Consider the following 52,615-nt stretch of genomic DNA (forward strand, 5'->3'; position numbering starts at 1 on the left):
TGACCATGCAGCCGATGTTGCCGTCCATGGTGACGTAGTTGATGTCCAGCTCCGAAGCGGTCACTTCGGTTTCGTCTTCCTGGGTCTTGTCGCGCATCGCAACCAGCGCCTTCTGACGGAACGCGGCGTTGTCATCGCTGTCGAACTTGCCGTCCAGCGCGTACAGGTTGCCATCGTCCAGGATCGCCAGCGGGTTGATTTCAACCAGCGCCAGGTCCTTTTCGTTGAACAGCTTGTACAGGTTGACCATGATGCTGGCGAACTGGCCGGCCTGCTTGGCGGTCAGGCCGAGCTTGAAGCCGAAATCACGGCCGTGGTAACCCTGCACGCCTTCAACGAAGTCGACGTTGAGCGAATGGATCAGCTCCGGGGTTTCAGCAGCGACCTGCTCGATTTCCACGCCGCCTTCCGAAGAAGCGATGTAGGTGATGGTCTTGGTGCCGCGGTCGACGAGGACCGACAGGTACAGTTCCTTGACGATCTCACCGGCGGTGGTCACCAGCACCAGGTTGACCGGCAGCTCGACGCCAGCGGTCTGGTAGGTAGCCATCTTGGTGCCGAGCATCTTGGCCGCAGCGGCCTTCACATCGTCGGTGGTCTTGCAGAACTTGACGCCGCCTGCCTTGCCGCGACCGCCAGCATGGATCTGCGCCTTGACCATCCAGGGGCCCTGGCCCAGCGAGGTCGCTGCTGCGACTGCTTCGTCCGGGGTAGCCGCGACCTTGCCGGCCGGGACGGGAATGCCGTACTCGGCAAGCAGTTGTTTTGACTGGTATTCGTGGAAATTCATGCGTCACCGTGGGAATAGGAACGACCGCACGCATCTCCTCCAAGGCTCCCTCACGGGCACCGGCACGGACCGCGGCGGGCCCGCTATTGTGGCTGACCCCGGCGCGTGGCGCAAAGACAGCGGGATGACGCGCCGCATGGCGCCGGATTTTTCTGGTTTTTCAGTTATTTGTGACACCCCCCCGGGATTGCCCGGCCACCGCCCACGGCACGTGCGGGCGTTCGTTGCGCAGTGATCGGCCGGCCAGGCGCCCATCCATGCCTATACTGCACGCAAGCCAGAAGGGGAGTTTTGGCGTGGCACCGACCACATCCTTGATCGACCGCATCGAGTCCATTCCTCGACGCGAACTGTATTTCTTTGCCCTGTACCGGCTGCTGATCGCCACCGCGATCGCCGGGCTGATGTTCAGCCCGATGGCCGACCTGCTGGGGCAGGCCGACCACCCCGAACTGGCTGCTTACGTGTCCGGTGGCTACTGGCTGTTCTCGGTGCTGATGCTGCTGCTGGGGCGCAGCGAGCGCTGGCTGCGGCAGTTCGTGCTGGTCGGCGTCAGCCTGGACATCGTCGCCGCTTCGCTGCTGGCCCATGCCCTGCCCGGGGCCAGTGCCGGCATCTCGATGTCGCTGCTGTTCAACATCGCCGCCGCCGCGACCATGCTGCCGTTTCCGATGGCGCTGGGGCTGGCGGTGGGGGCCAGCGTCGCCACCGTCGCCGAGTACCTGTGGAAGCTGCTGGAAGGCGGCGCCCCCACCCGTACGCTGGCCGAACTGGCCATGTTCACCACCAGCTACCTGGCGCTGGCGTTCATCAGCTCGCAGGTCGCCAACCGCGCCCGCCACAGCCAGCAGCTGGCCAACCAGCGCGGCGACGAAGTAGCCAACCTCTACCAGATCAATGAGCTGATCATCCGCCGCATGCGCACCGGGGTGATGGTGGTGGACGGCCAGAACCGCATCACCCTGGTCAACGAAGCCGCATCGGCGCTGCTCGGTGACCACGAAGGCGCCAGCGCCGGTGAGCGGCCGGGCCTGACCCGCACAGCGCCTGAACTGGCGCGCCGGCTGCACCGCTGGCGCACCGGCGGGAACCAGGAAGAGACGCCGCTGATGCTGTCCCCGGACCAGCCCGAAGTCCAGCCGCGATTCGCCCGCCTGCTGGCCGGCAGTGACCTCACCCTGGTGTTCCTGGATGACTCCAGCGTGGTGTCCAAGCGGGCCGAATCGCTGACCCTGTCCGCGCTCGGTCGTTTCTCTGCCAGCCTGGCGCATGAGATCCGCAATCCGCTGGCGGCGATCAATTACGCGGTGCAGCTGCTGGAAGAAGAAGACGCCAACTTCAGCGAGGGCGACCGTCGCCTGCTGCAGATCATCCACCAGCAGTGCCAGCGCACCAACGGCATCGTGGAAAGCGTGCTGGGCCTTGCCCGCCGCGAGCGCGCCAACCCGGAGAACGTGGACCTGGCCGCGCTGATCCGCCGCTTCGTGCTGGAGTACAAGCAGGGCCTGTCGCTGGAAACGGACAGCGTGGAATCAATCATCTCGGAGACCTCGGTCGCCGCGATGGTCGATCCACGCCACCTGCACCAGGTGCTGACCGCGCTGGTCCACAACGCGCTGAAGTATGGCCGCATCGGCGAACAGCCGGCGCGCGTACGGCTGCGCCTGGCACGGCTGGAAGGCAGCCCGGTGATCGACGTGATGGATCGCGGTCCCGGCATTCCCGACGCTGTCGCTGCACAGTTGTTCAATCCCTTCTTCACCACGTCCGAGCACGGCACCGGGCTGGGCCTGTACATCGCCCGCGAGCTGTGCCGCGCCAACCAGGCACGCCTGGAATACGTGCCCGTGCCCGCAGGCGGCGCCTGTTTCCGCATCATCCTGCCCGCCCCGCATACCTTGTCGTCGGGATGACGGTCTGCACCATGCGTCAAACATTTGTCGGCATCGCCCCCCTCCGCTATCTTCTCAACCATGAACGAAACCCGTAGCGCACTGGTCGTCGATGACGAGCGCGACATCCGCGAACTGCTAGTGCTGACCCTGGGCCGGATGGGCCTGCGTATCAACACCGCCGCCAATCTCGCCGAAGCACGCGAGCTGCTGGCCAGCAATCCGTACGATCTCTGCATCACCGACATGCGGCTGCCCGATGGCAACGGCATCGAACTGGTCACCGAGATCGCCCAGCACTACCCGCGCACGCCGGTAGCGATGATCACCGCCTTCGGCAGCATGGACCTGGCCGTGGAAGCGCTGAAGGCCGGCGCGTTCGATTTCGTCAGCAAGCCGGTGGACATCTCCGTGCTGCGCGGACTGGTCAAGCACGCGCTGGAACTCAACAACACCGAACGGCCACCCGCGGCCGCCCCGGCCGAACAGCAAGGACGCCTGCTCGGCGGTTCACCGGCGATGGATACCCTGCGCAGCACGCTGGGCAAGGTCGCGCGCAGCCAGGCACCGGTGTACATTCTTGGCGAATCGGGGGTGGGCAAGGAACTGGTCGCGCGCACCATCCACGAGCAGGGCGCGCGCGCGGCGGGCCCGTTCATTCCGGTCAACTGCGGTGCCATTCCGTCGGAGCTGATGGAAAGCGAGTTCTTCGGCCACAAGAAGGGCAGCTTCACCGGCGCCCACGCCGACAAACCCGGCCTGTTCCAGGCAGCACACGGCGGCACCCTGTTCCTGGACGAGGTGGCCGAACTGCCGCTGCAGATGCAGGTCAAACTGCTGCGCGCCATCCAGGAAAAATCAGTCCGGCCGGTCGGTGCTTCGGCGGAAATCGCGGTGGACGTGCGGATCCTGTCGGCCACCCACAAGGACTTGTCCGAGCTGGTGGACGAAGGACGCTTCCGGCACGACCTGTACTACCGTATCAACGTGATCGAACTGCGCGTTCCGCCGCTGCGCGAGCGCCATGAAGACCTGCCCGACCTGGCTGCTGCGATCCTGGCACGGCTGGCGCGCACCCACGGCTGCGCCGTGCCGCTGCTGGCGCCGTCGGCACTGGAAGCGCTCGCTGTGTACGGCTTCCCCGGCAACGTGCGCGAACTTGAAAACATCCTGGAGCGGGCACTGGCGTTGGCCGAAGGAGACAGCATCGGCGCGGCTGACCTGCGCCTGCCGCAGCCCAATGGCCGCAACGGTGGCAGCAACGCCGCACCGCCGGTGGAAGCGGTCGTCGACCTGCCGGCAGGCAGTGCCGCCCTGCCCTCCTACATCGAACAGATGGAGCGCACCGCCATCCAGCGCGCGCTGGAAGAGAACCGCTGGAACAAGACCCGCACCGCCGCGCAGCTTGGCATCACCTTCCGCGCGCTGCGCTACAAGCTGAAGAAACTCGGCATGGAATGAGGGCAGTGACGACCGCTGGTCGTCAACATTGCGCCATGACGGCCAGCGGCCGTCACTACCGTTCTTCGTACTGCGCCTCGGTGACCTGTTCCAGCCACGTCACCGGGCTGCCATCCATCGCCTGCGCGCCGTGCCAACGCTTCACGCCCAGCGCAATCCACACCACGTCGCCGGTCCGCAAGGCCTGCCGCGGCTTGTCCCACTCCTGCACCCAGCCGGCGCCTGCATGCTCGGCGGGCGCGGCGAGCCGCGCTGGGCGCGCGCGGAGCGAGGTCCGCACCTCCGGGTCCGCATCCACCCGTCCGGGCTCAGCGGACTTCGGAGATCTCCACCCCGTCCAGGCCCTGCGCCAGCGTGCGGGCGTCGCCGCCCTGGCTCAGCTTGATCTTCAGGCGCACTTCGTTCTGCGAATCCGCATAGCGCAGCGCGTCCTCGTAGCTGATCTCGCCCGCCTGGTACAGCTCGAACAGGCTCTGGTCGAAGGTCTTCATGCCCAGCTGGGTGGACTCCTTCATCACTTCCTTCAGCTTGTGGATCTCACCTTCGCGGATGTAATCCTGCACCAGCGGAGTGCCCAGCATGATCTCCATCGCCACTTTGCGCGAACGGCCATCGGGCGAAGGAATCAGCTGCTGCGCGACCACGCCCTTGATGTTCAGCGACAGATCCATCAGCAGCTGGTTGCGCCGGTCTTCCGGGAAGAAGTTGATGATCCGGTCCATCGCCTGGTTGGCGTTGTTCGCATGCAGCGTGCACAGCACCAGGTGGCCGGTTTCGGCGAAGGCGATGGCATGGTCCATGCCTTCGCGGGTACGCACCTCGCCGATCATGATCACGTCCGGCGCCTGGCGCAGGGTGTTCTTCAGCGCCGCTTCCCAGCTGTCGGTATCGATGCCGACTTCACGCTGGGTGATGATGCAGCCCTCATGGCGGTGCACGAACTCGATCGGATCCTCGATGGTGATGATGTGCCCGGTCGAATTGTGGTTGCGGTAGCCGATCATCGCCGCAAGCGAAGTCGACTTGCCGGTGCCGGTAGCGCCGACGAACAGGATGATGCCGCGCTTGGTCATCGCCAGCGTCTTGATGATCGGCGGCAGCGCCAGCTCATCCACGGTAGGGATGCGCGTTTCGATCCGGCGCAGCACCATCCCGACCTGGTTGCGCTGGTAGAAGCAGCTGACACGGAAGCGACCGACACCGGACAGGCCGATGGCGAAGTTGCACTCGTGGGTCTTTTCGAATTCCTCGCGCTGTGCCGGCGTCATCACGTTCAGCACCAGGTCGCGGCTCTGCTGCGGCGTCAGCGGGGTCTGGGTGATCGGCGAAATCTTGCCGTTGACCTTGATTGCCGGCGGCATGCCTGCGGTGATGAACAGGTCCGAGGCGCGCTGGTGCGCCATCAGCTTGAGGAAGGAAGTGAAATCGATGGTATTGGTGGCGGCACTGTTCACGGCAGACTCCAGGAAACGGGACGGGGGCTCGGCACGGCGGCCCGCGGTGCGCGCCGAGCCGACGCGCGCCGCCCGCCGTCGCCTGCCTTACTCGAACAGGCGCTTGTCCTTGGCGTACTCTTTGGCCTGGTTGCGCGTGATCAGGCTGCGCTTGACCAGGTCCTGCAGGTGCTGGTCCAGGGTCATCATGCCGTGCTGCTGGCCGGTCTGGATGGCCGAATACATCTGCGCCACCTTGTCCTCGCGGATCAGGTTGCGGATGGCCGGAGTGCCGACCATGATTTCCCAGGCCGCGGTACGACCGCCGCCCACTTTCTTCAACAGGGCCTGCGAGATCACCGCGCGCAGCGACTCGGACAGCATCGAGCGCACCATCGGCTTTTCGCCAGCCGGGAACACGTCGATGATGCGGTCGATGGTCTTGGCCGCCGAACTGGTGTGCAGCGTGCCGAACACCAGGTGGCCGGTTTCCGCCGCGGTCAGGGCCAGGCGGATGGTTTCAAGATCGCGAAGTTCGCCGACCAGGATGATGTCCGGATCTTCACGCAGGGCCGAACGCAGCGCTTCGTTGAAGCCGTGCGTGTCACGGTGCACTTCACGCTGGTTGATCAGGCACTTCTGCGAGGTGTGCACGAACTCGATCGGGTCCTCGACGGTGAGGATGTGCCCGTACTCGTTCTTGTTGATGTAATCGATCATCGCCGCCAGCGTGGTCGACTTGCCGGAACCGGTCGGGCCGGTCACCAGGATCAGGCCCTGCGGCTGCTGGATCACCTCGCGGAACAGCGGCGGGCAGGCCAGGTCCTCCAGCGTCAGCACTTCGGAGGGAATGGTACGGAACACCGCACCGGCGCCGCGGTTCTGGTTGAAGGCATTGACACGGAAGCGCGCGAGCGACGGGATCTCGAACGAGAAATCGACCTCGAGGAACTCTTCGTAATCGCGACGCTGCTTGTCCGACATGATGTCGTAGACAAGCGCATGCACCTGTTTGTGGTCCAGCGCCGGGATGTTGATGCGGCGGACGTCACCATCCACGCGGATCATCGGCGGCAGGCCTGCGGACAGGTGCAGGTCGGATGCTTTGTTTTTTACGGAAAACGCCAACAGCTCGGCGATATCCATGAGCGGCTACTCCCCAATAACGGCTTCGACTGGAAGGATCTTTCCCCGGGCGTCAGTATAGCGTCCTGTCAGACCGGAACGCGTCACGTGCAAAGTCCCCTGCCCGGAATACTGAGCAACCTGCAGAACGCGGCGCAGGCCGCCGGGCGGCCAGTGCCCACCCTGCTGGCCGTGTCCAAGACCCAGCCGGCGTCGGCGATTGCTGGCTTGGCGGCCGAAGGCCAGCGCGCCTTCGGCGAGAACTACGTGCAGGAGGCGCTGGCGAAGATCGAGGCGCTGCAAGGCCTTGGGCTGGAATGGCACCTGATCGGCCACCTGCAGTCGAACAAGGCCGAGGTTGTCGCGCGTCATTTCCAATGGGTGCAGAGCGTGGACCGGAGCAAGCTGGTCACCGCCCTGGCGCGCCATCGACCGGTCGATCTGCCGCCCTTGAACGTGCTGATCCAGGTCAACATCGACGATGAAAGCAGCAAGCACGGCTGCCAGCCTGCGCAGGTCGACGCGCTGGCGGCGGCCATCGCCGCCGAGCCCACCCTGCAGCTGCGCGGGCTGATGGCCATCCCGGCGCCGTGGCCCGATCCTGCGCAACGCCACGCGGCCTTCAGCCGCATGCAGGCGCTGCAGCAGGCTCTGCAGAGCCGATACCCGCAGGCCGACACGCTGTCGATGGGCATGAGCAGCGACTACGCCGAGGCCATCGCCGATGGCGCCACCATGGTCCGCATCGGCACCGCGCTGTTCGGCGCGCGCGTCCGTCCGGCCTGAACTGAAAGGAGCATCCGCATGACCGATTCCTCCATCGCTTTCATCGGCGGCGGCAACATGGCCCGCAGCCTGATTGCCGGCCTGGTCCGACAGGGCATCCCGTCCGCCGACATCCATGTCGCCGAGCCGGTGGACGCCCTTCGCGATGCGCTGGCTGCTGACTTCGGGGTCACCACGTACGCTACCGCGGGTGAGGCCGCTGCCCAGGCCCGCGCCTGGGTACTGGCGGTGAAGCCGCAGGTGCTGCCTGAAGTGTGTGCCTCGCTGCAGCCCGTGGCGGCCGCGCAGCGACCGCTGCTGGTCTCCATCGCCGCCGGCATCACCAGCAGCCAGCTGGATCGCTGGCTGGGCGGCGACATCGCCGTGGTGCGCGCGATGCCCAACACCCCTGCCCTGCTGGGTGCGGGAGTCACCGGCCTGTTCGCCACCGCCCAGGTCAGCGAGGATCAACGCGCGCAGGCTGATCGGGTGTTGTCCAGCGCCGGACGCACGGTGTGGGTGGACGATGAAGCGCTGATGGACTCGGTCACTGCGGTGTCCGGCAGCGGCCCGGCGTACGTGTTCCTGCTGGCCGAGGCGATGGAAGCGGCCGGCATCGCGCAGGGATTGCCGGCCGAGGCGGCGCGCACGCTGGTGCAGCAGACACTGCTGGGCGCATCACGGATGCTCGATGAAGCCGGTGAAGCGCCGGCCGAACTGCGCCGCCGGGTGACCTCGCCGGGCGGCACCACGCAGGCGGCGATCGAGGCCTTCCAGGCCGGCGGCTTCGAGGCGCTGGTCGCGAAGGCGCTGGCCGCCGCCCAGGCACGCGGCCGCGAACTGTCCGCCGCCAACGATTGAACCCCGACGGCACTGACGGCCGCTGGCCGTCATGCCGCGCCGCGCTGCGCGCTAGCCGAGCGTGGCTCGGCGCTACCGCTCCAGGTTTCCGGTGCCACCGGAAACCGCTCCACCAGGAAATCCACGAAACACTGCAGGCGCGGACGCGGCCGGCGGTCCGGCAGGTAGATCAGATGCATCGGGCGTGGCACCGGTAGATACGCTTCCAATACGCTGACCAGCCGCCCTGCGGCGATGTCCTCACCCAGCAGCGCCGTCGGCTGCAGCACCAGCCCAGCACCGGCCAGCGCCGCCTGGCGCAACGCTTGCCCGTCATTGCTGCTCAGCCGCGCCCGCGGCTCCCAGTCCACCGGCTCACCGCTGGCCAGCTGCCAGCCATGGCCACCGCGCCAGGCCAGATGGCCCAGGCAATCATGCGCTGCCAGGTCGGACGGCAACTGCGGCGTACCCCTGCGTTGCAGGTATGCCGGCGATGCACACAGGCTCATCGCATAGGGCGGCAGCGGCCGCGCCACCAGCTCACGCGACGGCAGCGGACCCACCCGGATGGCGGCGTCGAAGCCATCCTCGATCAGGTCCACGGTGCGGTTGCTCAGGTCCAGCTCGATGTTCAACAGCGGCTGCGCCTGCAGCAACGATGCCAGCGCCGGTGCCAGCACGCAGCTTCCCCACGTACTCGGCGCGCTCACCCTCAGCAGCCCGCGCGGCTGCAGTTGCAGGCCGGCCACGCTCGCTTCGGCCTGCTGCACCTGCTCCAGCACCTGCCGGCAGCCGGCCAGATAGGCCGCGCCGGCCTCGGTCAGCCGTTGCCGGCGCGTATTCCGCTGCAGCAGCGCCGTGCCCAGGTGCCTTTCCAACTGCTGGATGTACTTGCCGACCATCACCGCCGATACCTGCAGCTGTTCGGCGGCACGCGCGAAGCTGCCGTGGTCGGCCACCGCCGCGAAGGCCTGCATGCAGCGCAAAGTGTCCATTGCAAACCCCAGGTTAGGAATGAGCAAATCATACGCTGCTTACCGAAACCTCAACGAAGTAGCAGACTGAGCGCGTCCCCAACGGAGAAACTGCATGAAGATCCTGATCGTCGGCGCGTCCGGCACCCTCGGCCAAGCCGTCGCCGCCCACCTGGGGCAGCAGCATGAAATCCTGGCGGCCGGTCGCCACAGTGGCCAGCACCAGGTCGACCTCACCGACGACCGCAGCGTGCAGGCACTGTTCGAAGCCACCGGCCCGCTGGACGCGGTGATCGCCACCACCGGCCAGGTCCACTTCGGCCCTTTGCAGGACATGTCCGCAGCGCAGTTCGACAGCGGCCTGCAGGACAAACTGCTCGGCCAGGTGCGGCTGGCACTGGCCGCCCAGCACCACCTGCGCGCGGGCGGCTCCATCACCCTCACCAGCGGCATCATCAGCGCCCAACCTGTCCGCGACGGCAGCAACGCCACCGCAGTCAACGCCGGGTTGGAAGGCTTCGTGCGCGCTGCAGCGTTCGAACTGGCCGCGCGCGGGCTGCGCATCAACATCGTCAGCCCGACCGTGCTGGAAGAATCGGCCGCCGCCTATGCGCCGTACTTCCCCGGCTTTGAGCCGGCACCTGCGCGCCGCGTCGCACTGGCGTACCAGCGCGCGGTGGAAGGCATCCAGAGTGGGCAGACGCTCACCGTCTGGTAAGGCAAGCGGCGCCGACCGGCGGCGGCACGAGGCAGCGCTATTCCCAGCGCTGCGGGCCGTCGCCCTGCTCACCCAGCATGTCATCCGGGTTGGCCAGGCGGCAGCGCTTCAACGACAGGCAACCGCAGCCGATGCAGCCGGTCAGCTGGTCGCGCAGGAACTGCAGCAGGTGGATGCGCTCATCCAGTTCGGTACGCCAGCGCGCGGACATGCGTGCCCATTCGGCCTTGGTCGGCGTGCGTCCTTCGGGAAGCTCGGCCAGCGCCGCACCCACCGCTTCCAGTGGCATGCCCACGCGTTGGGCCACGCGGATCACCGCCAGCCGCCGCAGCACATCGCGCGGGAAGCGGCGCTGGTTGCCTGCGTTGCGCAGGCTGCGGATCAGCCCCTTGCGCTCATAGAAATGCAATGCGGACACGGCGACGCCGCTGCGTTTGGCCACCTCGCCTACACTAAGCTCCTGCGTCGCCATCACTTGACCTCAACCTTGGTTGAGGCGCGATGCTGCCGCCTCCGCTTCGCCAATACAAGTGCCTGCATGAACGCTCCCGCCGCCTCGATTGCTTCCCCGGATGATGCCTCCATCCTTTCGCCGCGCTATCGCGCCACCACCATCGGCATGGTCGCGCTGGTCGCGCTGGTCGCTTTCGAGGCCCTGGCCGTGGCCGCCGCCATGCCCACCGTGGCGCAGGCGCTGGATGGCCTGCGCCTGTACGCAGTGGCCTTCGGCGGTGCGCTGGCGACCAGTGTGATCGGCATGAGCGTGGCCGGCCGTCTGTGCGACCAGCAAGGTCCGGCGCGTCCGCTGTGGTTCGGACTGGGCTTCTTCCTGGCCGGCCTGATCGTGGCCGGACTGGCCCCGCGCATGGGCGTACTGGTGGCTGGGCGCCTGCTGCAGGGCGTGGGTATCGGTGCGGTATCGGTGTCGTTGTACGTGCTGGTGGCGCGCACCTTCCCCGAAGCACTGCGGCCAAAGGTGTTCGCTGCATTCTCCGCGGGCTGGGTGGTGCCCTCGCTGATCGGGCCGTCGATCAGCGGGCTGATCGTGCAATACGTCGGCTGGCGCTGGGTCTTCCTGGCGGTACCGGTGTTGGCCCTGCCCGCCGCCCTGCTGCTGGTGCCGGCACTGCGCGCCAGTGCGCAGCATCCGCGCACCGGGGTCGCATCACGGCCGGTGGTGCGTTGGGCGACCGGCACCGCACTTGCCGCGCTGCTGCTGTACCTGGGCGGCCAGCAGCAGGGCATCGTCGCCGTGGCGCTGATGGCTGCGGCGCTGGTCCTGCTGGTGGCCTGCGCACGCCACCTGCTGCCCACCGGTACGCTGCGCCTCGGCCGCGGCCTGCCCAGCGTGATCGCGATGCGCGGCATCGCCGCGTCGGCCTTCTTCGCGGCCGAAGCGTTCCTGCCGCTGCTGCTGCAGCGCGAACGCCATCTGTCACCGCTGTGGGCCGGCGCCGCGCTGAGCATGGGCGCGCTGGGCTGGTTCGCCGGCTCATGGATGCAGGGACACCAGCGCCGCGGATGGACCCGCGCCCACCTGTTGCAGGCCGGTGCGTGGATGATGTGTGGCGGTCTGCTGCTGACCTCGCTGACCCTGCAGCAGGGCGTGCCGCTGCTACTTGCTCTCGCGGGCTGGTCACTGACCGGGCTGGGCATGGGCCTGATCTACCCCAGCCTGTCGGTGCTCACCTTGTCGATGTCGGCGCCGCACGAACAGGGCGCGAACAGTTCAGCCCTGCAGCTCAGCGAAGGGGTCGGCGTGGCGACCACGCTGGCGTTGTCGGGATCGTTGTTTGCCGCCTTCATCGATGGCCGCGAGACGCTGGGCTACCTGCTCTGCTTCGCCGTGACGCTGCTGCTGGCGCTGCTGGCCACGGTGGTCGCGCGGCGCATCTGATCGCAGCCGCAGTTGGTGGGCGAGGGGTGGGTGTGGGTCCGGACTCCCACCCAGCCCCGGACTCCGGATCAGGGCCGTGCGCCCACCTCGTCCACGTCCTCGCGCAGGATGCGGCGGATTTCCAGCACCGCCTGCGGGGTCTCCTGCACGCTGTGGCCGGAGATGATCACTTTCTCCGACACCGCACCGTCCAGGTGCGCGCTCCAGTACGGGACCAGTCCGTCATCGGACTGCAGCAGCGGCACATCCGCCTTGCGATGGGCGATGATCGAGTGATATTTCAAGCCCGGCTGGATCGGCAGCGAGGCCGCCGCCATCACGAACGGATCGCTGGATTTCAGGTTGTCGATGCTGTTCGGTACGCGCAGCTTCTCGCTGCCGCTGCGCTGCGCATCGGCCTGCTGCAGCGTGTTGAAGGCATCCTCGAACGAGCCCAGGATCGTCAGCGGCAGGCGCACCAGGCGGCCGATCAGGCGCCCCACGCGGTTACCGGCGATGTCCGTACCCTTGTGCGGAGCGGCAATGAAGATCGCCCGTTCCACGTTCGGCTGCGGCTGGAACTGCAGCAACGGCCCCAACTTGGTTCTTACCCGCTGCAGGCGCTCGCCCTTCAGGTCATAGCGTGCCAACAGGTCATTCCACAGCACATCGCCTGAGGAACTGAGCATCAAGCGGCCGAGCACGCCGCCCATGCTGTGGCCGATGAACACCTGATCCTTCGACGCGCGCGACTGCCCGCCCGGATCGAAGTGCTTCAGCGTGCTGTTGAACGCACGCGAGATCTCATAGCGGTTCAGGGCGATCGGGGCGTTGGTGGGGTAATACACCTGCCACACCTGGAACTCACGGCGCAGTTCCTCTTCACCCATGATCTCATTGGCCACGTTCACCCAGGCTTCGGGACTGCTGCCCAGGCCGTGCAGCATGAAGATGATGCGGCGGTCCGGGTCCCACGGCTGCATCAGGTAGATGTGCGGTTCCTTGATACCTTCGGCCATGCCGAACAGGGTGCGCAGCGCCTGCGTGGCAAAGCCGCTCTGCGCCAGCCACAGCCCATACGCTGCGGTAAAATTGCCGGCCAGCGGTACCTGCTGGCCGTGCAGGTCCACGCGCTCGGTGGCCTCGGGCGAGTACACGTCCAGCAGCACCTGACTGGTCTGCAGTACCTCGTCCAACGAGTTGCCCTTGAAACGCAGCAGCGCGGTGGCATTGATCGAGGACATCTCGCTGTACTGGGGCACCTCATGCCTGCGCTTCGGTGCTGCACCATCCACCGGCGCATCAGCATCCGGCAGCGGCGTGCTCAACTTCGGTGGATCCATCACCACCACCAGCTCCGCGCCGAAGCCATCGCGACGGTAGGTGCTGCGCAGGCCGACGAAACTGATCGTAGCCGCCGACACCAACCGGGTCGGGATGCTGGGCATCGACAGGCGGTCGTAGTCGGAGGTGATGGTCCAGCGCTCGCCGGCCACCGGGGCGTTGTAATCCTCGCCGTCCAGCGCGGAGGCGCGCGAGCGCCGGAACACCACCGATGCGGTCTGTTCGGCGGCGTAGTTGTAGTAGTCGCGTACCTGGGTCTGGCGGTCCTCAAAGGCACGGTCCGACGGCGCGCGCCCGCTGAAGAACAGGTATGCATACGCGAAGCGGGCCGCTTCCAGCCAGGCATCCACCGCCGCATCGCTCATCGGCTCCTTGTCGGCGTGCTTCGGTTTGGGACTGAGCGCAAGCGCGGTCTGCACCCACAGCTCGGACAACGCAGACATGCGCTGTTCGGCGCTGACGCCATCGGTATCCAGCAGGGTCCGGCGGCACGCGACCAGATCCTTTTCGCACTGGCTCGCATCCAGCCCGACCACGCTCAGGGTCTCCTGCGAAGCCGCACTCAGCTTGCCGGTGGTCAGCACGTCGGACCGCTTGGTGGTCAGGTAATCGGTGTTGGCGACCTGTTTGACCGTCACCATCGCGCAGCCACTGCCGATCAGCAGCGCGGTTGCTGCCAGCAGCAGTCGCAGGCTGCGCTGCCAGTTGAAGGGGTATACCGCGGCCATCATGGTTGGTCTTCCTGTGCGGTGCCGGGAACGCCGCGGCGTATCCAGGCGGAGAAGTCAGTCTGGGCCTGCGGCTGCAGCGCGCGCTCGGTGATCCGCGCACGTGACTTCAGCGTGGCAAACGGATAACCCGGCGCCAGCGCGCCCTGGTCGAAGGCGTATTCGTCGAGGTAGCCCGATGCCAGCAGGCGGTAGTCCAGCGGCAGGCCGGGCGCGATGTGGCGCGCCAGGTCGAACACGATGGTGGTGCAGTTGCTGGTCAGCGTGTTGTAGAACGCAGGGGCGGCATCCAGGCTGCGCGCCTGCTCGATATAGCCGGCGAACAGGGTGCGCAGCTGTGCCTGCGTCAGCCCGTGCAGGCGGTACAGATAGACATCCTCGCCGCGTGCATTGGTACGCGTGCGGATGATGTCGGTTTCCTCCGACGCCACCAGGGTCATCTCGAACTTGCGGAAGAAGCCGCCCAGGGCGGAGAACGACTCGCCCTGTTCCTTGCGGATTTCCAGCGAGAACACCAGGTGGCGACCGTCGGCAAAGCCGAACGACACCAGCGTGTGGGCGATGGCCGGGCCCATCCAGTACGACATCACCAGGTCGGCGGATCGCAACTGCTGCAGGTCGTACTCCCGCCTTACCCAGCGCGCGTCGTAGTCCTGCTCGGTGCGCCAGGTGAAGTCGCGCACGTTGTCCAGCACCACGTGGTGCCCATCGAAGGCCACCACGTGCAGGCGCTCGGCCACGTCGTCAGCCCATGTGCGGTCCTGGCTGGGGCTCAGCGCCGTCCACCACAGGGCGGCACAGGCCATGCCCAGCACGTAGGCCGATCCGATGCGCCGGCCAGCGCGTCCGCGCGCGAAGCGCAGCGCCATCCAGCCGGCAGAGAAAACCCAGGCCAGCGCCAGCAGCGCGCCGAGCCAGACCGGGCCAAGCATCTGGTAGAACAGCAGTCCGCCGGCCCACAGGGCGCCAAGCAGCATGATGATCGCAATCGTCCAACGTCCTGCTGCCTTCACTGTGGTGCTGTCACTTCATCCGTGGGGCGCCTAGTTAGCCACAGCCGGCGCTTTGGCGGAATGGCCGCCTGTTCAGGTTGGCGGGAGAGGGAGTGACGACCAACGGTCGTCACCCATCAGGACCGACGGTCGTCAGCCAGCACGGCCTGCTACACAATGTGTGCGTCACCCTGGAGGACCCCATGGGAATCACATCGGTTGCCGGAGTTCCTGTAAACGAGCACCACACCGCTACCTGCCATTGCGGTGCGGTGGAGCTGCGGCTGCACCTGCCGAACGGCATCGTCGAGCCGCGCCGCTGCGATTGTTCGATGTGTCGAAGGCGCGGTGCCATTGCCGCCACCGTTGCAGAGGATGGCCTGCAGGTGGTGCGCGGCGGCGAGCAGCTGCGGCTGTACCAGTTCAACACCCATGTGGCCGAGCACTGGTTCTGCGGCGTCTGCGGCATCTACACCCATCACCGGCGACGCTCGAATCCACGCGAGTTCGGCTACAACGTGGCCTGCCTGGAAGGCATCAATCCGTTCGCGCTCGGCGAGGTGCCGACCAACGATGGGGTGCACCATCCGGCGGACCGCGAATAGGCCATCAGTGGCGGCTGCGCCGCGCCGGCATCGCGACTTTCTGCCACGGTGAGATCGCCATGCGCCCGGCACGCGCGGGGCGCTTGAGGGTCAGCCGGCGCGCGTGCGCTTCCGGCAACGGCTGCGGCGCCGGCGGCGTGGACGGCGACGAGGGGGTGGCAAGCAGAAGGTTGATGAGCCACATGGCAGGTCTCCGTTGGGGGCGGGCAGGTCCACGCTATCCCCGCCCCGGCGACTGCCGTGTGATCCGGCCATGACACCGCGATGACCGTGCTGAACGCGCGCACCGCACTGATTCAGGCTTCCCGTTTCAGGCAAGGTCGCAGGCTTCGCTGTCGCGGGCTTCGCGCCTGCGAATCATTTGTATTTGCATATATGCTTGCGGATAATCCGCGCCATCTACTGTTCCCTCCAGCCCTCGCCCGAGGATTCCCGCTGCATGCAACGCTCCGCCATCAAAGCCTGGTTCGTGGTCCATAAATGGACCAGCCTGGTCTGCACGCTGTTCCTGCTGCTGCTGTGCCTGACCGGCCTGCCGCTGGTGTTCGGCCACGAGATCGCCCACCTCACCGGCGCCGACCCGGAAGTACCGGCCGCACCCGCCGACGCCACGCTGCGCGACCTGAACGCGCAGGTGCAGACGGCATTGCAGCACTTCCCGGGCAACGTGCCGCTGTTCGTCGGCTGGGATCCGGACGCCCCGCTGATGTACGTCAACACCGGCGCGCGCACCGATACGCCGCCGGCGCAGATGCAGACCGTGCTGCTCAATACCGTCAGTGGCGAACAGGTGCCCGCACCGCAGTTCAACGAAGGCGTGATGTACTTCCTGTACCGCCTGCATACGGATCTGTTTCTCGGCCTGCCCGGCCTGTTGTTCATGGGTGCGATGGGGCTGTTGTTCGTGGTGGCGATCATCTCCGGGCTGGTGCTGTATGGACCCTTCATGCGCAAGCAGCGCTTCGGCACCCTGCGCACCGGTCGCAGCCGCCGGCTGGCCTGGCTGGACCTGCACAACGTGATCGGCATCGTCACGCTGGGCTGGGCGCTGGTGGTCGGCCTGACCGGGGCCATCAACACCCTGGCCAAGCCGCTGGAACAGGCCTGGCAAACCCAGCAGCTGGGTGAGTTCGCCGCGCGGTATGCCGGCCAGCCCAAGCCCACCCAGCTGGCTTCGCTGCAGGCTGCGGTGGACACCGCGCGCGCGGCCGAACCGGAGATGCGCCCGGCCTTCGTCAGCTTCCCCGGCACCGGCTACAGCGGTGATCATCACTTCGGCGTGTTCATGCAGGGCAATTCACCGCTCACCGAACGCCTGTATCGCCCGGTGTTGATCGATGCGAGCACCGGCGCGCTGACCGCGCAGCCGCAGCTGCCGACCTACATGACCGTGCTGCTGCTGAGCCAGCCGCTGCATTTTGGTGACTACGGCAAGCTGCCGTTGAAGATCCTGTGGGCGCTGCTGGACCTGTTGACCATCGCGGTGCTGGTCAGCGGCCTGTACCTGTGGTTCAAGCGCGGCAACACCGCCACGCGCGTGGCCGAGATCGAACGCGCGCAGACGCAGGAGGTGGCATGAAGAGCCCCTTCATCGCACCGGCGTGGATCACGCTGGCCAGCCTGGTCGGGCTGGTCAGTGCCTTGATCGGCGATGGCCTGTTCGACCTCATTTCGTGGGTGATTTTCAGCGGCCTCATCGCCTTGTTCGTGCGAGCATGGATGAAGCGCGACCGGCGCTGATGCGCTGATTCCAAGTGCACGCCGCGCGGCCACCCTGGTAGCGCCGAGCCATGCTCGGCGGCTCTCCGTTCCGGCATCGGGATGCCTGACACACGCCACGCTGCGTGCCCGCCGGGCATGGCTCAGCGCTACGGCTTGGTGCAGGAGAACCACGCGGCCAAGCCGTTGCGCAGCAGGTCATCCCAGTACCCCGCCGGCTGGGCCAGCCGGTCCTGCTCCAACAGGCAGGGAGCCTGCCACACCAGGTCGGTGAAACCCGCCTGTGCGAATGCGCGTTCGTAATGCTCGCGTGCCCAGCGGAACACGGTGATGCGCGCCGGTGGATCGCCCGGGAACTCCATCTCCATCCTGGCGCCCTGCTGCCACGGCACATCGTCCAGCACCCGCACGCCGTACTTCGAACAATCATCGTCCGCCAGGCAGTAATCAGGATTCATCGTCTCCACGGCGATCCTGCCACCGGCGCGTACATGCTCGAACGCCGCCGCAGCCATCCGTGCGAGCTCGTCCAGCGACTGCGCGTAGTTGAACAGGAAGGCGGCCACCGCCAGGTCGTACTCGCGCACCGGTGCCAACTGCAGGAAATCACTGACCTGGAAGGTCATCGCGTCGCCGGCAGTCGCCGATACCCGCCTCCCTATTGCCACCATCTCCGGCGATTGGTCCACACCGTGCGCGCTGGCGGCGCCGGCCAGCAGCATTGCCCTGCCGTAAAAGCCGAAACCGCAGGCCAGATCCAGCACGCTGCGGCCCGTCACATCGCCGACCATGTGCTGCATGGTCCGCAGTTCGACCCTGCGCGTGGGCGATGCGTTGGCATACGCCGCATACTGGCCTGCGATGTCATCGTAGTGCGCTTTCATCGTGGAAATCCTCTTCAACAGAGGTGTCCACGCTACGCAACGTCGTCTACGCATTGAAGAGGCGAAAGCGAAACCGCCCGCGCCCGTTTCAGCGTTCGCACACCAGGTTCACCGACATGCAGTTGTGCACGTAGCCCTCCCAGTAACCTTCAGCGCGCGCATCGATATCGGCCTGCTCCAGCACCGGCTCATGCCAGCTGACCGCGCTGAAGCCCGCCGCGCGGATAGCCTGCTCGTAATGTGCACGCTCCCAGCGGTAGTTGGTGATCAATGCCGGCGGCGTACCCGGAAACTCCAGCCGCAGCCGCGCACCCTGCTTCCAGGGTGTCTCTTCCAGAACCTTCACCCCGTACGCCGCGTAGTCCCCCAAGCCCAGCCGATAGTCCGGACTCAAGGTCTGCACCACCAGTCTGCCGCCATGCTTCACATGCGGAACCACCGCGGCGAACATCCGGCGCAACTCCTCCAGTGAAGCGGCATAGTTGAACAGATACGCAGCCAGCACGATGTCATGCTCGCTGCCTGAAGGCATATCCATCACATCATGGGTCTGGAAGGTCATGTCATCGCCGCGATAGGTGGACAGGGCGCGGGCGAAATCGATCATGCCCTGCGACTGGTCCACGCCATGCGCACTTGCCGCGCCGTGACGCAGGAACTCGCGTCCGTAGTAGCCCGATCCGCAGGCCAGGTCCAGCACGCTTTTTCCTTTCACCTCACCGGACAAGCGCAGCATCGTGCGCACTTCGATGGGCCGGGTCGGCGAGGCATTGGCGTAGGCCATGTACTGGTCGACGATACTGTCATAGCTTGCGCTCATCACATCTTCCTTGGATCACCAGAACCGTGAGTGCAAACGCTATAGGGTGGTGATTCGCCATTGAAGAGGCAAAAGCGACGCGCAGTATCGCAACACCCTCCGCCCGTCACCCGCTACGCGCCATTCCCATGAACGCATGCAAGGCCGGATTATCCATATCGGTGCGCAGGCAGAAACTCAGGCTGAAGTGCGCGTCTTCCGACTGCACGGGGCGGTAACAGACCTCCGTATCGCGGAATCCCGCCATGCTGGACGGCACGATGGCGATACCGGTCTCCACCGCCACCAATGACAGCACCGCATGCATGCCGTGTGCTTCCTGCACCACCTTGGGCATGAATCCCGCGGCCACGCACTGGCGCATCACATGCGAATGAAATCCCTCCCCTTCCACGGCGGGCCAGCTGACAAACTCCTCACCGGCAAGATCCTCCATCCGCAAGGAAACGACGGACGCCAACGGGTGTGCGTGCGGCAAGGCAATAGCCAGCGCGTCCACATCGAAGTCCTGCAGCTGCATCCCAGGCGAAATGGGAATGGGAGGAATGAGCACGCCCAGGTCGATCTCGCCTTTGGCCAGCATGTGCTGCTGCTGGCGCGAGGTCGCCTCGCGCAACTCCAGGCGCACCTGCGGGTGGCTGCGCCTGAACGCACGGATCAGCTGCGGCAGGCGGCCGTACAGCGCGCTGCCGACATACGCCACGCGCACCTGCCCGCTGCGTCCTGCCGCGGCCTCGCGCGTGGCCTCCACCGCGTGGGCGGCCTGCTGCAGGGTGTGCCGCGCTTCCACCAGCAAAACCTCCCCGGCAGCAGTAAGTCCCACGGTCCGATGCCCGCGTATCACCAGCAGCGCCCCGATCTGCTCTTCCAGCCGGCGGATCGCCGCAGTCAGCGGGGGCTGTGACATATGCAGGCGCGCGGCGGCGCGGTGGAAATGTTGTTCTTCCGCGACAGCGACGAACTGGCGCAGCAAACGAAGATCGATCATGGCAACCGCGCGAGGAATGGCCGGCTCAGGTTAGCAGTCCCGGTGCCTGCTCCGCGGCTCGATCGCCGGCAGCGCAATCTCCGGCCACGCCGCATCGAAAGCCTCCACGCTGGCGGCAGCCACACCCTGCAGATCGCGCGGGTAGCTCACGCTGGCAGGCTCCTGCGTGCGCGTCGCATGGAACTGGCCATTGCTGGCGCGCAGTACCCACCCGCCCTGCACGCAGCGCGACGAGGCCAGCCAGGCCACCCCGGGCGCCACGGTATCCGGATGCAGCTCATCGGGTTCGCCGTGCACGCCCCACATGCGTGTTTTGGCCACCGGCGATACCGCATTGACGATGATGTTGTCCGCCTCGCCCTCTGCAGCCAGTACGTTCATCAGGCCCACTGCGGCGCTCTTGGCCATCGCGTAGCTGGCCAGCCCGTGCTGCACGTACTGCGGGTACAACGCCCGGTCGGAGGTGGTCAGCACGATGCGCCCCCCTCCTGCCGCACGCATCGCCGGCCACGCCGCCTGGGCAAGCCACAAAGGCGCTTTGGTGGCGATATCCAGCATGTGCTCCAGCTGTACCTCGCTGATGTCTTCGATGCGCTGGTAATGCACCCAACCGGCGTTGTGGATGATGAAGTCCAGCCGCCCGTGCTGGGCCAGGACCTCGTCGACCAATGCGTGGCACTGCGCGCGCGTATCGATGGCGAGCCCGCAGCTGGCCACGTCCAGGCCTTCCACGCGCAGGCGTGCGGCGGCACTGGCCACCCGGCCCGGGTCACGCCCTTCGCCATCGCGGTCGGCGCCGACATCCTGCATCACGATCCTGGCGCCGAGGCGTGCCAGCAGGCGCGTATAGGCCAGGCCCAAGCCGCCCGCCGCACCAGTGACCAGGCCGACCTGTCCATTGAAATCAAGGGGAGTATCCGTCATCCACACAGCGTGGACTGGCACGGCAGCGGTGGCCAATACCGTTCACAGGCAGGGGTGATCCGTTATGGGTATCGAAGGGCGTAGAGTCAATGCTGGCAAGGCCGTGAGCCGAATAGGCGGCCTATTCGGCTCATCGGATGAGCCGAATAAGCGTCGCATTCGACACAATGAGCTCGCCAGCTCCCTTCGTACTATCATCGAATATTGCCAAACCATTCTGGCCAGAATGGCACGCTACAGGCCCACCTGGCTCTTCATCTCGACAATGACGAACAGCTCCGCCCCGCTGCTGATCATCCTGCCAGGGCTCGATGGGAGCGGCCGCCTGTCCGTCCCTTTCATGCACGCGCTCGAGGCGCAGGGGGTTGAATCCCAGGTCATCGCATATCCGAAAGACCGGGCGATGGGATATGACGCACTGCGTGATTGGCTTCGCCCCCAGTTGCTCCGGCAACCGCCCTTCGTGTTGCTCGGTGAATCATTTGCGGGTCCCTTGGCGATAATGCTCGGGACGACCGGACTGACCTCGCTTCGCGGCATCATCCTCTCCACCACGTTTGCATGTGCCCCGGTGCCTGCCCCGTCTGTGTTGGCCCGCGTGCTGCAGTTGCCGCTCCCGCTGCCGCCTGTCGCGCCGTTGGCCAGGCTTCTGCTTGGACGCTGGCGGACGGCATCACTCGAAGGTGCGCTGCGGGACGCGCTGGCCGGCACGTCGCCGTCGGTGCTGCGTGCACGCGCCGTGGAGACGCTGCGGATCGACGTTCGGGCGTTGCTCCCCTTGGTCTCAACGCCTGTCCTTTGCCTGCATGCAAACGAGGATCGACTGTTGCAGGCCAGCGCCTTGCGATCGATCGAGCATGGACTGCAGCAGCCCGCCGAGTCGCATCTTCTGGACGGGCCGCACCTGCTGCTCCAGGCCCAGCCCGTGGAAACGGCAGCCCGCGTGGCAAGTTGGTTGCGCACACTGGACCGTGCCACCCTCCCGCATGCACCCCCAGAGGCGTAGACCATGATCGATCTCCAGGCCACCGACGTCCGGATGTTTCTTCCTTCCCGGGACTTTGCACTCTCGCAAGCTTTCTACGAAGCGCTGGGCTGCGAGCGCGAGTGGGCGGACGACAACCTGGCCCTGTTCAAGCTCGGCCCCTCGCGCTTCTACCTGCAACGCGGCTATGCGAAGGAATGGGCGGAGAACACCATGCTGCATGTTGCCGTGCAGGACGCTGCCGCCTGCTTCAACGCCATCCGCGCACTGCTGGACACCGGCAAGTACCCCGGCGCGCGCGTGGCCCTCCCACGGAGCGAGCCCTATGGAGCGCAGGTAACCTACGTCTGGGATCCCGCAGGTGTGCTGTTGCACCTCGCGCAGTGGGATGCAAAAGACTGACCGTGGCAGGGTCTCCTGCCGCAGTCTTGCCAGTATAGTCAGCCGCATGGAAGACAGAGCCGCGCAACTGGATGAGCTGATCATGGAACTGAGTGCGCTCTGCGACCTGCTGGCACGCGACAGCGAGTGCGAATGGCGGCGCCACTTCGTTTCCTGCCTGCGGCAGGCCGAGGCACTTGCCGCAACCCCGCACGACCAACCCTCCCTCAACATGCTCTCGGGCTCGGTCATGTCCGTGTTCGGCGGCATGGGCAGTTTCAACGACTACGTACCGTTCAAGCACGGCCGCCTGATTGCCGGCATGGAAGCACTGGACGAAGCTTCCGGGCGGGTCTATCAGGCTGCCCTGGCACTGCGGGTGATCGCAGCGCGCGACTGACGCCGACCGGTTGCCGCGCCTGCCGCGCGATCAACCATCCCCCTCACCCACACCACTTCGAGACACCCATGGCTGACCCCTACAACACGGCCCGACGTCCTGCCGGCGAAGCGCGACTGGACGATTCGATGATCACAACCGCATTCGAACTGCCGGGCTTCCGCGTGGTGCAGAACATCGGCGTGGTGCGCGGCATCACCGTGCGCTCCCGTTCGATCGTCGGCAACTTCCTCGGCGGCATCCAGACCCTGTTCGGCGGCAACATCACCATCTACACCCAGCTGTGCGAGCAGGCACGCGAAGAGACCTACCGGGATATGGTGAAGCACGCACGCATGCTGGGCGCCAACGCGATCATCGGCATGCGCTACGACGCCACCGACATCATGACCGGGCTGACCGAGGTGCTGTGCTATGGCACGGCGGTCATTGTTGAACCTGCGGGAAGCTGACGCGTTGGCAGGTGGCTGATCGCCTGCGGGGCTGTGCCCAGGCCGATGCAGGCTCCGCGCAGCGGGCAGCGCGGCCCAGCCTGTATCCACTCACATGCCGGACGTAACCTCTGGACGCGCCCAGCTGCTGCATTGAAGATGAGCCATCCCAAACGGAGCCAGGCATGGATCCGCCAGCACCCTTCCAGTTCGAGGTTCGATACCATCCCGGCGAGTATCTTGCTCTCCTGCGCGAGCATATCCATACCACGATCATGCCGACGAACCGCCGCTGGTGGAACCTGCTGTTCGTGAACCTGATGCTGGGCACCTTCGCCCTCGGGCTGTTCGCCTGGAAGTCCTTCCGGGTCGGCCGCTGCCGGTTTGAAATGGACGCGCAAGGCTTCACCCGCCACAGCCGGGGTGGGCCGCAATCGGTTTCGTGGACAGCGGTGAAGAAGCTGCACTGGTACCGGCATGCGATGTTGATGGAACTCAGCGAATCGGAGGTACCGATCCCGTACCGCGTGCTGGAGCCAGGCCAACGTGAGCGGATCGCTGCCTGGGTAGCAGGTCGCAGGCCGGAATCCCAGCCCACCTGATTCCTCTCGGCAGGTGTCAGTTCTGCCGCACCGGCGGCTGGTCCATGAAAGCTATCAGCGCAAGCCATCTCGCCGGACAATACCAACATCGGCATGTGCAGCGCTGTCTTTGCGAAGCCTGCGAAATCCTTCGCATCCTGCTCGAAGTTCCTGAAGTATTCGAAGCCGGAGCGCATGCCACCGGGCCGTGCATAGTCGGCAGCGTAGAACTGGCGGTCGGCCCCCGGGATCGACTTGCTACGGTCTGCCGCGAGGTCGTTCCAGAAGTGCTCGAAGTAGATGCGCTCACGGCCGTCGACCAGCTCAGCGGGGTCTCGCTGTGCTCAGGATCGCGGCGGGTCCGGCGGCCTGCGCGGTGGCCTGGATGGCCAGCAGCACCACCAGCGCGAAGGACGTGCGGCACGAGGAACGCGGAAGCAGGGTCATTGCAGTCTCCAGTCCGGGCTAGCAAGGCGCGCTTCGATCCACTGCTTGAACTCGTGCATCACCTGCTCCCGTCCGACATCGTTGAGCAGGTCATGCGCGTGCTCCGGGTACAGCCGCAGGGTCTTGTCGGCAGATCCTGCGGTGTCATGGAACAGTTGGCTGCCACCGGGTACGGTGACCTTGTCGGCGGTGCCATGGGCAATCAATACCGGCAGGCGCAGCGTCGGAAAGCCACGCCGCAGCCGGTCGCTGCCTGCCAGCATCTGCGCTACCGTCAGCGCGGTCTGCTTCTCCCCCGCGATAAGCGGGTCCGCATCAAGCGCGGCGACCGCATCGGGCATCCGCGAAAACTCCTTGTTAGGCAGCTTCAGCACCCGCAGCTTCGGGAATGGTCCGCTGAGCCAGCGCACCAGCGCCAGCACCGGGGCCGGTGCGGGAACCTGCAGGGCAAAGCTTTCGCAGATCAGCCCGGCCAGCTCATCCTGGTGTTCCAGGGCGTAGGCGCTTGCGATCACCCCGCCGGCACTATGGCCAAGCAGGAACACCGGTACGGTCGGCTCGCGCGACCGCGCCACGTCCATCACCGACTGCACGTCCGCCAGGTAATCCTCGAAGTGCTGCACATGGAAGCGCAGCCCGCTGGATTTGCCGCGCCCACGCAGATCGACGGCGTACACCGCCAGCCCGATCGCGGTGAACTGCGCGGCGGCCCACTGGTAGTGGCCGCTGTGTGAATTGAATCCCGGCACGATCACCAGCACCGCGCGTAACGGTCCACTCGGTCGCCAACTGCGGATGAACAGCTCACCCTCGCCACCGGCGATGAGCTCTTCGGTACGCGACGGGCCGGGCATGCGCGCATCAACCGGTGGCGCGTGTACTGCAGCAGCAGGGAAGGCAGTGTCCATGGCAGATCCTCGGTGAAGGGGGAGGAAGCGAAGTCACGGACACCCACGAACGCCCCTTCGGGCGTCCGCCACGCTGCGTCACTGATGACCCCACAAAGGGGGTCTACGCAGATCCCGGACGACACCGGCCAACGCAGATCGATGCTTCATGCCAACCCGCAGCGACCTACGCCTGGATGTCCTGCTCCTGTCCCAGGTCACGATCAAGCAGACAATCGATGAACGCACGCAGCGCCGGCAGCAGGTAGCGACGGCTGGAGTAGTACAGGAACAGGCCCGGCACGGTGGGTGACCAGTCGGCGAGCACGCGCTTCAATCGCCCATCCCGCAGTGCTTCGGCAATGCCGTCGTCGTTGTAGGCGTACAGGATCCCCAGCCCCTGCAGTGCGGCAGGCACCACGATGTCCTGGTGGTTGGACAGCACCCTGCCCTCGGGGACGAACTCCACGCTCTTCCCTTTCCTGCGGAACTCCCAACCGGCGATCTTGCCACTGCCCGGGTAGCGCCACCCGATGCAGGCGTGCTGCTGCAGATCGGCCGGCACCTTGGGCTCGCCATGCCGCGCAAGGTAGTCGGGGGACGCCACCGCCAGCAGCTCCACATCCGGTGTCAGGCGCACCGCGATCATGTCTTTCTGCAGCCGCCCGCCCACCCGGATGCCGGCATCGAAGCCCTCGCCGGCAATATCACTCAAGCCATCATCGACCACGATGTCGAGCACGACATCCGGATGGGCCTGCGCAAAGCGGCCCAGCCGCGGCGCGATGAGCTTGTGCGCTGCCATGCTGAGCGTGTTGATCCGCAGCGTTCCTGCAGTTCGCGCGGTGCTGCCCAGCGCCTGCGCGACGGCATCATCCATCTCGCGCAGCATCGGGGCGATACGCTCATGCAGCCGGCGTCCGGGCTCGGTGGGCGAAACACTGCGCGTGGTGCGGTTCAACAACCGCACGCCCAAGCGCGCCTCCAGCTGCCGCACAATCTGGCTGAGCGCAGAGCGGGACAGCCCTAGATGGTCGGCGGCGCGGGCGAAACTGGCCCGTTCGACCACCGCCGCGAATGCTTTGAGTTCTGCGAATTCGGAGCCACGCATTGTGCCCTGATTCCTACATAGCCTGATCAGATAGTAGGCGATTCTGTTGACGGCAGGAACGGGCCATCCTGAGCCCCTGTCCTCAACCGGAGCCTGCCCATGAAAGACCTGAACCTGCCCGAGCCGATCACTGCCTACTTCAACGCCGACGCGAACGATGGGCGTGCCGTCGCCCGCTGCTTCAACCCGGATGGATCGGTGCGGGACGAGGGCAAGACCCACACGGGCCCGGCCGCCATCGAGGCCTGGAAAGCGCACACCGCCGACCGCTACCGCTACACCGCCACGCCCATCAAAGTGGAAAAAAAAGAGCGCACCTACTTCGTCACCAGCCACGTGGTGGGCGACTTCCCCGGCAGCCCGATCGACCTGCGTTACGCCTTCACCCTGGAACGCGGCAAGATCGCCACGCTGGAGATCTCGGCATGAACTTCGACCTCCAACTGGCCGGCGGCCGCACCATCCCCACGGCGTAAGCCGCACATCACGCCGCCCGATAGCCGTCCCAGGAACCGCTATGCTTGGCGCGGCATCAAACCCGCCTTCCATACCCTGCAGGACGCAGCACCATGATGGTCAAGAACGCATCCCTGCTGTGCTCAGCCGTGCTGGCGATGTCTGCTGCTTTGCTTGCTGCTGGGTGTGGCGGAACGACGCGGAAGACGGTCCTCTCCACTGACAGCCTGAAGGTGGTGGCCGTCACGGAGTCGAGGTTGGATATCAACGTCAGCGAGTACCAGCACTACACGACGTACACGCTGTACGTCGATGGCACGGAGCTTTCAGACAAGGCATTCGCAGACCTGCTGCAGGATGCGGATGCCAGGGACGAGCAGATCGTCCACACCGATGCCATCGTGGTTGCCGACAACACCGTCCTGCTGGCATCACGCACCCGCGACGGGTCGGCCTGCTGGACAACCCATCTGTCCGCGCACGGCGGCAAGGCGACCCTGGAAAAGATCATCACCAGTACGGTTGATTGCTCCCCAGTGCCGGCGCCGCCGGGCTGGAGTACGCTGTACGATGAAGCCAGCAACCTGGTCCTGGTGCGTACCCATCCCTTCGCGGTGCATCCGATCACCGGCTACTGGCAGGTCCTCTGGATAGAGGGCGATGTGGTGGCGCTGTACGCCGAGGAGCGGGCGAAGGAGCGACTCATCGTCAGGCTCGTCCGGATATCCGCAGACGAAACGCTTGCCGAGCAGCACCTGCCGATGAACACCTATGCGGAGCCTGATCTGCTTCATGCCTCGCCGGACGCACGCAGGCAATGGCTGTTCAGCAACTTTTCCGTCAGCCTGGGCGTTCCTGCCTCCATCCAGCTTCGTCCTGACAACACGCTCAAGACGATCACCCCGGAGGTCTGGGCGCAGTACCAGGAAATGGATCGGCAGAACAAGGAGGCCGATGCCCGCGCGAGTGCAGAAGGCCAGGCCCGCACCGACGCACTGTACCGGGAAGTGAGGGCAGCGGAGTCGGCCAAGGGCCACCCCGCGAGCCGGCTCCAGTAGACCGCGGCATTGCTACACTCCCCCGCTTTCGATGGATATGGAGAGCAGGGCAAATGGACTTCCTCCAACGGCTGTACATCATCACGTGGGCGGCGATGGCGATGGTTGCCACCGCCGCGTCGGCCGCCACCGTGGACTCCCACCCCGCTGTGCCGTCTGTTTACTACGTGCGCCATGCAGTGAGCAGCGGGCCGGATGCAGGCGATGAGACAACGCTGTCCGGCTATTACGAAGCGGCATTGCAGCCGGCGTCGCGCGCAGGCAGCCAGCTTCGAGTCCTGCCCATCTGGTCGCAGCAGAGAGACGCGACAGGTCATGCAAGCTACCTGATGGACCTGGACCCGCGCGATGCTACCGACGCGGCACAACTGGCCGTGCTTGCCGAAGGCTTCAGTGCTGAGGCAACACGATCTGGAGAGTTCGGCGCGCTGCGTGCGGCGGACCAGAGCGCATGGTCTGCACTGTCCCGGAAATCACCCGACGCGGCTGAGGCATTGCTCGCCCGGCAACAGGCAGCGGGACTGCGGCCGGTGCGATTGCCCGCCACCGTGGCGGTGGGCGACGTGCTGGCGGGAACGCTGCGGATCGAACCCCATGGCAGCGTCGAGACGGCCCTTCGGGTTATCGAAGTCACCCCGGAGGCGGTGCTGATGGAGCTGTCCGTTGCAGGCCCCGGCGCGCAGGGCGATGGCAGGCTGGTGGTAGCGCGTGGGGATGGCATGCCGATCGAGCTGCGGATGGAAGTGCGCTACGCGGCCAGCAAGGGCCTGCCCGCTTCCCTCCACCGCGTGCACCTGGCAGATACCGGGCACGACCCGATGCTGCAGATGAGCGAGGATGTCGAGAGCTACGTCAGCTATGTCGAGCAGGTGAACCACACGCTGCAGCGCCCGCCGTACAGCGGCGTCGCGCCGGATCCTTCGGCCTACACGCACCGCGCGGCAGTGCTCGGCGAGCTGGAGGACTACATGGTTGGCGCGGCCTCGCTTCCTGCGCTGATGCCGTACATGGGCTCGTTCTGGATTCCCGCAGAGGGCGGCGCAGGACGCTGGCTGGCGATCGGCGCGCGCTCCAGCCTGGAACGCGACCCAGCGGCCGGCCAAGGACAGCACGAGCGCATCCTGATGTCCCGCCTGCATCGCGTGGTGATGCTGGATTCGGATGGCGCGGAGATCGCCGGACTGCCGACCAAACGGGTCACGCCGACGCTGTTCTTCCCGGAAAAGTATTCAGTCACGCAGAACGAGGTGAGCTTCCCCTTCCATCTGCCACTGGGCGCGCCGCGTGATGTGTTGGGCCGCATCGAAGCGGTGCGCATGTCCGTCGACGCCGAGGTCTATGCATTCGAAACGACCGAGATCCTGCAGCCCGGTGAGCGTTCAAAACTTAATCCTGACATCACCTTGCTGCGCCCCGCTGCCCATCGCGCGACGCTGCTGCAGGGCAGGCAGTCGTGGAAGGCGAAGACCGGCCTGTACAGCGTGGTCGTGCCGCTGGATGAGGAAGGAAACGTGTTGCCGTCCGAGCAGATGATCATTGCCCCGCTGAAGCCCGCGCAGCCGACGCGGCTGGCGCAGGTGCCACTGGCCTGGGAGAACGGCAGCCTGCCGATGCGAACCGAGATCGCCACCGCCCGGCCCATCGCCAGGCTGCAGGTGCGCCACTATCGCTGGAGCTCGGTGCCCACGACATGGACCTTCCCGATGCGGGAGTGATGGGAGGGCGTGCGCGACGCGTGCGGGCGGTGGATGGAGAGGCCGATGCAGCAGCCGGCGTAAAGGTTGCAATGACCAACGGGGCTTTGCCCTGCCCCCGCACGTGCGCCACCATCGGCTGCAGGCAAGGCACCCGTCCTTGCGGGGACGGCAGCATGATCAGGCGCATCGGCAGTATGTTCATTCTTGGGCTGTGCAGCGCAGCCGCGCTGGCCGACACCCCCGGCTATCAGCCCAGCTTCCACCCGGACCAGCTGAAGGGCCCGCCCGCCGGCCGCCCCAATGAGGTGCTGGTGCTGGGTTCGCCGCACCTTTCCGCCCTGCCCGACACCTTCGCGCCGGCCCAATTGGAGCCTCTGCTGGAGCGCCTTCAAGCCTGGAAACCGGACGCGATCGCGGTTGAAGCGATATCCGGCATGCAATGCGATTACATGCGCCGGTTCCCTACCCGTTACGTGGACAGCATCGACAGCTACTGCCCGGACCTTGCCCCGGCGCAGGCCGCCACCGGACTGGATGTGCCGGCGGCCAACGCGGAAGCAGAACGTCTGCTGGCCACTTGGCCCACCGAGCCGACTGCAGCGCAGCGACGCCACCTGGCCGCCGTGTTCCTTGCGGCCGGTGAGCGCAATTCGGCCCTGGTGCAATGGCTGCGGCTGCCGACGGCGCAACGTACGGCGGCCGACGGCTTGAACGATGAGTTGGTGGCCTATCTGGACAAGCGCCTGCAACGTCGTGACGAGTCCCTGCTGGTGGCGGCTACGCTCGCCGCACGGCTCGGCCTGGAACGGGTATGGGCGGTGGATGACCATACTGCCGATTCGGCCACGCCCAAGGAACTGGAAAAGGCCTCCGGCGAGGCGATCATGAAGGCGTGGGACAACCCGTATAACAAGGCGCGCGCCGAGGCGGACGTTGCACTGCACGCCGACCTGGGCAAGCCCGATGGCCTGCTGGCGATCTACCGCACGTACAACGCCCCGGAAGCGGCGATGCAGGCGTTCCACGCCGACTTCGGCGCCGCCCTGGTGGAGCCTTCGCCGCAGGCATTCGGACGCAACTACGTGGGCTACTGGGAAACCCGCAACCTGCGCATGGTCGCCAACATCCGCGACGTGCTCGGGCAGACGCCCGGCACGCGCATGCTGGCCATCGTCGGCGCATCGCACAAACCGTATTACGAAGCCTATCTGCAGTTGATGCACGACGTGCAGCTGGTGGATGCCGGGGACGTGCTGCACTGAGCTTGCCGACAATGCTCCAAGACTGATGGGAGATTCGCAGGGCGCTATCTGACCCAGTTCAAACCATCGGCCGCCTCACCCTGCCTCGCGCATCCATTCCTCTGCGTCCTTGCCGGCCGGCGTCCGCAGCGGCGTGCCCGGGTCGGTCACCGCACGCCACACTGCCTCGGCCACGTCCTGCGCCTCGGTGTCCGGCCCACTGGTATCGCGGAAACCTGCCAGGATGCCCTGCACCATCGGTCCGTAGTCCGGGTGTTCCAATCCGCCAAGATGCACGCCCGCATTCGCACCGAAGCGCGTGGTCGGCGAGCGCCCCGGCAGCACCAGCCGCACCCGCACGCCGAAGGGTTCCACTTCGATCGCCAGTGATTGGGTGAAGGCATTCACCGCGGCCTTGCTGGCCGAGTACACGCCCACCAACGGCAGCGCCTTCAGGGTCACCGAGGAGGTCACGTTGACGATCACCCCGGCACCGCGCTCGCGCAGCTGCGGCAGCACCGCCTGGGTCATCGCCAGCGTGCCCAGGGTGTTGGTTTCAAACAGCGCGCGTGCGGTGTCCATCGGCGTCAGCTCCACCGGCACAGGCGCACCGAAGCCGGCGTTGTTCACCAGCGCCTCGAGTGGCCCGGCCTGCTCAATGGCGCGTGCGATGCTGTCAGCATCGGTGATATCCAGTGCCAGCACACGGAGGCGATCGGAAGCAGGCAGCAGCTCGGCGTCGGGGGTGCGCATGGTGGCCACCACATCCCACCCGCGTGCCAGGAACAGACGGGCGGTTTCCAACCCGAAGCCGGAGGAACAGCCGGTAATCATCACAGTCGACATCAGCAAACCTCTACGTGGGAACAGGTGTCCATGGTCGGTCCCGTCCGCAGGACGCGCTACACTCCAGCGTCCATATAACCTCTCTGATCGTCCTGCCATGTCCGATCCCCTGTCCGAGGTTGTCGCCCTGTTGCAGCCGACTGCGCGCTACTCCAAGCGGGTGGAGGGGGCGGGTGAATGGTGCATTCGACGCGACATTCCGGGTGAACCGTTCTACGCCGCCGTGCTGGAAGGTGGCTGCCAGCTGATGATCGACGGAGGCGCGCCCATCAGGCTGCAGGCCGGCGACTTCGTGCTGATACCGGCCGTGCACGCGCTGGTGACCGCCAGCCTGGATGCGGCGCCGGACCTGCCCGCTACGCTGCCCACGCAGCTCGGCGAGGACCATTTCCGCATCGGCCGCCAGCACGGACCGGTGGACCTGCGCATGCAGGTCGGGCACTGCCAGTTCGGGTCGCCGGATGCCGCGCTGCTGGTGGCGCTGCTGCCCGCCCTGGTGCACGTGCGTGGGGAAGCACGGCTGACCGCGTTGGTGCGGATGGTCGGGGACGAAGCGCGCTCGCGGCGGCCGGCGCGGGAAGTGGTGCTGGAGCGCCTGCTGGACGTGCTGCTGATCGAGGCATTGCGCAGCCGGGGGACGCCTGCCGAAGGCACCGGCCTTGTGAGAGGGTTGGCCGATGAGCGCCTGGCCGTCGCACTGCGTGCGATGCATGCGCGGCCACAACACGGATGGAGCGTGGCGGAACTTGCCGACCAAGCCGCGCTATCGCGCTCGGCGTTCTCGGCGCGGTTCACCAAGGTGGTCGGCGTGGCCCCGATGGAGTATCTGCTGACTTGGCGCATGGCACTGGCCAAGCGCCTGCTGCGCACCCGCGAACTCAGTCTGGAACAGGTGGCCGAACGCGTGGGCTATTCGGGCGCGGTGACCTTCAGCGTGGCTTTCGCGCGGCAGATGGGAATGTCGCCGACGCGGTATGCGCGTGTTGGGGAGCCGGTGTAAGGTTTGGCACCAGCCACCACATCGGACACGAGCGGCATGACGCAATGACTAGCGTACTCAGCTACGGTGGCACAGGGAATAATTCGTTGTTTGGCGCCGATGGCCGTCCGGCCTCGCGCGGATCGTACGACATGTTCTCTACGCGGCAAGGGAACGTCGAGACGATCCGCTTCATCGGCTTGGCAGGTAATGCGGTTTACTTCATTGGCAGTGGTGAGTCTGCGTTCTCGGGCGTGTCGGTACGCGTTCAGTAAATTAATTGCCGGCTGCGTTGTGCAGCCTGGCCTTCCTCTGGAGTACGTTGGATGAAAACGGCTTGGAACGTGCTGGCGGCGTTGTCATTGCTCTGCGCTGCGCTCTCAGGCTGGCTGCTTTTCACTTCTTCAGCGGGGCCAAGAATGTATGCGGGCATGCAGCTCCTCATTGCGGGATTGCTGGCGTCCGTGATCTGTACAATTTTGTCGGTTGCGCTTGCCGAAAATAGGCGGCGGTTGGTAAGTGCGGCGTTGCTCGCCTGTTATGGCGGGGCAGTGCTGACACTATTCATATCAATGGGAAACGTTAGTTGAGTGCGGCCTTTCGACGCGATCACGGTCGATTATCGCGGGCCACTGGCACTTAGAGATCGTCTGAGCAGATCAGCCGCAACCTCCGAGCTGGAGCCGGAAATACAGCAAGCCATCGAATGGGCCCTGCCGCAAGCCGTTGCGGCGTGCAGATCGGTTGTGCAGCGCTTCGGCCCGGACGGGTCCGGAGACGGCAGCGCTTGATCGGTTACCAACCTGACTTCGTGTAGAGTGCCCTGAATCTGATCTCCGCATGCAAGGAAGCCGCCATGACCAGCTCGCGCTCATTCCGCCCTGCCCTGCTCGCCGGCCTACTGCTGGCACCACTCGTGGCGCTCGCCCAGCCGGTGCAGACCCCTGCCGCCGTACGGCAATACCAGGCCATGAAGACGCTCAAGGCGATGGCCGTTTCTACCAAGAAACCTGCAGTAAGCGAAATCGCGTCCCAAGTACGCAGCGCCAACAATCCTGATGTGCTGGTTGGCATGGACGCCATGACGCCCACCCAAGCACTGCGGATCTGTGGCTTCGCCGAACACGCCGTGCTGGTCTCCTCGGACATGATAGGTGAAAGCGCCAACCGGACCCTGCTGCAGCAGATGGCGCCGGCGTGGAATGACGCAAAAGTGTTCGCGTTGCAGTGCAACGCCAGGCACGTATCGCTGCGCGGAACGACCATGGCAAGACAGCCAGATGCAAAGCGGACCGATGACTATCTGCTGCCCCTGCGCATGCATGCCGAGCTGCTGGTTGGCTACTATGCACGTGTGAGCGTCACCGTAGCCTCGCCCGACACACCGCTGCTGCAGCGCCAGGCCATCCTGCGCGAGGCATTGCCGGCGGCCGACATGGCCGTTCGCTCGCTATCGCTGCATTCACGTGCGCAACATCAGCAAAAAGTGCAGCAGCAGGTCAATCAAGTAGCGAATCCAGATGAATCGCTCGTTGCACCCCTGCTTGCTGTATTCAACACCACCGAATGCAACGATGCATGCAAGCTGCTCAACACGCAGCCTGCTACGTTGTGATGGCTTGATCGGCTGCCTACCGGATCGTCGACACGTGCACGTCTGAGCATGCGTTCGGCGTGACGCCCCTGCCTGCCTGCGGTGACGTAGACGTCCACTGAGCGCTGTGCTTTTGAAGATCGGCCCATGTACGTGGATGCCTGCGGCTGTTGGTATGTAGATGCTGGCGACGTAGAAGCGTCAGTCGGGATTGGCATCCTGTTCGGCAAGTTCAATTTTGGCTCTGTTTTGCCCTCTGGGCACGGCGGAGAATGCACTGCATCGCGTGCCGGTTTCATGGTGGGCGATGTGAGGGGATCCCTGATCCGCCGGCCATTTTTTGAACTTGCCCCGGTATGCCAACCCGCATCGCCCGCCACCTCGCGCGTCCGCGCAGGTGGCCACACGCCTTGGGAAGGATGACCGATGGAATCGCAGAATCCGCTTAGTGCCAAACGCTTGCACGCCTTAATCGGCGACGAGATCCACGAGTTTCCGCCTTACTTCATGGAGCGGCTGGAAAGGAAGCTGGAGGAGTTCGAACACTCCCGCGAAAATCCGGCAGGCGTCGTGCATCTGCAGCTGGTGCCCGACTTACCCAAAGACGCACGTGTGTTCGACCTGGACAGCTACGCCGACCGCCACAGCAAGGTAGCCGTGCCGCGCGCCACGCTGCAGGGCATCAGCGCGATCCTTGAAATCCTGCATTCGGTGCAGGTGGGCAGGCAGGACGGCGGCACGCATGCCGTGCTGAGCGATCACCTGGTGGAGGGCCTGATCACCGCCGGCCGCGCCTTGGTGAACTCATCCATCGAATCCATGCGGAGTGCAACATGAGTGATATCGAATTCAAGATCCCGCCGATCAACAGTGCCGCCGCCCGCGACGCTGAGCGCGCGGAGTACCTGGACGTCCGGATGCGGATGGAGGGATGTGACGAACCGAGCATCGGGCGCGCCCTGCTGCTGGTTGCAGAACTGCACGGCATGTCACGCATCGCGCAGGCGTGCGGCGTGAGCGTGGTAACCCTGCGCCGCCAGTTGAACGGCACCCGCCCGCTGTACCTGGAAACCGTGCTCGGTGTAATGCGCGCAATGAACCTGCAGCTGCGGGTGGAAGATCGCGTTACCGCTGATTGATTCCATTGGCAGTGAGGTGCATCGGGTGGGTGATGACCGCCCTCGGTGGGTGACGACTGTCCTTGGTGGGTGACGACCGTCCCTGGTGGGTGACGACCGTTGGTCGTCACGCCCCTGCCCGGCCGACCTGCCGGCAACACGCCTCGGGTCAAGCTCACCGAGGCGATGTGCTTGCGCTGATCATCCCGGGGTCTGTATCACCCTTCTTGTAGTCATACGCAGTGAGTTGCCAGAAGGCTGCGGCGTCCTCGCCCGTGACCCATGTGTAGCTCCAGGACTCCCTGCCTCCCGTAGCATTCGTCTGCGCGATGCCGATGGCTTGCCCCGGGCTTCCCTTTGCTGGCAGTGGTACTGACGAACTGGCTTCGGCAGCGGTGCGCATGGTCGGGCCCGATGACGCGGTGGAGATTGTCACTTTCACTTCGGCGCCGGGCACCCACGGCCCGTAGCCTGGAGAGTTGTTTCGAATCCAGGAATGAATCGACGCAGCCTCGCGCGATCCCGGCGCGTAGATCCTCGTCGTGGTCGAAGTGGTGGAGATTGGAGGGGATGATGCCGAGGCGTCCTCCGCCCCGGCAGTGGCCGCGGCCAAGGCGCCTGCGATGAGACAGGCATGCAGCTTCTTCATCACGTACTTCATCCTTTTCCGTGTTGAACGAGTGGCCGGTGCGACGCTTGTTGCTGCACCGGCCAAGACATTCAATGACGCGAGCATGCACTGGTCAAGCTTAAAAGTGTCCTGCGTGCCCTGGCACCGCACGGACGGCGCTTCGCAGCGTCAGGCGTGGCTGAAACGTCCGTTTACTACGTCCAGCAGATGGTCCACCGCGCCGGGTCGGCGGTTGCCCTGCACGAAACCGGACCAGTCCGCGCGGGCGATGGAGCCCAGCACGATGCTGTCCACTTCGAACTTCTTCAGCGGCCAATGGCGGAACAGGCGCTTGCCGGTCACGCCCTTGGCGATCTCGGCAATGCCGGTGTGCAGCCCAGCTTGGCGCACGCGCCCGTAAGCCTGTGCCACGCCCTCGCCGGGGCCTTCCAGATACTGAAGGAACCGGCCGCCGTCAAACAGCAGCACGCCACTGACATCGGCAGCACGGTTGAACGCTTCGGCATCGGAAACGAGCGCCTGAAGGTCCTGCGGGTCGATGCGCTTGCTGACCCGGCTTGTGTACACCACAGCTTCCAAGGACATGAAACCTCCTTGCGCTTCTGCGCGAACTAAGCAAGGAGAAACCTTAACAGCTGAACGCGTTCATAGTTTGGACGGAAGCTGAATAGGGAAAAGCCCTTATCACCAGAGGATCGTGCACCCACTGATCGCTGGACTCCGATTCCAGCCCCGTATACGGCTAGGGAGATATAGTCAAGAAATACCCGCACCTTCCACCTGGGTGCCGGCCGAAGCCTTGGGGACACTCTTTAATGCTTCCTTTGCATTCTTTGCGATCGCTTTTTTTATGCGATGTTGAGCATCCTTAACTTTGTCACCGTCTAAAACTTCCCGCTTGAGTATCTCATTGTTGAGCAGATCCGCGATAGCGTCTGGCTCGATCTTCAGTTCAGGGAAGAGCCGTCGAAGCTCACGACGAATAATCGAAACCACAGGCTCTCCTAGAACAACCTGTGCCACCGTGAACTTGTTAAGCACCGAGATGTGCTGGTGGTAGAGACCCATGGCGTCTGAGGTGATTCCTTCACGGCAAAGAAGGAAAAGACGACGCTGATCCTCTTCGTTTTTCAGATTAATGTCTGCGATGCAGAAAGAGGAGACAAGTTCGTATTCGATGGGCTGGCCGAACTTGATCCGATACAGGCGCCATTCCAACGCATTAGTTAGTACGATCCACTCGATGCCTTCATGGGCCCCATAATTGATCGCTTGCCTGAGGTGCGTTTCGTTCAGAGCCAAGGCGGCAGCTTTGACCTCAATGAGGATGCGAATCTTACCGTCAATCTTGACCGCAAGATCGCAGAAGGTTCCCCTGATCTGCTGCTCACTGGTCAGCTCGTTGTATTTGTCATAGCCAAATACCTCTGCAAGCATGTCTTTGACCAGCGTTACCGTATCCGCTTCGGACACATCCTTGGTTTTGTGGGAGATTGCCACCGCTACCAATGATTTGACCGTCGCCGGCCATCTTTCCAAGACCTTCTTCGGAATCTTTAGCATGCCTACTCCCCATCCGTTGGTAGTAGCCGCATAGTGGCGCGTCAGCAGACCTGGCGCAATGCGCCCTTTGAGCTGCGGCATAGGAAGGCTGCCGGTCGTCTGTCACTGTGTCTACCCAAACCCGATTTGATGCGCCGTCCTCAACCAGGCCGCATCCACCATCCCGTCGAAGCCCACGACCGCATCCACCCCACACTGCGGACACAGCGCGGTCTGATCCTGCCCTTCCCCGTCGCACCATTCGTGGATGGCGCTGGGCGCGAATTGCTCGAAGCAGTAGAAACACGCGGCCACATCACTGGCGAGCAGCCTCTCTCGATGCATCGACGACCCACAGGTCCGCGCCATATCATCCAGCTTCCAGCGCAGCCAAAGCCGCCGCAGAAACGCGGCTCCGACGCGAATGCGCTTCCCATATGTAACCCTCCTGCGGGCGCGCAGCATCGCCAATGACGTCGACGAAAACGATGTCAATCATCAAGCAGAGTCCGGGGATGGCGAATAACGCAAAAAAGCCCCCGTTTCCGGAGGCTTTTTCAACTTGATCATGGTGGGCGGTACAAGGTTCGAACTTGTGACCCTTGCCGTGTGAAGGACGAGATAGGGCCTTGCGCCACAAGGGTCAGCCCCGCAAGCCCTTGTTTTTCCGTCTCATTGCGTCCGGGTGAATTTGGCCACACACTGCTTTTTGCAGGATATTTGCAGGAGCAAGGTGATGCCGAAGGTAACGAGAGAGCCGCTGACCCGGAAAGCGGTAGACGCGGCGAAGACCACAGGCAAGCTCTATCGCTTGCGGGACGCGACGGTTCCGGGCCTGGTGCTGCGCGTGTCCGCCACCGGCGCCAAGTCGTGGGCGATGGTGTGGGGCCGAGGTCAGGAGAAGGCTTTCGCCAGCTACCCGGCGACCACGCTGGAGGGTGCCCGCGAGGCTGCCCGCCGCCTATCCTCCGAGATCGACAAGCATGGCGCCCCGGCGGCCGTGGTCACTCCCAAGAGCGAGCTCACCGTGGCTGACGCCTGCCGCGACTATGTGGCCGCCCTCAAGAAGGACGGCCGTGCCACCACCGCGGCCGACGCTGATCGCCGGTTCGAACGGTGCCTGTACGCCGACAAGCTGGGCAAGGTGCGCCTCAAGGATCTCCACCAGGATCACATCGAGGCATGGCGCGATCGCGTGGAGAAAGGAGACCTCGCACCGCTGCCGGCGAAGCGAGGCCGGCCACCGGTGGCGAAGCCCTTGGCGCGATCCAGCATCAACCGGATCCGCACAACGCTGGTGGCCGCGCTGAATCATGCCGTGGCGCGCCGCAAGGTCTCCCCCGACCTGGCCTTCGAGTGGAACGCCGTGAAGCCGCTCAAGGACGCCGGCCAGCGCCGAGGGCTGTATCTGGAGCGGGAACAGCGCCGCGCGCTGCTGGACGCCGCTGTGGGGCCGGTGCGCGACCTGATCGAGTGCGTTGCTCTCACTGGCTGCAGGCCGGGCGATCCCGCCATCTGCCTGCGGTCCGACTATGACGGCCGCACCGCGAGTGTTCGGTTCCGCAGCAAGGACCACGACCGCAAGATTCCGCTCTCCCCTTCCGCCGGCGCCATGTTCGACCGGCTGGCCAAGGGGAAGCTCCCCAAGGCGCACCTGTTCACCCAGGACGGCGGGAAGGCTTGGACGGCGGATGCCTGGAGCGATCCCGTCAGAGAGGCCGCTGCGCGCGCTGGGCTGCCCGCCGGCGTCACGCTCTACACCCTGCGGCACTGCTGGATCACGGACGCCATCGTGGGCGGCATGGACCTGCTGACCGTGGCGAAACTGGCCGGCACGTCACTGGCGATGATCGAGAAGCACTACGGGCACCTGGTGCAGGGCGCTGCGCGCGACAAGCTGGCGCAGGTGCAGTTCCTGTAGCGCTACAGCACACCCGCTTGTCGGGCTCGTTCGGCGAACGCTTCCACATCCACCGGGCGCCCGTGCGCTTCCGCGATGGCCAGCTCCGATAGAAGCAGCGTCGCGCTATCAACCAGCTGCCGGAACACCACCAAGGCCTGTTCCGTGTCCGCCAGTGCCTCGTGTACCGAAGTGCCCGCCTCCTGGCCAGGATATGGGCCGGGGCCGTCTTCGTCGCGCATTGAGTCCAAGCGCGTCACCGCCCGGGCGAGCATTTCGGCGGTGGCCTCGTTGATTTCACGTTGCGCCGCCAACTCGGCCCGAAGCCCGAGAACGCCTGGCGCCCGGCCTTGATCCTCAAACGACCGCTCAAGCCGATGAACAATTTCCGCTGACAACGAACGGCCCGACCTCTCGGCCGACTCATCGAGCCGCTCCTTGAGGGTGGCAGGCAGGCGAAGCTTGAACTGGGCATCTGGAATATTCATGGCGGAATGATGGACCTTTTTGGTCCTTGACCGCAACGGACCAATATGGTCCACTGCGTGTAACGGACCATTTTGGTCCTTACACAAGGAGCGACATGAACGACCAGAAAGAGCGCCTTAGCTACACGACCGATGAAGCCTGCGCGGTGACTGGGCTCAACCGGACCGCGTTCTACGGGGCCATCTCCAAGAACCAGATCAAGACGTTCAAGGTCGGTCGGCGCCGCATGGTTTCGGCACGCGCGCTGCGCGAGTTCATCGAAGCCAGAGAGAAAGAAGCGACCGGCGGTGCCGCCGCTTGAGGGGTATGCCATGTCCAGCGCCCCTGAAATAGAAACGGCCCGCCCGGTTGCAGCCGGATCGAGCCGAGAAGCCATCGAACCCACCAAGGAACGAGACCATGAAGCGAACTGTACAGCAAAGCCCCGGCAAATCCATCGGGCAAACCCCCACCCCGGGTTCAGAAATCCCTGACAGCCCCTACTTCCGCCACCAGCACTGGTCGGATGCCCACTGGGAGGAGATCGGGCTGCGCCCCGCAATCGAGAACCGGCTGGCCCGGGTGGACCGCGCGCTGCAATCGATGGGCGCGATCCATGAGCTGCTGACTATCTCCTTCAATGCGGGCCTCGAGGCCGATCACGTGCCGGGCCTGCGGTTCTCGCCCACCCAGCAGGAGGGGCTGCACTGCGCGTTCCAGTGCCTGTTCGAAGAAGCCAGCCTGACGATGGGAGATCTCCGCGACAACACGATGGACTGCTGGGGCACCAAGGGAGGCCGGGCATGAGAGTTTTCCCGAAGCGCAGCGGCAAGCAGCAGACCCCGGCCAAGACCGTCGACCAGGCGATGGAGGTGTTCCGCGCCATCGATCCCAAGGCAATCGAGTACATGGCGAGCCAGGCGTCCCACCGCGCAGAGCTGCAGCAGCACGCAGACCGGTTCAGGGCAATGGCCGACGAGCACCGCCGGGTGACGGAACAGTTCATCGAGGTCGCGGAGCGGCTGGAACGCGCGCTGCGCACCGCACTGGAGGCCTGACATGGCGATTCAACGCAGACCGCAGTACGAGCGTCCACCGGGCGCCGTAGGCCACATCGAATTCGCGCTGTGCTTCGCGGCGTGGATGCAGTCGCGCCGGCAGCCGCCCACCTACCGTGACCTGATGGAGCGCTTCCAGATGAGCAGGGGCACCGCGTATCGCTTCCTCCGCCGCTGGCAGGACGTAGTGCAGTCCGAGCAGGTGCGGCCATGATCGGCCGTGCCCCTCGCCTGGACCCCGTGGCGTGTGACTGCTGCGCGCGCCCGCTGCTGCCGGTGTTCGGCACATATCACCGCGTGGAGCGGGAATACGGCTGGGCGTCCCTGCCCTACGTCCTGTGCGGATCGTGCGCCTTGGACCACCGCGGCCGGCCGCCTGAGGCGCGCGTCAGGGAGTGGGTGTTGATCCGCGCCTCGCGCGCTGGGGAGGGCTGGTTCCGCGCCGTACGCGAGCTGGTGGCCACAATCGAAGTGAGGGCTGTCCGATGAACCGAGACATGTTTGATTCACTGAGGCTAGCCAGGTTCGACCTGCAGGACATGCCCGGGCATGGCGAGGCGCTGCAAGCGGCAGTGCGCATCGCCAAGCAGTACCGGGAGGGCGTGACGGTCGAAGTCATCCATCGCTCCCAGGTTGGCGCCTGTATCCCCTTCACCGTCCTGCCGAAGCACTACCTGGGCAAGAAGGTGAGGATCGTGATCGTAGGGGAGGCTGATGAGTGAGCGAGAAGCCCGCAAACAGGCCAAGCGGCGCGCGCGGGCGACAGGGCGTAGCAGCAGCGTCTATGTGCCCGTCTCCCCCCATGTCCGTATCTACGCTTGGGAGCTGGATTGCCCTGCATATCGAACCCTCAACCCTGATGCCCGTGCGCTGCTGGTGGAGCTACGCGCGCTGTATCGGCCAGCTACCGGAAACGAGGTGTTTCTCAGCGTGCGGGAAGCGCGCCGGCGCCTGGGCAACGTGGGCCAAGCGAAGGTCCAGGCGGCGTTTTCCGCACTCGAGGAGCGAGGCTGGATCGAGGAAGCCAAGGCCGGGAGCTTCGATCAGAAGACAGGCACCGGACGCGCTCGCTCCTTCCTGCTCACCAACGTCGGCCCGGATGGCGGTGACGTGGACGCAAAGAAGAGCTACATGCGCTGGAGGCCAGATGCCGAAGAATGCCAAAAAAACACGGTACTCAAGGCGAGTACGCACCGCACTCAAGGTGAGTACGGTCATGCATAAGCGTAACGAGAATCTAACGAAAGCGTACTCACTGCGAGTACGGTCAAGGCCAGTTCTAGGGCAAAACCGTACTCAGGGTGAGTGCACAGATAACTACTACCAGGCGGTAGCGGAGCGGACGCCCGTTGTTGCTGCTCTTGGGCCGCTGTTGCTGCGTTCTACGGCCCGCCGCGCACTGCACAGATTGCACCCTTCGAACATGTCGCAGATTGCACCCTTTGACCTGGCCGGTGGCGACGATCCGTACTGCAGGTCGCCGGGACCGTATGCAACCCCCCGGGGGGGAGGTCGAAATAACTAGAACCCTTCCCGGCGGACACCGTCCTCCGAGCCGTTTTTCTCCATCCGCAAAATATGAACTAGGAGCCACCCCGATGGCACGCCCCCGAAAACCCCTAGCGACCCACCGCCTGACCGGCGCAATCGAGCACGACCCCGGCCGCTTCACCGACAGGCTTCAAGAACCCGAAGATGATCGTCCGCTGGGTGATGCTCCAATGCATTTGGAGGCCAAACACCGCGTGTGTTGGGGTGAAATCGAACGTATCTCGGCACCTGGAGTGCTCCGGTTCGGAGACCGCATCGCCGTCGAAATGACCAGCGTGCTGCTCGCCAGCTTTCGAGAGCTCGGCCCAGCGATGCCGGATCAAAAACTGCGCCGCCTGGAATCAATGCTGGGGCAACTCGGCCTGACCCCGGCATCGCGCAGCAAGGTCAAGGGCACCGGCATGCGAAACCCGAACAACGCGTTCACCGCGCTTGGCAAGCCAGCAGGCTTGGCAAAGAAATGAGTGCCCGCTGCCCATGCTGCGGGCAGGTGATATCGCCCGCGACGACGTCACCTGCACTGCTCGATCAGCTTGAAACGGCCTGCCGTGATAGGGGCCACATGGTGACTGCAGACCTCCGGGTGCACGAGAGCGTGGCAGCAGAATTGCTGGGTCGTTCGCCCCGTACGCTGGAAGACTGGGCGCGCGACGAGAAGATACCCACGGTGCGGGTCAATCGAAGGCGCACCTACCGGTTGGCTGATATTGCAGCCCTACTTCAAGAAGGATGAAACCCCGTAAAACCCCGTGAATCCACGTGAATCCACGTGGCGGCGGAGCATCACCTACGCAAGACTGCATGTATCGCAACCACTACGGATATGTGCACATGAACGGCGGAATTTCGTTAATCCCCAAGGGCCGAAACTTCACTCGCAGCGTCATTCTCCGAGCAACGGGTGGCGGCTACAGCCTGGAAGAAACCCGCACTGCAGCACTCACGCGCTGGGGAGCGGCCGGTGCAGAGGATATCGCCAAGGCAGCTGTGCCTGCTGTCCACACCGGTGAGATGGGGAACCAAACCTCCGCCGCAGTCGAGTTCTTTGACCTTGTTCGCGGACAGTCGATCTACGGGCGGCTGACGGGCTTGCGCAAAGTACCGTTCTATGCCCGCATGCTCCGCATGTCCGGCGGGGCAAATGGCTACTGGATTGGCCAAGCCAAGCCGACGCCGCTAAGCAAGCCAGCATTCGCTGACGGCAGCGGCCTCCCGTCGGCGAAAGTGGCTGCAATGGTCGTCGTCACCGATGAGGCAGTGAAATTTGGCGGTGTTGCGGAACAGACCTTTGAGGCTGACCTGCGCCGCGCCGTAACGGCTTCTTGGGATCAAGCTTTCATCGCCCGCGACAACGGCGGCGAAGTGGACGGGCAACAGGTGGTCCGTCCTGCGTCGGTAACGTATGGCGCTCCGCAGGTGGAAGCGACTAGCGACCCCGTTGCGGACATTGGGAGCCTCATCGCAGGCTTTGCTGGTGATCTCGGGGCTGCGTACTTCATCACGGATCCGAAGACGGCTGCACAGCTGGGCCTGCACCGGAGCGGAGGTAACCTGGTCTTTCCCGATGTGGGCCCGCGTGGCGGAACGATCAGTGGAATTCCTGTGCTTACCAGCAGTAGTTCGCCCCGCGATGCCAGTGGTGGTCAAGTTGCGTTGATCGACCCCACCGGGATTGCAGCGGCCGACGAAGGTCTGGACGTGGAACGCTCAAACCAGGCCTCCCTGCTCATGTCCGATGACCCGGAGGGTGATGCGCCAGAGATGGTGTCGCTCTTCCAGAACAATTTGACGGCGCTGAAGTCCTCAATCTTCTCCAACTGGCGTGTGGAGCGCCCTGGCAGCGTCGGGGTGCTGATCAACGCAAACTATCCCGCTGGCGGTTGAGCCTATGGCCACCAGTAATCGCCACGACGCTCTGAGCTTGATGTCCAGAGCGATGGGCCGAGATCTCGCCGACTTGAAACGTCGGCTGGATGCGCTTGAAGCAGCGCCGAGGGCGAAGCAGATGACTCTCGGTGTGATCAAGACAAAAACGATAGGGGGCGCCGCAAAGCGCACCTTTGGGGGTGTCGCCTCCACATCATCGGTAGACCGCATGGGCGATGTCGTCGTGCCCAAGGGGGGCAGCTGGAAGCTCCCTGTGCCGCTTCTATGGCAGCACGATCACAGTAACCCCATCGGCTGGGTCACCCACATCGAAGCGACCAGCAAGGACATCACGGTGTTGGCTTCAGTGGCCGAGGGGATTGGGAAATCGGATGATGCCTGGGCTGCAATCAGCGCTGGACTGGTCACAGGCCTCAGCATCGGCTTTCGTTTCAAAGAAAGGGAAGCCACAGCGACCGGATACCGGTTCACGAAGTGGGAGCTTCTGGAACTGTCGGTGGTGACGATTCCCGCGAACTCTGATGGGAAGATCACCAGCACGGCAGCCGTCAAGGACTACCGGGGCAACGGGATCAAGCTGCTTCAATTGGGCGGCGCCATAAAGCTCCTGGAGCCGCAGCGATGACGTCCGAAAACAGCATGGATGCGTTCCGGCTGCACGCGGCGAGAGAGGTTGTTGCGTACTGCCATGGTCTCGGCATTGGAGCGGAGCATCTCGACATTCTTGTCTGGGTCGTACCTGGCAGCACCGAGGTGCAGGTGCGTGATGCCGACTTTGGGACGCTGTTCAGGGGCGCCATTCGCGTCGGCCAGGTGTCGAACGACTACCCGGTCCTGACTGCCGGCCTCATCAAATCTGCAATCGAGTCGGAGCTGGGAAGCCAGACCGAACGAGACGCTCTCAGCTAAAAGGAAGTCCCTATGTCCCGTCGATCCCTCGGCACCCTTTCGATAGACGTCGTGGCGGAGATTGGCGGCTTCGCCGCCGGCCTGAGCAAGTCCGAGCGCCAGACAGAGAAATGGCGCAAGAAGGTCGAGGCTGAGGCCAAACTAGCCGGCGCCTCGCTGGCGGCCGGACTGGCTGTCGGTCTGGCCGGGCTTTCCGCTGTAGGCCTGCTGATCGCGCGCAACAGCATGGCTGCCGAAAGAGAGGTGGCCCAGCTCGACGCCATCATTCGTTCCACCGGTGGCGCTGCGGGGTACACCCGGCAGCAGCTGCTCGACATGGCCGATACCCTGTCGTCGAAGTCCACGTTCAGCGGCGGCGAGATCGTGGAAGCTCAAACCCGTCTGCTGTCGTACTCGGGCATCCTGGGAACGAATATCCCCCGCGCCATGCAGTCCGTTATCGATCAGTCGGCGCGCCTGGGCATCAGCGTCAGCCAGTCGGCGGAGACCATCGGCCGCGCGCTGGAGTCCCCCGGCAAGGCCGCTGCCGCTCTGGCGCAGCAGGGCTTCGGCGCCGCCTTCACCAAGGAGGTACGGGGCACGATTGACCAGCTTGTGAAGGCCGGCAAGGAAGGCGAGGCCCAGGTGATGATCCTGGAGATCCTTGAAGAGTCCTACGGCGGGGCCGCACAGGCGGCCCGCGACACCTTCAGCGGCGCACTGAAAGCACTGCGCAACACACTCGACGACGTGACCACCGGCAAGGATGGCAGCCTGGTCGGCGCCACTGCGGCCGTCAATTCGTTCATCGACACCCTCAACGACCCTCAGGTGAAAGCGGGGTTCGACGCCATGATCGTCGGGCTCGGCGCGATCCTCTCCGATTTCTCCGTCTATCTGAAGGACGGCGCGGAGGTCCGCAGCCTCACCGAATCGATTGCCGACAGCTTCCGGCAGATCAGCGACCTTGGCGGCATCTTCAGCGGCGCCATCGACGGTCTGGATCGCGTTCGGGGCGGCCTGGTCGCCATCGAGAAACAGGGCAACGCGGTGATGAAACTGGCAACCGGCCAGTACAGCGGCCTGTTCGGATCGCAAGGCGGGGGATGGGATCAGTTCACCCAGGACTACCAGGCCGGGACCGACTTCGCCGACAAGGGCTGGAAGGCGATGCAGGGCAAGGCCATCCCGCCCCGGGTCATCCTGGTTGAGCCGGACATGACCGATCGCGGCGTGACCGGGGATCCTGCTGCGCGCGCAGCTGCGGAGGCCGCCGCCCGGTCGGCGACCACCGATGCCGAGGCCGCCAAGAAGCGGCTTGCCGGCCAGCAGCAGCTGAAGCAGGCGCTTGAATCGACAACCCTGCAGTACAAGCGGCAGATCGAGCTGTTCGACAGCAGCGCGGACAAGTCGGCCAAGGCGACGGAGCTGCAGCAGCTCAACTTCGACCTGGCACACGGCTCCCTCAAAGGACTGAACGCGGCGGATCAGGAGCGGCTGCGGACGCTGGCCAAGACTCTCGACGGCCTGGCCGCGCTGAAAACCTCCAACGAGCAGGCGGCAAAGTCGGCAGAGTTCGCCCGCAATGCCCAGGCCGCGCTCAGCAACGCCCGGGCATCACTGGCCGTCGACCTGGTCGGGGCTGGGGATGGGGAACAGGCACGGAGCCGCGCGCGCGCGCTGCTGCAGATCGAAGCCGACTACCAGAAGCAACGCGCGGCGCTGTTTGAGCAGTACCAGGCCGGCGACCTCACCGAAGCCATCTACAAGGCCGAAACCGATGTGCTGCAGTCGGCGCTCGATGAGCGTCTGCGGATGCAGCAGGATCACTACCGCAAGCTGGACGAGCTCAGGGGCGATTGGCAGGTCGGCATGGCCGATGCCTGGGCGGACTATGCCACCAAGGCCGTAGACGCCAACCAGCACGCCTACGACGCCGTGACGGGCTTCCTCGACACCACCACCGGTGACGTGGCCGAGAGCATCGCCGATTTGGTGAAGGGGAACGAGTCGCTGACCGACTCGGTGAAGAACCTTGTGGTGTCCATGGGCGAGACGGTGATCGACACCCTCTCCCGCATGGCCGCGCAGTGGCTGGTGTACCAGGCCACCCAAAAGCTGGTCGGGGAGGCAACGAGTCAGTCGTCAACCGCGGCTTTGACCGGGAACGCCGTAGCAATGTCGGCCCAGGCCGCTATCGCCGCCTACGCTTCAACCGCGGCGATCCCGATCACCGGCCCCATCGCGGCGCCGGCAGCGGCCGCCGCGGCCCTCGCGGCCACCGCGCCCTATGTCGCCGCCGTCGCGGCATCGTCCGGGTTGTCGGGCATGGCGCACGACGGTATCGACTCGGTGCCACAGGACGGCACCTGGTTCCTGCAGAAGGGCGAGCGCGTGACCACGGCGGCCACCAGCGCGAAGCTGGACGCCACCTTGGAGCGGGTAAACCGCGATTCCAACGGCGGATTCTCGGGGCCACCAATCACCCAAGAGATTCAGATCAACGGCAACCCTGACAACCGCACCCTTGAGCTCGTCAGGAAAGCCGCTCTCGATGGTGCCCAGATGGGCTACGACAGGGTCAAAAGCGACATGGCTCGCGGAACAGGAATATCCAAGACCATGCGGACGACGCACAACGTCGGCATCAGGGTCCGTTGAACGCCTTGCAGGAGCGTTGCAGGACAACAAAAAACCGGCTCTCGCCGGTTTTCGTGTAACGCACTGATTTATATGGTGGGCGGTACAAGGTTCGAACTTGTGACCCTTGCCGTGTGAAGGCAATGCTCTACCGCTGAGCTAACCGCCCGATGCTGCTGAGCCGCTCATTATAGGGGCTTTCCCGAGAGCGTCAATACTTTTCAGATCACTTCTTCACATCGTCTGGGTCGGCTTTTCCGACGTGGTCAGGCCGGCCAGCAGCGTCTCGATCTTGTGCCGTACCGCCTCGCCTTCCTGCCCATCCGCCAGCTGCACGCCGATGCCCGAAGGCCGGTTGCCCTGCGCGCCGGCCGGGGTCACCCAGATCACCTTGCCGGCAACCGGCAGGCGCTCGCTGGAATCGGGCAGGGTCAGCAGCAGGAACACCTCGTCGCCGAGGAAATAGCGCTTCGGCGTGGGCACGAACACCCCGCCATTCTTCACGAACGGCATGTAGGCGCCGTAAAGCGCGGCCTTGTCCTTTACGGCAAGGGACAGGATGCCCTGTCGGGCGTTGGTGGCGCTCATCGATTACCCCTTGGGTGCTGCCGTTCGTTGACCTTGTTCCAGGCCAGCAACAGTTCTACCACGGCCAGGTCCGCGCGCACGGTGGTGCGCAGCAGGTCGCGGGTCCGGTTGGCAGCGTCGAACCAGGCTGCCAGCTTGTTCAAACGTTCCGGCGCGGTCAAGCCATCGCTGCTGGCCATCGCCAGCGCCAAGTCGGCGGCAAAGCGCAGCCGCAGCGCGGCGTCTTCGTCGCCGGTCCATTTCTGTGCCAGCGCCACGGCGCCAGTGCGTCCGGCAGCCAGCGATTCCAGGTCCTTGGTGACCTCGCGGCGCAGCTCCAGGCCTTCTTCGCGCAGCCAGGAATCGGCTAGTCCGGGATGGCCGCGCGCGGCGTCCAGCGCCTCGATTGCATCGTCCTCACGGTGGCCCTGCTGCTGCAGCCACGCCAGTGCTTCTTCGCGTGGCGGCAGCCTGAATTCCAGCCGCTGGCAGCGGCTGCGCACGGTCTGCGGCAAGCGCGCCGGGTCGCTGCTCACCAGCCACAGGTAGCGGCCGGGCTGCGGTTCTTCCAGCGTCTTCAGCAGCGCATTGCAGGCCGCGCGGTTGATCGCATCGGCCGGGTCCACGATCACCACCTGGGCGATGCCGTACTGCGGAGTCAGCGAGAGCTTCTGGCCGATCTCGCGCACCTGCTCGATGACGATCTCCGTGCGCAGCTTGTCGCCGCTCTTGTTCGGGATGAAGCTGATGATCTGCAGGTCCGGATGCGTGCCGGCCGCTATCAGCTGGCGCGCGCGGTCGGCCTGCGGGCCACCGCCCTGGGTGAGCACGTGTTCGGCCAGTGCATCGGCCACGGCACGCTGGCCCAGCCCGGCCGGTCCGCAGATCAGCAGGCCATGGCCCAGCCGGCCCGCATCCAGCGCGGCAATCATCTGGTCATAGGCGCGCTGCTGCCACGGTGAAAATGCTGCCTTTCCGGTCGCGCTCATGCGCCCTCCCCGTTCTGCAGGAACTGCTCCACGCGGGCCACTACATCAGCCGCTACGCGCTGTTGCACCTGGCTGGCATCGACCAGTGCGAAGCGCTGCGGATCCTGCTGCGCACGTTCGCGGAATACTGCGCGCACGCGCTGGAAAAAATCATCCTGTTCGCTCTCGATGCGGTCTGGCCACAGGTCGCGGCCGTTGGCGCGCGCGCGGCCGGTTTCCACGTCCACGTCCAGCAGCAGGGTCAGGCCCGGCAGCAGGCCAACCACGCGGCGCTCCAGATCGGCAATCCACGCGGCGTCCAGCCCGCGCCCACCGCCCTGGTAGGCGTAACTGGAATCGGTGAAGCGATCGGTCAACACGAAGGCGCCACGGCGCAGTGCCGGCTGGACCACCTGGCGCACGTGTTGGGCGCGTGCGGCGAACACCAGCAGCAGTTCGGCCTCGGCACTCAGCGGTTCGGCGGCGATCGCTTCATCAGGCTTCAGCACCAGCGCGCGGATGCGTTCGGCCAGCGGCGTGCCCCCCGGCTCGCGGGTCAGCACGACCTCGTGGCCATGCGCGCGCAGGCAGGCATGGATGGCATTGATGGCGGTGGTCTTGCCCGCGCCTTCGCCGCCTTCCAGGCTGATCAGGCGCGGGTGGCGCAGCAGCGCGGCACTCATTGCGCTTGGTTCTCCTTGATGCGGTTCTGGCGCAGCTGCTGCAGGTAACGCGCCACGGCGACGTTGTGCTCTGCATAGCTGGCCGAAAAAACGTGTGCGCCACTGCCATCGCCGACGGCGACGAAGTACAGCGCATCGCCGGGTGCGGGCTGCGCGGCGGCGTTCAACGCATCGCGGCTGGGCATGGCGATGGGCGTGGGGGTGAGCCCGGCGCGGGTGTAGGTGTTGTACGGCGTATCGGTGGTCAGGTGCACCCGGCGGATGTTGCCGTCGTAGGCCGGGCCGATGCCATAGATCACGGTCGGATCGGTCTGCAGGCGCATGCCCATCTTCAGGCGGCGCACGAACACGCCGGCAATCTGCGGGCGCTCGCTGGCCAGCGCGGTCTCTTTTTCGATGATGGAAGCGAGCGTCAGCAGCTCGTACGGCGAGTTGATCGGCAGGCCGTCGGCGCGCGAATCCCAGGCTTCGGCGAGGGCCTTTTCCATCGCCTCATGGGCGCGCTTGAGCACGTCCACGTCGGTGTCGCCCCGCTGGTAAACGTAGGTTTCCGGCAGGAAGCGGCCTTCAGGATGCTGGCCGCCGAAGCCGAGGCGCTGCATCAGCGCGGCGTCATCCAGTTCGTCGGTGGTGTGTACCAGCGGCTCGGCCCGCTTGAGTGCGGCGCGCACCTGGCGGATGTTCCAGCCTTCGATGAAGGTGACACGGTGCTGCAGCACGCGGCCCTGGCGCATGCGCGTCAACAGCTCGCGCGGGGTCAGCGTGGCATCCAGCGCGTACTCGCCGACTTTCAGCTTGCCGGCGGCATCCATCTGGCGGGCGAGCAGCTGCCATTGCGCGTCCTGGCCTTCGTCCACGCCGGCTTCGCGCAGCTTGCCGAGCACGGTGTTGAAGCCATCACCGCTGGCGATGACGATGCTCTCCTGGTCGGGACTCAGCGGGCGGTCGGCGAACTGGCCCTGTTGGTAGAAGAACCATGCGCCGGCGCCTACGGCGATTGCACCGAGCAGCACCAGGATGGTCACCACCATCAGACATCCGCGCTTGGCTGCCGCCATGGATTACCTCGAAGAATTATTCAGGTGTGCAGGATACCGCGAACGTGTAGCGCCGAGCCGTGCTCGGCGGGGGTGGGGCGACGGCAACAGCGTGACGACCAACGGTCGTCACCCACCGGGGCAACAGCAGGAGCAGACGACCAACGGTCGTCACCCACCAGGACCGGGCAAAGGCTGACGGCCAGCGGCCGTCACTACCGTGGCGCGGGGTCAGCCTTGCTGGCCGAGGGCGCGCATCAGGCCGCGGGCTTTGGCGCGGGTTTCGTCCAGTTCCTTGTCCGGGTCCGAATCGACCACGATGCCGGCGCCGGTGCGGAAACTGACTTCGTTGCCCGCTACTTCGGCGGTGCGGATCAGGATGTTCAGGTCCAGGTCGCCGTCGCGGTTCAGCCAGCCGAAGGCGCCGGTGTAGGCGCCGCGCGGAACCTGCTCCAGTTCGCTGATGATCTGCATGCAGCGCACCTTCGGGCAGCCGGTGATGGTGCCGCCGGGGAACGTCGCGGCGATCACCTGCCCCGGGGTGACGTCATCGCGCAGGGTGCCGCTGACATTGCTCACGATGTGGTGCACGTGGGCATAGCTTTCCACGGTCATCAGTTCGTCCACCACCACGCTGCCGGGCGTGCAGATGCGGCCCAGGTCGTTGCGCTCCAGGTCGATCAGCATCACGTGTTCGGCGCGTTCCTTCGGGTGGCCGACCAGCTCCTGGATGCGCGCCGCATCGTCGTCACCATCGAAGCGCGGCCGGGTGCCGGCAATCGGACGGGTCTGCGCGTGGCCGCCATGCACCGACACCAGCCGTTCCGGTGATGAGCTCACCACGTGGCGGCCGTGGCCGGTGAACAGGCCGGCGAACGGTGCCGGGTTGGCGCGACGCAGCTGGGCATACAGGGCCTGCGGGCTCACCGCATCGGCAAAGTGGGCGCACCAGCGGCGCGACAGGTTCACCTGGAACACATCGCCGGCCAGCAGGTAGTCGATCACCCGCCGCACGCCGTCGGTGAAGCGTGCGGGTGCGTCTTCTTCCATGCGGATCGGTGGCTGCCATCCTTGCCCTGCAGGCGGTAAGCCGGCGGCCAGCTGCGCCTGCAGGGTGCTCAGCAGCGCCTGCTGGCCGGCTTCGGCCACCAGGTAGCTGCGCTGCTCCAGGTGGTCATGCAGCACGGCGGCGGGGCAGCGCAACGCCAGCGCGGTGGGCTGGCCATCGGCGCGCGCCATCGGCGGCAGCACGGTCTCGATCTGGCTGGCTACTTCGTAGTCCAGCAGCAGCGCCCAGCCGCCCCGGAAGGGCAGTGCGGGGGCGCGCGCGGGTGGCAGGCGCTCGGCCTGCCAGGCGCTGTCCAGCAGGTCCAGGAAGGCGCCTGCGTGGGCTTGGCCGGTATGGTCGCGGACGATGCCATCGGCATCCAGCCGCAGGAACGCCTCGCCTGCTACCAGCAGCAGGTCCCAGCGGCCCTGTGCGGTGCCGGAAGCAGTCGATTCCATGAGCAGCGGGAAGCGCGCCGGGTCGGCCTGCTGCAGGGCCAGCAGGTCGGCCGGGGTGTCCAGGGGCTGGATCAGGATCGGATCGGGCATGTCGGCGCAGCGCCTGGAAGAGGGGATGTAGGGTGGCGAACGCCGGGACGGTAGCGCCGAGCCCTGCTCGGCGAGCGCAGCGGCAAACGCGACCGCAACAGCAGCGGCT

62 protein-coding genes and 1 tRNA gene are annotated in these 52,615 nt (G+C 65.3%); 35 read left to right on the plus strand and 28 right to left on the minus strand.

Going from position 1 to position 52,615, the window contains the following annotated elements; translation table 11 throughout:
• Nucleotides 1-790: succinate--CoA ligase subunit beta (locus ACI2JH_RS12645; protein ID WP_404736353.1), on the minus strand; the 790-nt coding region annotated here is incomplete at its 3' end.
• Nucleotides 791-1,086: 296 nt separating this feature from the next.
• Here ACI2JH_RS12645 and ACI2JH_RS12650 point away from each other — a divergent pair.
• A complete protein-coding gene (locus ACI2JH_RS12650; RefSeq protein ID WP_182656891.1) occupies nt 1,087-2,703 on the plus strand; it encodes an ATP-binding protein in 1,617 nt (538 codons plus the stop codon).
• A gap of 60 nt (nt 2,704-2,763) precedes the next feature.
• Nucleotides 2,764-4,143, plus strand: coding sequence for a sigma-54-dependent transcriptional regulator (locus ACI2JH_RS12655; RefSeq protein WP_404736354.1), 1,380 nt, complete (start codon nt 2,764-2,766; stop codon nt 4,141-4,143).
• Between the two features lie 55 nt (nt 4,144-4,198).
• Here ACI2JH_RS12655 and ACI2JH_RS12660 read toward each other — a convergent pair whose 3' ends face one another.
• The 3 genes from ACI2JH_RS12660 to ACI2JH_RS12670 form a co-directional block, all read right to left on the minus strand.
• Nucleotides 4,199-4,423 carry a hypothetical protein gene (locus ACI2JH_RS12660; RefSeq protein ID WP_404736355.1) on the minus strand — a complete coding sequence of 75 codons (225 nt, stop codon included), beginning with the start codon at nt 4,421-4,423 and terminating at the stop codon, nt 4,199-4,201.
• 28 nt (nt 4,424-4,451) lie between these two features.
• Complete coding sequence (locus tag ACI2JH_RS12665) at nt 4,452-5,597, minus strand: PilT/PilU family type 4a pilus ATPase (protein WP_080335115.1); 1,146 nt, start codon at nt 5,595-5,597, stop codon at nt 4,452-4,454.
• An 87-nt stretch (nt 5,598-5,684) separates the two neighbouring features.
• Entirely contained in the window at nt 5,685-6,722 is a 1,038-nt protein-coding gene (locus ACI2JH_RS12670) for a type IV pilus twitching motility protein PilT (RefSeq protein ID WP_042613426.1), read from the minus strand.
• An 87-nt stretch (nt 6,723-6,809) separates the two neighbouring features.
• Between ACI2JH_RS12670 and ACI2JH_RS12675 the strand changes: the two genes are divergently transcribed.
• Complete coding sequence (locus ACI2JH_RS12675) at nt 6,810-7,487, plus strand: YggS family pyridoxal phosphate-dependent enzyme (RefSeq protein ID WP_372487380.1); 678 nt, start codon at nt 6,810-6,812, stop codon at nt 7,485-7,487.
• A gap of 18 nt (nt 7,488-7,505) precedes the next feature.
• Nucleotides 7,506-8,327 carry a pyrroline-5-carboxylate reductase gene (gene proC, locus ACI2JH_RS12680; RefSeq protein ID WP_404736356.1) on the plus strand — a complete coding sequence of 274 codons (822 nt, stop codon included), beginning with the start codon at nt 7,506-7,508 and terminating at the stop codon, nt 8,325-8,327.
• Between the two features lie 29 nt (nt 8,328-8,356).
• Here the strand turns inward: proC and ACI2JH_RS12685 are convergent, their stop codons facing one another.
• The gene (locus ACI2JH_RS12685) at nt 8,357-9,301 is read right to left on the minus strand and encodes a LysR family transcriptional regulator (protein WP_404736357.1); all 945 of its coding nucleotides are present in this window, start codon (nt 9,299-9,301) and stop codon (nt 8,357-8,359) included.
• Nucleotides 9,302-9,395: 94 nt separating this feature from the next.
• Here ACI2JH_RS12685 and ACI2JH_RS12690 point away from each other — a divergent pair, with 94 nt between their 5' ends.
• Complete coding sequence (locus tag ACI2JH_RS12690) at nt 9,396-9,998, plus strand: short chain dehydrogenase (protein ID WP_404736358.1); 603 nt, start codon at nt 9,396-9,398, stop codon at nt 9,996-9,998.
• Between the two features lie 37 nt (nt 9,999-10,035).
• Here ACI2JH_RS12690 and soxR read toward each other — a convergent pair whose 3' ends face one another.
• A complete protein-coding gene (soxR, locus tag ACI2JH_RS12695; protein ID WP_042613421.1) occupies nt 10,036-10,470 on the minus strand; it encodes a redox-sensitive transcriptional activator SoxR in 435 nt (144 codons plus the stop codon).
• Nucleotides 10,471-10,536: 66 nt separating this feature from the next.
• On the opposite strand from soxR, the gene ACI2JH_RS12700 reads away from it, so the two are divergent.
• Complete coding sequence (locus tag ACI2JH_RS12700; RefSeq protein WP_404736359.1) at nt 10,537-11,895, plus strand: MFS transporter; 1,359 nt, start codon at nt 10,537-10,539, stop codon at nt 11,893-11,895.
• Nucleotides 11,896-11,963: 68 nt separating this feature from the next.
• Here ACI2JH_RS12700 and ACI2JH_RS12705 read toward each other — a convergent pair whose 3' ends face one another.
• On the minus strand, nt 11,964-13,946 hold the full coding sequence (locus ACI2JH_RS12705; protein ID WP_404736473.1) for an esterase/lipase family protein: 1,983 nt from the start codon (nt 13,944-13,946) through the stop codon (nt 11,964-11,966).
• The gene (locus ACI2JH_RS12710; RefSeq protein ID WP_404736360.1) at nt 13,946-14,923 is read right to left on the minus strand and encodes a DUF4105 domain-containing protein; all 978 of its coding nucleotides are present in this window, start codon (nt 14,921-14,923) and stop codon (nt 13,946-13,948) included. Before ACI2JH_RS12710 ends, ACI2JH_RS12705 begins: the two co-directional genes overlap by 1 nt.
• A gap of 218 nt (nt 14,924-15,141) precedes the next feature.
• Between ACI2JH_RS12710 and ACI2JH_RS12715 the strand changes: the two genes are divergently transcribed.
• Nucleotides 15,142-15,543, plus strand: coding sequence for a GFA family protein (locus ACI2JH_RS12715; protein WP_182656900.1), 402 nt, complete (start codon nt 15,142-15,144; stop codon nt 15,541-15,543).
• Between the two features lie 4 nt (nt 15,544-15,547).
• On the opposite strand, the gene ACI2JH_RS12720 is transcribed toward ACI2JH_RS12715, so the two are convergent.
• The gene (locus ACI2JH_RS12720) at nt 15,548-15,727 is read right to left on the minus strand and encodes a hypothetical protein (protein ID WP_182656901.1); all 180 of its coding nucleotides are present in this window, start codon (nt 15,725-15,727) and stop codon (nt 15,548-15,550) included.
• Between the two features lie 255 nt (nt 15,728-15,982).
• On the opposite strand from ACI2JH_RS12720, the gene ACI2JH_RS12725 reads away from it, so the two are divergent.
• Nucleotides 15,983-17,122 carry a PepSY-associated TM helix domain-containing protein gene (locus ACI2JH_RS12725; RefSeq protein WP_404736361.1) on the plus strand — a complete coding sequence of 380 codons (1,140 nt, stop codon included), beginning with the start codon at nt 15,983-15,985 and terminating at the stop codon, nt 17,120-17,122.
• Nucleotides 17,119-17,283 (plus strand): hypothetical protein, encoded by a 165-nt coding sequence (locus tag ACI2JH_RS12730; RefSeq protein ID WP_182656903.1) that lies wholly within the window; start codon nt 17,119-17,121, stop codon nt 17,281-17,283. Before ACI2JH_RS12725 ends, ACI2JH_RS12730 begins: the two co-directional genes overlap by 4 nt.
• A 128-nt stretch (nt 17,284-17,411) precedes the next feature.
• Here the strand turns inward: ACI2JH_RS12730 and ACI2JH_RS12735 are convergent, their stop codons facing one another.
• From ACI2JH_RS12735 to ACI2JH_RS12750, 4 genes are all read right to left on the minus strand, one after another.
• The gene (locus ACI2JH_RS12735) at nt 17,412-18,146 is read right to left on the minus strand and encodes a class I SAM-dependent methyltransferase (protein ID WP_404736362.1); all 735 of its coding nucleotides are present in this window, start codon (nt 18,144-18,146) and stop codon (nt 17,412-17,414) included.
• Between the two features lie 88 nt (nt 18,147-18,234).
• On the minus strand, nt 18,235-18,966 hold the full coding sequence (locus tag ACI2JH_RS12740) for a class I SAM-dependent methyltransferase (RefSeq protein WP_404736363.1): 732 nt from the start codon (nt 18,964-18,966) through the stop codon (nt 18,235-18,237).
• A 106-nt stretch (nt 18,967-19,072) separates the two neighbouring features.
• The gene (locus tag ACI2JH_RS12745; RefSeq protein WP_404736364.1) at nt 19,073-19,954 is read right to left on the minus strand and encodes a LysR substrate-binding domain-containing protein; all 882 of its coding nucleotides are present in this window, start codon (nt 19,952-19,954) and stop codon (nt 19,073-19,075) included.
• Nucleotides 19,955-19,984: 30 nt separating this feature from the next.
• The gene (locus ACI2JH_RS12750; protein ID WP_404736365.1) at nt 19,985-20,878 is read right to left on the minus strand and encodes an SDR family NAD(P)-dependent oxidoreductase; all 894 of its coding nucleotides are present in this window, start codon (nt 20,876-20,878) and stop codon (nt 19,985-19,987) included.
• 265 nt (nt 20,879-21,143) lie between these two features.
• On the opposite strand from ACI2JH_RS12750, the gene ACI2JH_RS12755 reads away from it, so the two are divergent.
• The 5 genes from ACI2JH_RS12755 to ACI2JH_RS12775 all read left to right on the plus strand — a co-directional run bounded on the left by ACI2JH_RS12755 (nt 21,144) and on the right by ACI2JH_RS12775 (nt 23,677).
• A complete protein-coding gene (locus ACI2JH_RS12755) occupies nt 21,144-21,884 on the plus strand; it encodes an alpha/beta fold hydrolase (protein WP_404736366.1) in 741 nt (246 codons plus the stop codon).
• Nucleotides 21,885-21,887: 3 nt separating this feature from the next.
• On the plus strand, nt 21,888-22,265 hold the full coding sequence (locus tag ACI2JH_RS12760; protein WP_404736367.1) for a glyoxalase: 378 nt from the start codon (nt 21,888-21,890) through the stop codon (nt 22,263-22,265).
• A 46-nt stretch (nt 22,266-22,311) separates the two neighbouring features.
• Nucleotides 22,312-22,644, plus strand: coding sequence for a DUF6966 domain-containing protein (locus ACI2JH_RS12765; protein ID WP_101098788.1), 333 nt, complete (start codon nt 22,312-22,314; stop codon nt 22,642-22,644).
• A gap of 68 nt (nt 22,645-22,712) precedes the next feature.
• Nucleotides 22,713-23,096, plus strand: a complete 384-nt coding sequence (locus ACI2JH_RS12770) for a YbjQ family protein (RefSeq protein WP_101098787.1) — start codon at nt 22,713-22,715, stop codon at nt 23,094-23,096.
• 164 nt (nt 23,097-23,260) lie between these two features.
• On the plus strand, nt 23,261-23,677 hold the full coding sequence (locus tag ACI2JH_RS12775; protein WP_404736368.1) for a hypothetical protein: 417 nt from the start codon (nt 23,261-23,263) through the stop codon (nt 23,675-23,677).
• A gap of 303 nt (nt 23,678-23,980) precedes the next feature.
• On the opposite strand, the gene ACI2JH_RS12780 is transcribed toward ACI2JH_RS12775, so the two are convergent.
• The 3 genes from ACI2JH_RS12780 to ACI2JH_RS12790 all read right to left on the minus strand — a co-directional run bounded on the left by ACI2JH_RS12780 (nt 23,981) and on the right by ACI2JH_RS12790 (nt 26,101).
• On the minus strand, nt 23,981-24,103 hold the full coding sequence (locus tag ACI2JH_RS12780) for a hypothetical protein (protein WP_404736369.1): 123 nt from the start codon (nt 24,101-24,103) through the stop codon (nt 23,981-23,983).
• Nucleotides 24,100-25,011 carry a lysophospholipase gene (locus ACI2JH_RS12785; protein WP_404736370.1) on the minus strand — a complete coding sequence of 304 codons (912 nt, stop codon included), beginning with the start codon at nt 25,009-25,011 and terminating at the stop codon, nt 24,100-24,102. Before ACI2JH_RS12785 ends, ACI2JH_RS12780 begins: the two co-directional genes overlap by 4 nt.
• 166 nt (nt 25,012-25,177) lie before the next feature.
• Complete coding sequence (locus ACI2JH_RS12790) at nt 25,178-26,101, minus strand: LysR family transcriptional regulator (protein ID WP_101098784.1); 924 nt, start codon at nt 26,099-26,101, stop codon at nt 25,178-25,180.
• A 99-nt stretch (nt 26,102-26,200) separates the two neighbouring features.
• On the opposite strand from ACI2JH_RS12790, the gene ACI2JH_RS12795 reads away from it, so the two are divergent.
• The 4 genes from ACI2JH_RS12795 to ACI2JH_RS12810 all read left to right on the plus strand — a co-directional run bounded on the left by ACI2JH_RS12795 (nt 26,201) and on the right by ACI2JH_RS12810 (nt 30,574).
• Entirely contained in the window at nt 26,201-26,530 is a 330-nt protein-coding gene (locus ACI2JH_RS12795) for a nuclear transport factor 2 family protein (RefSeq protein ID WP_404736371.1), read from the plus strand.
• Between the two features lie 140 nt (nt 26,531-26,670).
• Entirely contained in the window at nt 26,671-27,615 is a 945-nt protein-coding gene (locus ACI2JH_RS12800; protein ID WP_404736372.1) for a hypothetical protein, read from the plus strand.
• Nucleotides 27,616-27,668: 53 nt separating this feature from the next.
• On the plus strand, nt 27,669-29,330 hold the full coding sequence (locus ACI2JH_RS12805; protein WP_404736373.1) for a hypothetical protein: 1,662 nt from the start codon (nt 27,669-27,671) through the stop codon (nt 29,328-29,330).
• A gap of 155 nt (nt 29,331-29,485) precedes the next feature.
• A complete protein-coding gene (locus ACI2JH_RS12810) occupies nt 29,486-30,574 on the plus strand; it encodes a DUF5694 domain-containing protein (protein WP_404736374.1) in 1,089 nt (362 codons plus the stop codon).
• Nucleotides 30,575-30,649: 75 nt separating this feature from the next.
• On the opposite strand, the gene ACI2JH_RS12815 is transcribed toward ACI2JH_RS12810, so the two are convergent.
• Nucleotides 30,650-31,399 (minus strand): SDR family oxidoreductase, encoded by a 750-nt coding sequence (locus ACI2JH_RS12815; RefSeq protein WP_404736375.1) that lies wholly within the window; start codon nt 31,397-31,399, stop codon nt 30,650-30,652.
• A gap of 97 nt (nt 31,400-31,496) precedes the next feature.
• Between ACI2JH_RS12815 and ACI2JH_RS12820 the strand changes: the two genes are divergently transcribed.
• A complete protein-coding gene (locus ACI2JH_RS12820; RefSeq protein ID WP_404736376.1) occupies nt 31,497-32,399 on the plus strand; it encodes a cupin domain-containing protein in 903 nt (300 codons plus the stop codon).
• 247 nt (nt 32,400-32,646) lie between these two features.
• On the opposite strand, the gene ACI2JH_RS12825 is transcribed toward ACI2JH_RS12820, so the two are convergent.
• The gene (locus ACI2JH_RS12825) at nt 32,647-32,811 is read right to left on the minus strand and encodes a hypothetical protein (protein WP_404736377.1); all 165 of its coding nucleotides are present in this window, start codon (nt 32,809-32,811) and stop codon (nt 32,647-32,649) included.
• 423 nt (nt 32,812-33,234) lie between these two features.
• Here ACI2JH_RS12825 and ACI2JH_RS12830 point away from each other — a divergent pair, with 423 nt between their 5' ends.
• From ACI2JH_RS12830 to ACI2JH_RS12840, 3 genes are all read left to right on the plus strand, one after another.
• Nucleotides 33,235-33,993, plus strand: coding sequence for a hypothetical protein (locus tag ACI2JH_RS12830; protein ID WP_404736378.1), 759 nt, complete (start codon nt 33,235-33,237; stop codon nt 33,991-33,993).
• Nucleotides 33,994-34,398: 405 nt separating this feature from the next.
• Complete coding sequence (locus tag ACI2JH_RS12835; RefSeq protein WP_191770662.1) at nt 34,399-34,809, plus strand: hypothetical protein; 411 nt, start codon at nt 34,399-34,401, stop codon at nt 34,807-34,809.
• A complete protein-coding gene (locus ACI2JH_RS12840; RefSeq protein WP_101098773.1) occupies nt 34,806-35,111 on the plus strand; it encodes a hypothetical protein in 306 nt (101 codons plus the stop codon). Before ACI2JH_RS12835 ends, ACI2JH_RS12840 begins: the two co-directional genes overlap by 4 nt.
• A gap of 154 nt (nt 35,112-35,265) precedes the next feature.
• Here ACI2JH_RS12840 and ACI2JH_RS12845 read toward each other — a convergent pair whose 3' ends face one another.
• The 3 genes from ACI2JH_RS12845 to ACI2JH_RS12855 all read right to left on the minus strand — a co-directional run bounded on the left by ACI2JH_RS12845 (nt 35,266) and on the right by ACI2JH_RS12855 (nt 37,284).
• Nucleotides 35,266-35,739, minus strand: a complete 474-nt coding sequence (locus tag ACI2JH_RS12845; RefSeq protein ID WP_404736379.1) for a hypothetical protein — start codon at nt 35,737-35,739, stop codon at nt 35,266-35,268.
• Between the two features lie 150 nt (nt 35,740-35,889).
• A complete protein-coding gene (locus ACI2JH_RS12850) occupies nt 35,890-36,306 on the minus strand; it encodes a BLUF domain-containing protein (protein ID WP_319274512.1) in 417 nt (138 codons plus the stop codon).
• A gap of 171 nt (nt 36,307-36,477) precedes the next feature.
• A complete protein-coding gene (locus tag ACI2JH_RS12855; protein ID WP_404736380.1) occupies nt 36,478-37,284 on the minus strand; it encodes a type I restriction enzyme HsdR N-terminal domain-containing protein in 807 nt (268 codons plus the stop codon).
• A gap of 715 nt (nt 37,285-37,999) precedes the next feature.
• On the opposite strand from ACI2JH_RS12855, the gene ACI2JH_RS12860 reads away from it, so the two are divergent.
• Nucleotides 38,000-39,184 (plus strand): integrase arm-type DNA-binding domain-containing protein, encoded by a 1,185-nt coding sequence (locus ACI2JH_RS12860; protein ID WP_404736381.1) that lies wholly within the window; start codon nt 38,000-38,002, stop codon nt 39,182-39,184.
• Nucleotides 39,185-39,186: 2 nt separating this feature from the next.
• Here ACI2JH_RS12860 and ACI2JH_RS12865 read toward each other — a convergent pair whose 3' ends face one another.
• On the minus strand, nt 39,187-39,651 hold the full coding sequence (locus ACI2JH_RS12865) for an Arc family DNA-binding protein (RefSeq protein WP_404736382.1): 465 nt from the start codon (nt 39,649-39,651) through the stop codon (nt 39,187-39,189).
• Between the two features lie 95 nt (nt 39,652-39,746).
• Between ACI2JH_RS12865 and ACI2JH_RS12870 the strand changes: the two genes are divergently transcribed.
• The 12 genes from ACI2JH_RS12870 (at nt 39,747) to ACI2JH_RS12925 (ending at nt 47,676) form a co-directional block, all read left to right on the plus strand.
• Nucleotides 39,747-39,953: a helix-turn-helix domain-containing protein gene (locus ACI2JH_RS12870; RefSeq protein ID WP_404736383.1), complete on the plus strand. Its 207-nt coding sequence runs from the start codon at nt 39,747-39,749 to the stop codon at nt 39,951-39,953.
• A 98-nt stretch (nt 39,954-40,051) separates the two neighbouring features.
• Complete coding sequence (locus ACI2JH_RS12875) at nt 40,052-40,438, plus strand: hypothetical protein (RefSeq protein ID WP_404736384.1); 387 nt, start codon at nt 40,052-40,054, stop codon at nt 40,436-40,438.
• Nucleotides 40,435-40,689, plus strand: coding sequence for a hypothetical protein (locus tag ACI2JH_RS12880; protein ID WP_404736385.1), 255 nt, complete (start codon nt 40,435-40,437; stop codon nt 40,687-40,689). The genes ACI2JH_RS12875 and ACI2JH_RS12880 overlap by 4 nt, the downstream gene beginning before the upstream one ends.
• Nucleotide 40,690: 1 nt before the next feature.
• The gene (locus ACI2JH_RS12885) at nt 40,691-40,903 is read left to right on the plus strand and encodes a hypothetical protein (RefSeq protein ID WP_404736386.1); all 213 of its coding nucleotides are present in this window, start codon (nt 40,691-40,693) and stop codon (nt 40,901-40,903) included.
• 283 nt (nt 40,904-41,186) lie between these two features.
• Nucleotides 41,187-41,411, plus strand: a complete 225-nt coding sequence (locus ACI2JH_RS12890; protein ID WP_404736387.1) for a hypothetical protein — start codon at nt 41,187-41,189, stop codon at nt 41,409-41,411.
• Nucleotides 41,404-41,913 (plus strand): hypothetical protein, encoded by a 510-nt coding sequence (locus tag ACI2JH_RS12895; RefSeq protein ID WP_404736388.1) that lies wholly within the window; start codon nt 41,404-41,406, stop codon nt 41,911-41,913. The genes ACI2JH_RS12890 and ACI2JH_RS12895 overlap by 8 nt, the downstream gene beginning before the upstream one ends.
• Before the next feature lie 374 nt (nt 41,914-42,287).
• Nucleotides 42,288-42,704 carry a hypothetical protein gene (locus ACI2JH_RS12900; RefSeq protein WP_404736389.1) on the plus strand — a complete coding sequence of 139 codons (417 nt, stop codon included), beginning with the start codon at nt 42,288-42,290 and terminating at the stop codon, nt 42,702-42,704.
• A gap of 98 nt (nt 42,705-42,802) precedes the next feature.
• Nucleotides 42,803-42,973 (plus strand): helix-turn-helix domain-containing protein, encoded by a 171-nt coding sequence (locus ACI2JH_RS12905; RefSeq protein ID WP_404736390.1) that lies wholly within the window; start codon nt 42,803-42,805, stop codon nt 42,971-42,973.
• 68 nt (nt 42,974-43,041) lie between these two features.
• Nucleotides 43,042-44,124, plus strand: coding sequence for a phage major capsid protein (locus ACI2JH_RS12910; protein WP_404736391.1), 1,083 nt, complete (start codon nt 43,042-43,044; stop codon nt 44,122-44,124).
• 4 nt (nt 44,125-44,128) lie between these two features.
• On the plus strand, nt 44,129-44,752 hold the full coding sequence (locus ACI2JH_RS12915) for an HK97 family phage prohead protease (RefSeq protein WP_404736392.1): 624 nt from the start codon (nt 44,129-44,131) through the stop codon (nt 44,750-44,752).
• Nucleotides 44,749-45,036, plus strand: coding sequence for a hypothetical protein (locus ACI2JH_RS12920; RefSeq protein ID WP_404736393.1), 288 nt, complete (start codon nt 44,749-44,751; stop codon nt 45,034-45,036). Before ACI2JH_RS12915 ends, ACI2JH_RS12920 begins: the two co-directional genes overlap by 4 nt.
• A gap of 12 nt (nt 45,037-45,048) precedes the next feature.
• A complete protein-coding gene (locus ACI2JH_RS12925; protein WP_404736394.1) occupies nt 45,049-47,676 on the plus strand; it encodes a phage tail tape measure protein in 2,628 nt (875 codons plus the stop codon).
• A 73-nt stretch (nt 47,677-47,749) separates the two neighbouring features.
• Here ACI2JH_RS12925 and ACI2JH_RS12930 read toward each other — a convergent pair.
• The 6 genes from ACI2JH_RS12930 to ACI2JH_RS12955 form a co-directional block, all read right to left on the minus strand.
• Nucleotides 47,750-47,824 (minus strand) — tRNA-Val (locus ACI2JH_RS12930).
• Nucleotides 47,825-47,889: 65 nt separating this feature from the next.
• Nucleotides 47,890-48,243: a PilZ domain-containing protein gene (locus ACI2JH_RS12935; RefSeq protein WP_042613390.1), complete on the minus strand. Its 354-nt coding sequence runs from the start codon at nt 48,241-48,243 to the stop codon at nt 47,890-47,892.
• Nucleotides 48,240-49,211 carry a DNA polymerase III subunit delta' gene (locus ACI2JH_RS12940; RefSeq protein WP_101098764.1) on the minus strand — a complete coding sequence of 324 codons (972 nt, stop codon included), beginning with the start codon at nt 49,209-49,211 and terminating at the stop codon, nt 48,240-48,242. Before ACI2JH_RS12940 ends, ACI2JH_RS12935 begins: the two co-directional genes overlap by 4 nt.
• The gene (gene tmk, locus ACI2JH_RS12945) at nt 49,208-49,873 is read right to left on the minus strand and encodes a dTMP kinase (protein WP_182656924.1); all 666 of its coding nucleotides are present in this window, start codon (nt 49,871-49,873) and stop codon (nt 49,208-49,210) included. The genes ACI2JH_RS12940 and tmk overlap by 4 nt, the downstream gene beginning before the upstream one ends.
• The gene (gene mltG, locus ACI2JH_RS12950) at nt 49,870-50,931 is read right to left on the minus strand and encodes an endolytic transglycosylase MltG (RefSeq protein WP_319274526.1); all 1,062 of its coding nucleotides are present in this window, start codon (nt 50,929-50,931) and stop codon (nt 49,870-49,872) included. The genes tmk and mltG overlap by 4 nt, the downstream gene beginning before the upstream one ends.
• A gap of 210 nt (nt 50,932-51,141) precedes the next feature.
• Complete coding sequence (locus tag ACI2JH_RS12955) at nt 51,142-52,506, minus strand: aminodeoxychorismate synthase component I (protein WP_404736395.1); 1,365 nt, start codon at nt 52,504-52,506, stop codon at nt 51,142-51,144.
• Between the last annotated feature and the right edge of the window lie 109 nt (nt 52,507-52,615).

Origin of the sequence: Stenotrophomonas sp. NPDC078853 (assembly GCF_044901215.1) — a bacterium.
GTDB classification, from domain to species: domain Bacteria; phylum Pseudomonadota; class Gammaproteobacteria; order Xanthomonadales; family Xanthomonadaceae; genus Stenotrophomonas; species Stenotrophomonas lacuserhaii.

Excerpts from the sequence above, each read along its gene's own strand:
- ACI2JH_RS12655 (WP_404736354.1), top strand. The coding sequence starts at position 2,764 with ATGAACGAAACCCGTAGCGCACTGGTCGTCGATGACGAGCGCGACATC.
- ACI2JH_RS12670 (WP_042613426.1), bottom strand. The coding sequence starts at position 6,722 with ATGGATATCGCCGAGCTGTTGGCGTTTTCCGTAAAAAACAAAGCATCC.
- proC (WP_404736356.1), top strand. The coding sequence starts at position 7,506 with ATGACCGATTCCTCCATCGCTTTCATCGGCGGCGGCAACATGGCCCGC.
- ACI2JH_RS12685 (WP_404736357.1), bottom strand. The coding sequence starts at position 9,301 with ATGGACACTTTGCGCTGCATGCAGGCCTTCGCGGCGGTGGCCGACCAC.
- ACI2JH_RS12690 (WP_404736358.1), top strand. The coding sequence starts at position 9,396 with ATGAAGATCCTGATCGTCGGCGCGTCCGGCACCCTCGGCCAAGCCGTC.
- soxR (WP_042613421.1), bottom strand. The coding sequence starts at position 10,470 with ATGGCGACGCAGGAGCTTAGTGTAGGCGAGGTGGCCAAACGCAGCGGC.
- ACI2JH_RS12700 (WP_404736359.1), top strand. The coding sequence starts at position 10,537 with ATGAACGCTCCCGCCGCCTCGATTGCTTCCCCGGATGATGCCTCCATC.
- ACI2JH_RS12705 (WP_404736473.1), bottom strand. The coding sequence starts at position 13,946 with ATGGCCGCGGTATACCCCTTCAACTGGCAGCGCAGCCTGCGACTGCTG.
- ACI2JH_RS12710 (WP_404736360.1), bottom strand. The coding sequence starts at position 14,923 with ATGCTGCTTGGCGCCCTGTGGGCCGGCGGACTGCTGTTCTACCAGATG.
- ACI2JH_RS12715 (WP_182656900.1), top strand. The coding sequence starts at position 15,142 with ATGGGAATCACATCGGTTGCCGGAGTTCCTGTAAACGAGCACCACACC.
- ACI2JH_RS12720 (WP_182656901.1), bottom strand. The coding sequence starts at position 15,727 with ATGTGGCTCATCAACCTTCTGCTTGCCACCCCCTCGTCGCCGTCCACG.
- ACI2JH_RS12725 (WP_404736361.1), top strand. The coding sequence starts at position 15,983 with ATGCAACGCTCCGCCATCAAAGCCTGGTTCGTGGTCCATAAATGGACC.
- ACI2JH_RS12730 (WP_182656903.1), top strand. The coding sequence starts at position 17,119 with ATGAAGAGCCCCTTCATCGCACCGGCGTGGATCACGCTGGCCAGCCTG.
- ACI2JH_RS12735 (WP_404736362.1), bottom strand. The coding sequence starts at position 18,146 with ATGAAAGCGCACTACGATGACATCGCAGGCCAGTATGCGGCGTATGCC.
- ACI2JH_RS12740 (WP_404736363.1), bottom strand. The coding sequence starts at position 18,966 with ATGAGCGCAAGCTATGACAGTATCGTCGACCAGTACATGGCCTACGCC.
- ACI2JH_RS12745 (WP_404736364.1), bottom strand. The coding sequence starts at position 19,954 with ATGATCGATCTTCGTTTGCTGCGCCAGTTCGTCGCTGTCGCGGAAGAA.
- ACI2JH_RS12750 (WP_404736365.1), bottom strand. The coding sequence starts at position 20,878 with ATGACGGATACTCCCCTTGATTTCAATGGACAGGTCGGCCTGGTCACT.
- ACI2JH_RS12755 (WP_404736366.1), top strand. The coding sequence starts at position 21,144 with ATGACGAACAGCTCCGCCCCGCTGCTGATCATCCTGCCAGGGCTCGAT.
- ACI2JH_RS12760 (WP_404736367.1), top strand. The coding sequence starts at position 21,888 with ATGATCGATCTCCAGGCCACCGACGTCCGGATGTTTCTTCCTTCCCGG.
- ACI2JH_RS12765 (WP_101098788.1), top strand. The coding sequence starts at position 22,312 with ATGGAAGACAGAGCCGCGCAACTGGATGAGCTGATCATGGAACTGAGT.
- ACI2JH_RS12770 (WP_101098787.1), top strand. The coding sequence starts at position 22,713 with ATGGCTGACCCCTACAACACGGCCCGACGTCCTGCCGGCGAAGCGCGA.
- ACI2JH_RS12775 (WP_404736368.1), top strand. The coding sequence starts at position 23,261 with ATGGATCCGCCAGCACCCTTCCAGTTCGAGGTTCGATACCATCCCGGC.
- ACI2JH_RS12780 (WP_404736369.1), bottom strand. The coding sequence starts at position 24,103 with ATGACCCTGCTTCCGCGTTCCTCGTGCCGCACGTCCTTCGCGCTGGTG.
- ACI2JH_RS12785 (WP_404736370.1), bottom strand. The coding sequence starts at position 25,011 with ATGGACACTGCCTTCCCTGCTGCTGCAGTACACGCGCCACCGGTTGAT.
- ACI2JH_RS12790 (WP_101098784.1), bottom strand. The coding sequence starts at position 26,101 with ATGCGTGGCTCCGAATTCGCAGAACTCAAAGCATTCGCGGCGGTGGTC.
- ACI2JH_RS12795 (WP_404736371.1), top strand. The coding sequence starts at position 26,201 with ATGAAAGACCTGAACCTGCCCGAGCCGATCACTGCCTACTTCAACGCC.
- ACI2JH_RS12800 (WP_404736372.1), top strand. The coding sequence starts at position 26,671 with ATGATGGTCAAGAACGCATCCCTGCTGTGCTCAGCCGTGCTGGCGATG.
- ACI2JH_RS12805 (WP_404736373.1), top strand. The coding sequence starts at position 27,669 with ATGGACTTCCTCCAACGGCTGTACATCATCACGTGGGCGGCGATGGCG.
- ACI2JH_RS12810 (WP_404736374.1), top strand. The coding sequence starts at position 29,486 with ATGATCAGGCGCATCGGCAGTATGTTCATTCTTGGGCTGTGCAGCGCA.
- ACI2JH_RS12815 (WP_404736375.1), bottom strand. The coding sequence starts at position 31,399 with ATGTCGACTGTGATGATTACCGGCTGTTCCTCCGGCTTCGGGTTGGAA.
- ACI2JH_RS12820 (WP_404736376.1), top strand. The coding sequence starts at position 31,497 with ATGTCCGATCCCCTGTCCGAGGTTGTCGCCCTGTTGCAGCCGACTGCG.
- ACI2JH_RS12825 (WP_404736377.1), bottom strand. The coding sequence starts at position 32,811 with ATGCCCGCATACATTCTTGGCCCCGCTGAAGAAGTGAAAAGCAGCCAG.
- ACI2JH_RS12830 (WP_404736378.1), top strand. The coding sequence starts at position 33,235 with ATGACCAGCTCGCGCTCATTCCGCCCTGCCCTGCTCGCCGGCCTACTG.
- ACI2JH_RS12835 (WP_191770662.1), top strand. The coding sequence starts at position 34,399 with ATGGAATCGCAGAATCCGCTTAGTGCCAAACGCTTGCACGCCTTAATC.
- ACI2JH_RS12840 (WP_101098773.1), top strand. The coding sequence starts at position 34,806 with ATGAGTGATATCGAATTCAAGATCCCGCCGATCAACAGTGCCGCCGCC.
- ACI2JH_RS12845 (WP_404736379.1), bottom strand. The coding sequence starts at position 35,739 with ATGAAGAAGCTGCATGCCTGTCTCATCGCAGGCGCCTTGGCCGCGGCC.
- ACI2JH_RS12850 (WP_319274512.1), bottom strand. The coding sequence starts at position 36,306 with ATGTCCTTGGAAGCTGTGGTGTACACAAGCCGGGTCAGCAAGCGCATC.
- ACI2JH_RS12855 (WP_404736380.1), bottom strand. The coding sequence starts at position 37,284 with ATGCTAAAGATTCCGAAGAAGGTCTTGGAAAGATGGCCGGCGACGGTC.
- ACI2JH_RS12860 (WP_404736381.1), top strand. The coding sequence starts at position 38,000 with ATGCCGAAGGTAACGAGAGAGCCGCTGACCCGGAAAGCGGTAGACGCG.
- ACI2JH_RS12865 (WP_404736382.1), bottom strand. The coding sequence starts at position 39,651 with ATGAATATTCCAGATGCCCAGTTCAAGCTTCGCCTGCCTGCCACCCTC.
- ACI2JH_RS12870 (WP_404736383.1), top strand. The coding sequence starts at position 39,747 with ATGAACGACCAGAAAGAGCGCCTTAGCTACACGACCGATGAAGCCTGC.
- ACI2JH_RS12875 (WP_404736384.1), top strand. The coding sequence starts at position 40,052 with ATGAAGCGAACTGTACAGCAAAGCCCCGGCAAATCCATCGGGCAAACC.
- ACI2JH_RS12880 (WP_404736385.1), top strand. The coding sequence starts at position 40,435 with ATGAGAGTTTTCCCGAAGCGCAGCGGCAAGCAGCAGACCCCGGCCAAG.
- ACI2JH_RS12885 (WP_404736386.1), top strand. The coding sequence starts at position 40,691 with ATGGCGATTCAACGCAGACCGCAGTACGAGCGTCCACCGGGCGCCGTA.
- ACI2JH_RS12890 (WP_404736387.1), top strand. The coding sequence starts at position 41,187 with ATGTTTGATTCACTGAGGCTAGCCAGGTTCGACCTGCAGGACATGCCC.
- ACI2JH_RS12895 (WP_404736388.1), top strand. The coding sequence starts at position 41,404 with ATGAGTGAGCGAGAAGCCCGCAAACAGGCCAAGCGGCGCGCGCGGGCG.
- ACI2JH_RS12900 (WP_404736389.1), top strand. The coding sequence starts at position 42,288 with ATGGCACGCCCCCGAAAACCCCTAGCGACCCACCGCCTGACCGGCGCA.
- ACI2JH_RS12905 (WP_404736390.1), top strand. The coding sequence starts at position 42,803 with ATGGTGACTGCAGACCTCCGGGTGCACGAGAGCGTGGCAGCAGAATTG.
- ACI2JH_RS12910 (WP_404736391.1), top strand. The coding sequence starts at position 43,042 with ATGTATCGCAACCACTACGGATATGTGCACATGAACGGCGGAATTTCG.
- ACI2JH_RS12915 (WP_404736392.1), top strand. The coding sequence starts at position 44,129 with ATGGCCACCAGTAATCGCCACGACGCTCTGAGCTTGATGTCCAGAGCG.
- ACI2JH_RS12920 (WP_404736393.1), top strand. The coding sequence starts at position 44,749 with ATGACGTCCGAAAACAGCATGGATGCGTTCCGGCTGCACGCGGCGAGA.
- ACI2JH_RS12925 (WP_404736394.1), top strand. The coding sequence starts at position 45,049 with ATGTCCCGTCGATCCCTCGGCACCCTTTCGATAGACGTCGTGGCGGAG.
- ACI2JH_RS12935 (WP_042613390.1), bottom strand. The coding sequence starts at position 48,243 with ATGAGCGCCACCAACGCCCGACAGGGCATCCTGTCCCTTGCCGTAAAG.
- ACI2JH_RS12940 (WP_101098764.1), bottom strand. The coding sequence starts at position 49,211 with ATGAGCGCGACCGGAAAGGCAGCATTTTCACCGTGGCAGCAGCGCGCC.
- tmk (WP_182656924.1), bottom strand. The coding sequence starts at position 49,873 with ATGAGTGCCGCGCTGCTGCGCCACCCGCGCCTGATCAGCCTGGAAGGC.
- mltG (WP_319274526.1), bottom strand. The coding sequence starts at position 50,931 with ATGGCGGCAGCCAAGCGCGGATGTCTGATGGTGGTGACCATCCTGGTG.
- ACI2JH_RS12955 (WP_404736395.1), bottom strand. The coding sequence starts at position 52,506 with ATGCCCGATCCGATCCTGATCCAGCCCCTGGACACCCCGGCCGACCTG.